At 55.4% G+C, this 57671-nt stretch carries 54 protein-coding genes and 2 pseudogenes (1 of these 56 running past the window's edge); 34 read left to right on the forward strand and 22 right to left on the reverse strand.

Annotated elements, in window-relative coordinates; genetic code table 11:
- From VJ369_RS07320 to VJ369_RS07335, 4 genes and pseudogenes are all read left to right on the forward strand, one after another.
- Positions 1-208 (forward strand): S24 family peptidase (locus VJ369_RS07320; protein WP_324091433.1); only part of this gene is annotated, 208 nt, incomplete at its 5' end.
- A pseudogene (locus VJ369_RS07325) lies at positions 190-677 on the forward strand (DNA polymerase V subunit UmuC); the annotation flags it as partial. The gene VJ369_RS07320 and the pseudogene VJ369_RS07325, both read left to right, overlap by 19 nt.
- Positions 678-858: 181 nt before the next feature.
- Entirely contained in the window at positions 859-1257 is a 399-nt protein-coding gene (locus VJ369_RS07330) for a hypothetical protein (RefSeq protein WP_324091434.1), read from the forward strand.
- 135 nt (positions 1258-1392) lie between these two features.
- Positions 1393-1764, forward strand: a complete 372-nt coding sequence (locus VJ369_RS07335; RefSeq protein WP_324091435.1) for a DUF6176 family protein — start codon at positions 1393-1395, stop codon at positions 1762-1764.
- A gap of 195 nt (positions 1765-1959) precedes the next feature.
- Here the strand turns inward: VJ369_RS07335 and VJ369_RS07340 are convergent, their stop codons facing one another.
- The 5 genes and pseudogenes from VJ369_RS07340 to VJ369_RS07355 form a co-directional block, all read right to left on the reverse strand.
- Positions 1960-2727, reverse strand: coding sequence for a hypothetical protein (locus tag VJ369_RS07340; RefSeq protein ID WP_324091436.1), 768 nt, complete (start codon positions 2725-2727; stop codon positions 1960-1962).
- Between the two features lie 63 nt (positions 2728-2790).
- Positions 2791-2862 carry a DUF4113 domain-containing protein gene (locus tag VJ369_RS19155; protein ID WP_414652633.1) on the reverse strand — a complete coding sequence of 24 codons (72 nt, stop codon included), beginning with the start codon at positions 2860-2862 and terminating at the stop codon, positions 2791-2793.
- Positions 2863-3037: 175 nt separating this feature from the next.
- Positions 3038-3631: pseudogene (locus tag VJ369_RS07345) on the reverse strand (recombinase family protein).
- A 202-nt stretch (positions 3632-3833) separates the two neighbouring features.
- Complete coding sequence (locus tag VJ369_RS07350) at positions 3834-4724, reverse strand: hypothetical protein (RefSeq protein WP_324091437.1); 891 nt, start codon at positions 4722-4724, stop codon at positions 3834-3836.
- Positions 4725-4870: 146 nt separating this feature from the next.
- The gene (locus VJ369_RS07355) at positions 4871-5260 is read right to left on the reverse strand and encodes a hypothetical protein (RefSeq protein ID WP_324091438.1); all 390 of its coding nucleotides are present in this window, start codon (positions 5258-5260) and stop codon (positions 4871-4873) included.
- A 926-nt stretch (positions 5261-6186) separates the two neighbouring features.
- On the opposite strand from VJ369_RS07355, the gene VJ369_RS07360 reads away from it, so the two are divergent.
- From VJ369_RS07360 to VJ369_RS07385, 6 genes are all read left to right on the forward strand, one after another.
- Positions 6187-6537: a hypothetical protein gene (locus VJ369_RS07360; RefSeq protein ID WP_324091439.1), complete on the forward strand. Its 351-nt coding sequence runs from the start codon at positions 6187-6189 to the stop codon at positions 6535-6537.
- A 17-nt stretch (positions 6538-6554) separates the two neighbouring features.
- Positions 6555-7217 carry an EcsC family protein gene (locus tag VJ369_RS07365; protein WP_324091496.1) on the forward strand — a complete coding sequence of 221 codons (663 nt, stop codon included), beginning with the start codon at positions 6555-6557 and terminating at the stop codon, positions 7215-7217.
- 156 nt (positions 7218-7373) lie between these two features.
- Complete coding sequence (locus VJ369_RS07370; protein WP_324091440.1) at positions 7374-7943, forward strand: hypothetical protein; 570 nt, start codon at positions 7374-7376, stop codon at positions 7941-7943.
- Positions 7944-8276: 333 nt separating this feature from the next.
- Entirely contained in the window at positions 8277-8735 is a 459-nt protein-coding gene (locus VJ369_RS07375) for a hypothetical protein (protein ID WP_324091441.1), read from the forward strand.
- Positions 8736-8751: 16 nt separating this feature from the next.
- A complete protein-coding gene (locus VJ369_RS07380; RefSeq protein ID WP_324091442.1) occupies positions 8752-9753 on the forward strand; it encodes a zeta toxin family protein in 1002 nt (333 codons plus the stop codon).
- A gap of 495 nt (positions 9754-10248) precedes the next feature.
- Positions 10249-10689 carry a hypothetical protein gene (locus tag VJ369_RS07385; protein ID WP_324091443.1) on the forward strand — a complete coding sequence of 147 codons (441 nt, stop codon included), beginning with the start codon at positions 10249-10251 and terminating at the stop codon, positions 10687-10689.
- 257 nt (positions 10690-10946) lie between these two features.
- On the opposite strand, the gene fahA is transcribed toward VJ369_RS07385, so the two are convergent.
- From fahA to VJ369_RS07400, 3 genes are all read right to left on the reverse strand, one after another.
- A complete protein-coding gene (fahA, locus tag VJ369_RS07390) occupies positions 10947-12176 on the reverse strand; it encodes a fumarylacetoacetase (RefSeq protein ID WP_324091444.1) in 1230 nt (409 codons plus the stop codon).
- A gap of 15 nt (positions 12177-12191) precedes the next feature.
- On the reverse strand, positions 12192-12968 hold the full coding sequence (locus tag VJ369_RS07395) for a hypothetical protein (protein WP_324091445.1): 777 nt from the start codon (positions 12966-12968) through the stop codon (positions 12192-12194).
- A gap of 103 nt (positions 12969-13071) precedes the next feature.
- Positions 13072-14283: a homogentisate 1,2-dioxygenase gene (locus tag VJ369_RS07400; RefSeq protein ID WP_324091446.1), complete on the reverse strand. Its 1212-nt coding sequence runs from the start codon at positions 14281-14283 to the stop codon at positions 13072-13074.
- Between the two features lie 131 nt (positions 14284-14414).
- Here VJ369_RS07400 and VJ369_RS07405 point away from each other — a divergent pair, with 131 nt between their 5' ends.
- The 10 genes from VJ369_RS07405 (at position 14415) to VJ369_RS07450 (ending at position 24504) form a co-directional block, all read left to right on the forward strand.
- Entirely contained in the window at positions 14415-14969 is a 555-nt protein-coding gene (locus VJ369_RS07405; protein WP_324091447.1) for a MarR family winged helix-turn-helix transcriptional regulator, read from the forward strand.
- Positions 14970-15064: 95 nt separating this feature from the next.
- A complete protein-coding gene (locus VJ369_RS07410) occupies positions 15065-16027 on the forward strand; it encodes an MBL fold metallo-hydrolase (RefSeq protein ID WP_324091448.1) in 963 nt (320 codons plus the stop codon).
- Positions 16028-16133: 106 nt separating this feature from the next.
- Complete coding sequence (locus tag VJ369_RS07415) at positions 16134-17783, forward strand: FAD-dependent monooxygenase (protein ID WP_324091449.1); 1650 nt, start codon at positions 16134-16136, stop codon at positions 17781-17783.
- Positions 17784-17861: 78 nt separating this feature from the next.
- Positions 17862-19226 (forward strand): MFS transporter, encoded by a 1365-nt coding sequence (locus tag VJ369_RS07420; RefSeq protein WP_324091450.1) that lies wholly within the window; start codon positions 17862-17864, stop codon positions 19224-19226.
- Between the two features lie 45 nt (positions 19227-19271).
- Entirely contained in the window at positions 19272-19973 is a 702-nt protein-coding gene (locus VJ369_RS07425; protein ID WP_324091451.1) for a CoA transferase subunit A, read from the forward strand.
- 24 nt (positions 19974-19997) lie between these two features.
- A complete protein-coding gene (locus tag VJ369_RS07430) occupies positions 19998-20678 on the forward strand; it encodes a 3-oxoacid CoA-transferase subunit B (protein WP_324091452.1) in 681 nt (226 codons plus the stop codon).
- Complete coding sequence (locus VJ369_RS07435) at positions 20675-21862, forward strand: acetyl-CoA acetyltransferase (protein WP_324091453.1); 1188 nt, start codon at positions 20675-20677, stop codon at positions 21860-21862. Before VJ369_RS07430 ends, VJ369_RS07435 begins: the two co-directional genes overlap by 4 nt.
- Positions 21863-22532: 670 nt before the next feature.
- Complete coding sequence (locus tag VJ369_RS07440; protein ID WP_324091454.1) at positions 22533-22841, forward strand: DUF4193 family protein; 309 nt, start codon at positions 22533-22535, stop codon at positions 22839-22841.
- Positions 22842-23112: 271 nt separating this feature from the next.
- Positions 23113-23745 carry a hypothetical protein gene (locus VJ369_RS07445; RefSeq protein ID WP_324091455.1) on the forward strand — a complete coding sequence of 211 codons (633 nt, stop codon included), beginning with the start codon at positions 23113-23115 and terminating at the stop codon, positions 23743-23745.
- 6 nt (positions 23746-23751) lie between these two features.
- Positions 23752-24504 (forward strand): hypothetical protein, encoded by a 753-nt coding sequence (locus tag VJ369_RS07450; protein WP_324091456.1) that lies wholly within the window; start codon positions 23752-23754, stop codon positions 24502-24504.
- Here the strand turns inward: VJ369_RS07450 and VJ369_RS07455 are convergent.
- The 3 genes from VJ369_RS07455 to VJ369_RS07465 are packed head-to-tail and all read right to left on the reverse strand — an operon-like array spanning position 24481 to position 26768.
- On the reverse strand, positions 24481-25044 hold the full coding sequence (locus VJ369_RS07455; RefSeq protein WP_324091457.1) for a hypothetical protein: 564 nt from the start codon (positions 25042-25044) through the stop codon (positions 24481-24483). The two genes, VJ369_RS07450 and VJ369_RS07455, sit on opposite strands and share 24 nt — an antisense overlap.
- Before the next feature lie 33 nt (positions 25045-25077).
- Entirely contained in the window at positions 25078-26298 is a 1221-nt protein-coding gene (locus VJ369_RS07460; protein WP_324091458.1) for a M23 family metallopeptidase, read from the reverse strand.
- Positions 26298-26768 (reverse strand): hypothetical protein, encoded by a 471-nt coding sequence (locus tag VJ369_RS07465; RefSeq protein WP_324091459.1) that lies wholly within the window; start codon positions 26766-26768, stop codon positions 26298-26300. The genes VJ369_RS07460 and VJ369_RS07465 overlap by 1 nt, the downstream gene beginning before the upstream one ends.
- A gap of 89 nt (positions 26769-26857) precedes the next feature.
- Between VJ369_RS07465 and VJ369_RS07470 the strand changes: the two genes are divergently transcribed.
- The 10 genes from VJ369_RS07470 to VJ369_RS07515 all read left to right on the forward strand — a co-directional run bounded on the left by VJ369_RS07470 (position 26858) and on the right by VJ369_RS07515 (position 38958).
- On the forward strand, positions 26858-28057 hold the full coding sequence (locus tag VJ369_RS07470; protein ID WP_324091460.1) for a ParA family protein: 1200 nt from the start codon (positions 26858-26860) through the stop codon (positions 28055-28057).
- 2 nt (positions 28058-28059) lie between these two features.
- Positions 28060-28386 (forward strand): hypothetical protein, encoded by a 327-nt coding sequence (locus VJ369_RS07475; protein WP_324091461.1) that lies wholly within the window; start codon positions 28060-28062, stop codon positions 28384-28386.
- Positions 28386-29147: a hypothetical protein gene (locus tag VJ369_RS07480; protein WP_324091462.1), complete on the forward strand. Its 762-nt coding sequence runs from the start codon at positions 28386-28388 to the stop codon at positions 29145-29147. Before VJ369_RS07475 ends, VJ369_RS07480 begins: the two co-directional genes overlap by 1 nt.
- On the forward strand, positions 29144-31243 hold the full coding sequence (locus VJ369_RS07485) for a hypothetical protein (RefSeq protein ID WP_324091463.1): 2100 nt from the start codon (positions 29144-29146) through the stop codon (positions 31241-31243). The genes VJ369_RS07480 and VJ369_RS07485 overlap by 4 nt, the downstream gene beginning before the upstream one ends.
- A gap of 6 nt (positions 31244-31249) precedes the next feature.
- Positions 31250-32839 (forward strand): hypothetical protein, encoded by a 1590-nt coding sequence (locus tag VJ369_RS07490; RefSeq protein ID WP_324091464.1) that lies wholly within the window; start codon positions 31250-31252, stop codon positions 32837-32839.
- On the forward strand, positions 32836-34320 hold the full coding sequence (locus VJ369_RS07495) for an ATP/GTP-binding protein (RefSeq protein WP_324091465.1): 1485 nt from the start codon (positions 32836-32838) through the stop codon (positions 34318-34320). Before VJ369_RS07490 ends, VJ369_RS07495 begins: the two co-directional genes overlap by 4 nt.
- Positions 34301-36046 carry a type IV secretory system conjugative DNA transfer family protein gene (locus tag VJ369_RS07500; RefSeq protein ID WP_324091466.1) on the forward strand — a complete coding sequence of 582 codons (1746 nt, stop codon included), beginning with the start codon at positions 34301-34303 and terminating at the stop codon, positions 36044-36046. The genes VJ369_RS07495 and VJ369_RS07500 overlap by 20 nt, the downstream gene beginning before the upstream one ends.
- Entirely contained in the window at positions 36030-36701 is a 672-nt protein-coding gene (locus tag VJ369_RS07505; RefSeq protein ID WP_324091467.1) for a DUF4913 domain-containing protein, read from the forward strand. Before VJ369_RS07500 ends, VJ369_RS07505 begins: the two co-directional genes overlap by 17 nt.
- Before the next feature lie 509 nt (positions 36702-37210).
- Complete coding sequence (locus tag VJ369_RS07510; protein WP_324091468.1) at positions 37211-38401, forward strand: hypothetical protein; 1191 nt, start codon at positions 37211-37213, stop codon at positions 38399-38401.
- Complete coding sequence (locus VJ369_RS07515) at positions 38398-38958, forward strand: hypothetical protein (protein WP_324091469.1); 561 nt, start codon at positions 38398-38400, stop codon at positions 38956-38958. Before VJ369_RS07510 ends, VJ369_RS07515 begins: the two co-directional genes overlap by 4 nt.
- Before the next feature lie 498 nt (positions 38959-39456).
- Here the strand turns inward: VJ369_RS07515 and VJ369_RS07520 are convergent, their stop codons facing one another.
- From VJ369_RS07520 to VJ369_RS07530, 4 genes are all read right to left on the reverse strand, one after another.
- Positions 39457-40137: a hypothetical protein gene (locus tag VJ369_RS07520; protein ID WP_324091470.1), complete on the reverse strand. Its 681-nt coding sequence runs from the start codon at positions 40135-40137 to the stop codon at positions 39457-39459.
- 124 nt (positions 40138-40261) lie between these two features.
- On the reverse strand, positions 40262-40936 hold the full coding sequence (locus tag VJ369_RS07525) for a DNA-binding protein (protein WP_324091471.1): 675 nt from the start codon (positions 40934-40936) through the stop codon (positions 40262-40264).
- A 463-nt stretch (positions 40937-41399) separates the two neighbouring features.
- On the reverse strand, positions 41400-42044 hold the full coding sequence (locus VJ369_RS19160; protein ID WP_414652632.1) for an RES family NAD+ phosphorylase: 645 nt from the start codon (positions 42042-42044) through the stop codon (positions 41400-41402).
- Positions 42041-42622 (reverse strand): hypothetical protein, encoded by a 582-nt coding sequence (locus tag VJ369_RS07530; RefSeq protein WP_324091472.1) that lies wholly within the window; start codon positions 42620-42622, stop codon positions 42041-42043. The genes VJ369_RS19160 and VJ369_RS07530 overlap by 4 nt, the downstream gene beginning before the upstream one ends.
- A gap of 480 nt (positions 42623-43102) precedes the next feature.
- On the opposite strand from VJ369_RS07530, the gene VJ369_RS07535 reads away from it, so the two are divergent.
- On the forward strand, positions 43103-43654 hold the full coding sequence (locus VJ369_RS07535; RefSeq protein ID WP_324091473.1) for a hypothetical protein: 552 nt from the start codon (positions 43103-43105) through the stop codon (positions 43652-43654).
- A gap of 74 nt (positions 43655-43728) precedes the next feature.
- Here the strand turns inward: VJ369_RS07535 and mobF are convergent, their stop codons facing one another.
- Positions 43729-48060, reverse strand: coding sequence for a MobF family relaxase (gene mobF, locus VJ369_RS07540; RefSeq protein ID WP_324091474.1), 4332 nt, complete (start codon positions 48058-48060; stop codon positions 43729-43731).
- Positions 48061-48649: 589 nt separating this feature from the next.
- On the opposite strand from mobF, the gene VJ369_RS07545 reads away from it, so the two are divergent.
- Entirely contained in the window at positions 48650-49075 is a 426-nt protein-coding gene (locus VJ369_RS07545) for a hypothetical protein (protein WP_324091475.1), read from the forward strand.
- Positions 49076-49479: 404 nt separating this feature from the next.
- Here the strand turns inward: VJ369_RS07545 and kynU are convergent, their stop codons facing one another.
- The 6 genes from kynU to VJ369_RS07575 all read right to left on the reverse strand — a co-directional run bounded on the left by kynU (position 49480) and on the right by VJ369_RS07575 (position 55584).
- The gene (gene kynU, locus VJ369_RS07550; protein WP_324091476.1) at positions 49480-50718 is read right to left on the reverse strand and encodes a kynureninase; all 1239 of its coding nucleotides are present in this window, start codon (positions 50716-50718) and stop codon (positions 49480-49482) included.
- A 54-nt stretch (positions 50719-50772) separates the two neighbouring features.
- The gene (locus VJ369_RS07555; RefSeq protein ID WP_324091477.1) at positions 50773-51615 is read right to left on the reverse strand and encodes an MBL fold metallo-hydrolase; all 843 of its coding nucleotides are present in this window, start codon (positions 51613-51615) and stop codon (positions 50773-50775) included.
- Positions 51616-51617: 2 nt separating this feature from the next.
- Positions 51618-52412, reverse strand: a complete 795-nt coding sequence (locus VJ369_RS07560) for an amino acid ABC transporter ATP-binding protein (RefSeq protein ID WP_324091478.1) — start codon at positions 52410-52412, stop codon at positions 51618-51620.
- The gene (locus VJ369_RS07565; protein WP_324091479.1) at positions 52409-53386 is read right to left on the reverse strand and encodes an amino acid ABC transporter permease; all 978 of its coding nucleotides are present in this window, start codon (positions 53384-53386) and stop codon (positions 52409-52411) included. The genes VJ369_RS07560 and VJ369_RS07565 overlap by 4 nt, the downstream gene beginning before the upstream one ends.
- A 7-nt stretch (positions 53387-53393) precedes the next feature.
- A complete protein-coding gene (locus VJ369_RS07570; protein WP_324091480.1) occupies positions 53394-54308 on the reverse strand; it encodes an ABC transporter substrate-binding protein in 915 nt (304 codons plus the stop codon).
- Positions 54309-54642: 334 nt separating this feature from the next.
- Positions 54643-55584, reverse strand: a complete 942-nt coding sequence (locus VJ369_RS07575) for a LysR substrate-binding domain-containing protein (RefSeq protein WP_324091481.1) — start codon at positions 55582-55584, stop codon at positions 54643-54645.
- 138 nt (positions 55585-55722) lie between these two features.
- Here VJ369_RS07575 and VJ369_RS07580 point away from each other — a divergent pair, with 138 nt between their 5' ends.
- The gene (locus tag VJ369_RS07580; RefSeq protein ID WP_324091482.1) at positions 55723-57201 is read left to right on the forward strand and encodes a 2-hydroxymuconic semialdehyde dehydrogenase; all 1479 of its coding nucleotides are present in this window, start codon (positions 55723-55725) and stop codon (positions 57199-57201) included.
- Positions 57198-57671, forward strand: partial view of a 2-keto-4-pentenoate hydratase gene (locus tag VJ369_RS07585; RefSeq protein ID WP_324091483.1) — the 5' portion only. The gene runs 297 nt beyond the window's last position; the window shows 474 of its 771 coding nt (coding positions 1-474); the start codon lies at positions 57198-57200; its stop codon lies beyond the right edge, outside the window. The genes VJ369_RS07580 and VJ369_RS07585 overlap by 4 nt, the downstream gene beginning before the upstream one ends.

Here is a 57671-nt window from a genome sequence, read left to right on the forward strand (position 1 = left end):
GTTGATCGTGGATCGGTCGATCCAGCCTCGGGATGGGCATGTCGTGATTGCGGTGATCGACGGGGAGATGACGGTCAAACGGCTTTCGACTTCACCGACCGGCGTGGTGTTGAAGGCTGAGAATCCGGACTACCCGGATCTTCCGGTGGCTGAGCTGTCGGATTTCCGTATTTGGGGTGTGGCCACCACATGCCTGCACCACCTCTAGACTCCCCCAGCTCACACCGTCAGGACTATATCGCCCACGTGGACGTGAACTCGTTTTATGTCTCGTGTGAGCGGGTTTTCGATCCGACGTTGGAGGGCCGACCGGTGATCGTATTATCCAATAACGATGGGTGCGCGGTCGCACGCAGCAGTGAAGCCAAAGCGTTGGGTATTGGTATGGGTGAGCCTTGGTTCAAACTCGCTGCCGGTGCTGCGCGTTTGGGTCTGGTGGCGAAGTCTTCTAATCATGAGCTGTATGGGGAAATGTCAGCGAGGGTCATGAGACTACTGGCACGGTTCTCTGCCTGGGTGGAGGTCTACTCCATCGATGAAGCATTCCTCGGGGTGCGCGGCACCCTCGACGAACTGCAAACCCAGGCGAGAAGATCAAAGCCGAAGTGTTCCGGCTAACCGGATTACCTGTGTGCGTCGGGATTGCCAAGTCTACCGGTACAGCCGAGTATTCGTCAGTGGCCTATTGGACCCGATTCATTCGGATTCCGTCGTGAAATATGAATGTGGTTTTCAGGACTCGTATGCAGAGTCCTTCCTGACCGGAAGGGGACCCTCTACACAACACCGGATACGATCGTTTCTGGATGCCTCAGACGCTTGAACGTATTCCAAACGAGAGAGGTTAGGTTCCGGTCCATGAAAGATGATCAAAAGGTACTGAATTACCTCGCCCAGCTGAAGGATCGGGTTGAGAAGATCACAATGACCTTGCCGGAGGATTTCAGTGGTCGAGTCTATGTGCGTAGGCACTCTGTCGATTTAGATCTTCAAGGCCCTCGGCTCGGCGTCTTCACGCTGGTGCTGGGAGGCGAGGCACCGGAGCTTGTTTACGATGAGCAATATGTCGGATTCCGAACGATTCCCAAAGGGTTGGACGAGGTCATTAAATTTGCGGAAGAAACCATTGACGACGTTGCGACTTTTGCCCTCAGCTCAGAACCGCTAGTGGTTTACAAAAGCCCCATTTTTCGACGGTCGTATCTCTGCATACCAAGTAATCACGGACCGGAATGGAAGCTCAAGAGGTTCAGCTAAAGTGTCGAGGGCTGACGTCAGTGCCAAAGCCGTCAGCACTTCTGCCCAGAGATCTCCGTGCTGTGCCACCCGTACGCGGAACGCCAACTGGGACTAAGTTTGAGTTCAACGGAACGAACCCGGCACTATGGACGAATGAAGATTGAACTAACTCGTTTCCGAGTCCGCGAGAACACACAGAGCATCGTAGATGAGTGGATGCAATTCCTGACCGCGAATGCTGCCGCAGTTCGAGAGACACTTGAACCCGAACAAATGTACGTTGAGACGATTTTCTCGGAGACGATCGATGGAATCGATTACTTGTATTGGTACAGCGTCCAGGGCGAAGACGGTTCCGGCGTTGAACAATCAGAGCACTGGCTCGATGAAAAGCACATGCAGTACTGGCGCACATGCATCGATGACACCTTTCCTGCGGAAGATCTCACACCACGTGTCACGATGATTCCGGAACGCGTGGAAGCAGCAATGAAGCCGCTGGCGACGATCGGTGGGACGAGCTAACCAATCTTCCGATCGTTTCTCAAACGGGGAACGTCTAACGAAACGATGTCCGTATGTCGATCCCCTTACGGAACGCCAAAAACGATCGTTTTTGGGAAGCTATAAACCGCCATGCCAGCACTTTTTCAATATGGCAGTTTTCCAACGTTCTCGATTTCCCTAAACCGCTTCCCGAAACTCACTAGAGCCAAAACTTTATACAGATGTTTGTTGGGAAGGGGGCGATTTTAGAGTATTGCCCCTGAGATGTTCGAGAGCGTAGAAGAAGCTCATGTGAGCGATGCCAATCAGAACTGCCATCGGCAGTGGCATTAGATTGAGCAATGAGGAGGCCACTTCTTCGTTGATGTTGTCTCGTAGTTTGAACGAGTAATAGGTGAATCCAACGAACGTTCCTGACATGGCGGTACCAGCCGCATAGATGACGGCGATCCACACAGGCCACTTGTCTTCTTTTGCTGGTGACGAGTCGGGGGTTATATCTATTGTAGGTAGGTCTAGAATAAGGGCTTGGGCTATTCGTTTGCGGCTATCATAGAGAGCCCACATCGCTCGTATCTGATACCAGGGCGCGAAGCAGAGTGCGACAAAATAGAGATATTGCTTGGACGTAATCTGTGCAAAAACCTCGGCTGTCGTGGATTTACCGACGGTGTATTCGGCTAGTTCAATTCCGACGTTAACCGATAGATATATGTAGAATCCCAGTACAACGAAGTGTATGGCAATTGAGTTTACTGGTACTTGTTCAATAGCTGCCAGTTTCCCCAGCGCCGTTTTGTGGAGTGCACGTGCGGTGATCTCGTTATTTTCTGATAGACCGCTATCGAGCTGCGTTCGCCAGTGTTCGGCTCGCTTTCGCCCACGACTGGATGCGTTGATTTGAGTGAATGCTACAGCCAGGCCTACGAGGGTTGCTACAACCGCTAGTCCCTGGGATATGTTACTGATGAATTGGATCACGGGTCCATTATGTGTCAGAGTGCTCGCAATACGCGTAGACCGAGGCTGAACGCGCGGTAACGCTTAGGCGACCTCCATAGTCATCAGCTCCTTCCAATGCGTGGTGTAGCCAGGATTCCTCATCTTGCGCTTCATTTCCCAGGTCGTAGGCCGGCAGTACCTGGGCCAATAAACTTCACCCCATGCTCAGCGTGGATCTGGTACCTTGAGAACCATTCATTAACCCCGCTATGCTCTTGAAGCTGCTTGTAGCAGTATATGTTTCCAGGGTTAGAATGTCGGTTTGTCAAAGGGTGGACTCAGGGTGAGTTCAGCTTGGTGTCTCAGCCTGTTGCTCTTTGATTCTGCGGTAGAGAGTTGCGCGGGACATGCCCATGTCTTTGGCGACTTGGGTTGCTGGTTCGCCAGCTTGGATGAGTTTTGCTGCGGTGCGGATTTGGGAGTCGGTGAAGGCGGGACGCCGGCCGCCGAGGTCCCCGCCGATGGTGCGGCGTTTGGTGACGGAGTCGTTGATGCGTTCGCGTTTGATCTCCAACTCCATTTGCGCGAGTGCTGCCATGACGGTAAAAACCATAGCGCCCATTGGGGTTTTGGTGTCGACGTCGCCGCCGCCGAGATTCAGTACACGCAGTCCGTTATCACATTCTCGGAGTTCTTCTGCGAGTTCAAGAATTTTCTGAGTGGAGCGTCCGAGTCGGTCCAGGGTAGTGATTACCAAAGTGTCACCGGGGTGCAATGCCTCGTGTGCTCGGTCTAGTCCTGGGCGTTTGGCGAGTGCTCCGGAGAGACCATGGTCATTATAGAGGTCATCGCGCCGGATGCCGGCAGCAAGCAAGTCTTAGATTTGCCGGTCAGAGTCTTGGGCTTTGGTTGATACGCGGGCGTATCCGATCAGTTTGGTCATCGGTTCTTCGAAAGTGTCTCGCAACTAATGGTGCGGACAAGAATCTACGTCATTGGTTGCGACACATAGTTGCGAGAATTTCTGCATATTGAGTTTTCGCGGAATTTTCGTTGGGGGATTGGAACCCGATGAGACGTCTTGCAACCTTTCAGTTGCAAGACGTCTCACTGTCGCTAAGGATTCTTAGTGCTCACGTAGCACCCTAGGCCACATACCGTTCATCTACGAAAGTTTCGAACATTTCGTACAGGTTCGTTCCGTTCTCCGCAGCTTCAAGCGTGATCCTGAGATTGGTTTCATAACTTCGCTGAAATAGCGGATTTGTTTTCAGCAAGCCCTTAGTAGGGCGCAGAAGCTTCCCATCAGCTTGAAGGTGCGATTGTCCAAGCTGCACGAATGTGAGAAGTGAGGTTTCGTAGTAGCGACCTCCTGTCATGAGCATGTTACGTCGCGTCCAGGTCTTGGGGACCAAGACAAGAGGTTTACCCTGCCAATGCGGTAAGTGAACATTGCGCACGACCCAGGTTCGCGTAACGGGATCCCAGAGTTGCCTCATGACTGACTTGATGCCATCGCCATGCGTGGCGAACTGTGGGTAGTCAATAACCATTTGTTCCGTGAAATCGCACAGAACCTTGTAAATGATTCGTGTAGCGATGTCTGAAGTGCGATCGGCTCCCACGTTTTCAATGAACAAAGGCAGTGCTTCTAGCTGTTTCAATATAGCAACCTTAATCAGTGGACGAAGGTTGCTACTTAACTCGTCCCAAATGTCGCCACCGATGGTTTGTGCAGCACCGTGACCATGAAATCCAGTGCTGGCGTAACCTAATCGTGTTTCCCAGGGTTCTTCAAATTTGGTTAGCAGTTCGCGACCGTGCCTACGCTTGGCTGTATCTGAACTGAGTACAGAGGTGGTGATTTCGTCAAAGAATGAGTCAATGAGGTCCACTGCTGCAGATGCATAAGAGCATGACGAAGAGTTGATCCGAATGACTCGTGGGTCTAGGAATCGCCTATTGTCCGAATCGATATTCAGATCCTCGAAGGGGAAAGGGGCGGTGATGCCGTAGGCATCGGAAATTGAAATCATGGTAGATCTCTTTCCTGTGTAGGCACAGGAAGCGTTAGACAAGAACGATAAGAGTGTTCTAAAGTGTCATAGATACGGAAATGACATCTAGCGCTTACTGTGCAGGTGGCTGAAACCCGGGACCATTGGCGTGGTTCCGGGTTTTTTTATTCAGTAGATGGGATCTTACTGCGGTTTCCTTGGATTTCTGTATGGTGACGATTTAGATCAATGCAAAGAATGCCGTCCTGTTCATAAGGTGTCCATCGACGGCTAACCGATGTATCGATCTCATAGTGCTGCGTGAAGGCTATGGCGGCAACTATTACTTGTCCAGACTTTCCGGCTTTACGAAACTCATAGGAACGTGCGGAACGTTCAGCTGGTTTCAGACCGATAATGCGTGCGTCACGGTCAAACAACAACTCGACGATATCGGCTTTGTTGATTAATTCATGCGCCGCTGCATTCAACGATAATACGCCTGACTTCTGAACCGTCACGAATGGAGTTTTCGTTGATGGTGCGGAAGTGCGATCAAAAACTTCGAATCCCATTGAGACCCCTTTCTACTATCACAAGTGTACATCACAAATTCTATAAATCGATAGAGACGTTAGAAGCTTTCGGATTTTTTCAGATAATTTGCCATTGAGTTAGCAGCTCGAATCGGTTAGGAGCTCTAAAGCAGTGAAGCTTTATTGGCTTGCTCATGGGTTCGTAAGGTGAGTTGACTCCACGCATCTTGTGTTTATGAGCCAACACGTCTGAAAGTTTCAAAAGGGCGTGATGATCCGGTTTCAGATTCGTTCACATGCCCTACGAGAGACTTCTTCGATTAACCGGCGATGACGAAAATAAGCTCTGTGCGCACGTTAGTTATTGATTTTGAGATGGGTATGTGGATGCGCGCCAACAAGGTTGAATCGTCTTCTTTGCAACGCCATCAAGGATTTGGATAGATGTGAATGGGAGCTTTTCGTAGCCAGTAGGGATACATCTCGAGGCCCTGACACTGAATTAGACTTCTTGAGAACTAGACTCTTCCACGGTTTGCGCCCGGCGAGAATATGGGAGGCGTGGCATTGGATTTAATCGTCAGTGGAGTGTATCTAATCCATCATTCAGTCGGACCTCCGTGGTGTCATGGAGATTCACGAATGCGCGGAGCCATCCACCGATACCATCGACATAGTCTTTGAAGACATGCAAGATTTCTAATTGATCGAGAGCTATCTTCACCTCATCAAGCTTCTGATCGACTTTACGAAGTCGCTTACAGTGGAATTGTGGGGAGCGGTTGGTTTATCTTCTGCTCGTCTCTGGCTCAACTTCTTTGGGTATCGGTCTGGAGCGTTACACTCGCGATATGACTGAACCATCGGAATACGAGCTCGCAGCATGGCGTGACATCCAACGATTCAAGGGTCGTCCTCTGTCTCAAATGATAAGAAATGTTGGCGAGAAAGCATCCACTGGGGCTGTGAAACTGGGCAATCGTGCCACGCGGTACCTGGATAACCGCCCGAAAGTACAAGCGGTTTTTTCTCGTGGGCAAGACATAGCCGGCAAGGGCGCAAACGCAATCAGCACCGGAGCCCGTAAGGCCGCCGGGGCGATCCCTGACGGATTGGCCGACTGGAGCGGCTCCGCTTTAGGGTCGATGCGGCAAACGGTGGGACGCGTCTCACGCGCGGGACTCTCCCCTCAAAAAGTCGTGGCGAGGCACAAAAAGCGTGGACACGAAGTTGCCTTACTTCACGACTTGCGCCGCCTCGATCTCCAGCAGATTGACCTCGTTCGCGGACAAGGAACGAGCTGGGCTATCCGATAGCTGCAGCGTTGTCGGGCATGGGAGCAGGGTTGGTGATCTCCGGGGGAGAGCTGGCCATCCCTGTGACAGGTGGAGCTGCAGCAGCTCCTTCGGGCCCAGCCGTCGCCGGTGCTATTGTTGGCGACGCGGCGTGGGTTCTAGGCCTCGCTTCTCGTTCCGTCGGCCACGTCTCTTTGCTTTACGGCTACGATCCTGAGGAGCCAGGAGAGAAGGTATTCGTCATGTCTGTTGTTAACGCGGGTACGGCAATGTCCGCCAGCGCGAAGACCGCGGCAATGGCCGACATCTCGAAGCTCACCCAAGCGCTTGTCCGCGGCAAAACCTGGGCAGTATTGGACAAGTCAATTGTCGCGCAGGTTTCCCGGCAATTCGCGAATAAATTTGCTATTCGATTCACCAAGCAGGGGCTTGGCAAAGTCGTTCCCTTGGCTGGCATCGCCATTGGCGGCGCCTTCAACTGGGCCACTTTGGAGTCGATCGTCGATGCCGCCAGCATTGCGTACCGGCGACGATTCCTTCTAGAAAAGTACCCGCACCTTGCAGATGAGGAAGTGCGTTACCTAGTCCCGCATATGGGCCAGGGTGGCTCGGGCGGCGCTGACGAAGTAATCAGCGTGCTCGACGAGCCAGCTAAGTTGGGCGGCCCCGACCTGCACACAACCCAAACTACCTCCCGATGACCAATCAATCACTGGCTCTGGAACACTACCGCAACGGTGATTCAGGGGCAGAAAGAATTTCTTCCGTTGTCGAGCGTTTCATGGGAGGACTAGGGGGGGGTAGCCAGTCATGCCAGAGTTCTGTCGTGGGACTTCTGTTTTGAGCATTTTGCCGACGTGGAACGTGTGCGCAGTGACCGCCAAGCAAGTTGTATGCAGCTGGGCTACTATCTGGCCAGTTGGGGGATGTTGCGCGGCTCGTCCTATTTGTTTAAGAACACCAATGCTCGGCACTACCTGCAGGCACTTGAAGTGATTGAACGCTATACGTCCGAGATAAGGGGGCTCACCCCAGCAGACTTCGGTACGCAGCGGAATCAGGAACTGTTGGTTTCCGTATATCGGGAACTCGGAGATACCCTACTGCCTGAAGGCGGGCGACGGATCACTTTGGTCACCAAGACCATGATGGGAGTATGGGGTGTCTTCCCGTCATTGGATTCGTACTTCGTGCAGACTTTCGGGGCCATCGCCAAGGAGCGGAAGAAAGTCAACCCGTTCTCTAAGTTTAGTGTGAACACGGTGGAACTGATCGGAGAATTCTACGAAACTCATCAGAAGGAAATCGATCGGTTGGCGGCTGCCTATCAGACTGTTGATTTTGCTTCTGGTTTGCCGTCGGGGCGAAGTATCCCAGCGGCCAAGGTCATTGATATCTACGGGTTTGGTGCCACGTACTATCGCTGAGCCCACGGCGATGTCAACTACTCGAGTCTGGGTGGCTTCTGGATAGGATTTGACGCATTTTTTCACGACAGCACCCCGGTCGGACTCCAAGTATTCCTGCAATCTACTGAGTTCATGGGAGCTTGATCGTCTTATGTATTGGCGAGGGCAACGCTGGGGCAATCGGCTCATGCTCTCTGCGCCTCCAGAAAGTAAAACAGGCAATTGCTACACCCTCCGGTGTGACGGTTTGTTAGACAATCGCCTTGTCTACATCATGTATAGACATCTCTATATAGAACAACCTATACTTGAGTTATAGGCAAGTTCGATGTTTTGAGGGGTGGAGGAATTATGGGACAGGTGATGGAGCGTCCGCAGGCGTTGCAGAAGTTGGTGCGGTTGAATCTTCGTAAGCAGCTTGATGAGTTGGATTATAAGCGTGCGTTGAAAGCGGCTTATGAGGTGGCGCCGCAGGTGGAGATTGCGAAGGCTTTGGGGTTGACTCAGCCGACTGTGCATTCGGCGTTGAAATCGGCGAAGAATGTTGCTGATGTGGTGGCTGATTTTGAATCGGCGACGCCGTTGGAGGCTTGCCAGCGTTATGCTGCGGGTCTTGTGGTCCGGGAGGAATTGGTTCGCCAGTTGGTGGCGTGGCCGTATAAGACGGTGCCTGAGCCAAATGAGTTTGGTGAGTATGAAGAATCGCGTCGTGGGTCGTTTCATGATGTGGTGAGTGCTGAATATATGGGTCTGATTGACACCTCGATTTATGATGAGGTTTTCGAACGTTTAGCTGCCAAGAGCAGTTAGAAGAGGATAGTAAATAGTGACTCATGAGCAGGAGATTGAGCGGCACAGGCAGACCCTGAGGCAGCTTAATGCTGATAGTCGCGCGGCGCTTAGCGGGCCTCAATCTACTTTGAGTAATCCTGCGTATTTTGAAACTATCCCAGGGGTTGCTTCTCGGCCGACGGCTGAGCGTGAGGTGTTGCATAAAAAGTGGATCAGCCAGGTTATTGAGTTGGCCGGTGGCGGTGCTGAAGGTGGCCGGGCGGTGGTGATGGCTGGTCCTCCTGGTGCAGGTAAGGGAACAGTGCAGAAGGACATTTTGAAACTGGACGGTTATGTTGTCTGTGATCCGGATATTTTCAAAGAGTTGATCTTGGAGCATGAGTTGGACAGTGGTCAGCTGGAGCTGTTGAAGTCAGCACAGGTTAAGGAACTTGAGGCTGCTGGCGAGGTTTTTGCGCCGATGGATTTTTCGACGCAGGTGCATCGAGAAGCAGTGATGCTACGCGACTTGTTGCAGGACGAGCTGATGAGCAAAAATATCAATTTTGTTCTTGACACCGTACTGTCCAGCGAACGCGCGGCTGAGGCGATCATGGAGGAACTGGATGATAGTCAATACAGGTATTTCGTGGTGAGTGTTCAAGCCTCTGAGAAGCTGACTCAAGAAGGTATCCGCCAGCGGTGGGAGGATGGTTATCGTCAGTTCTTGGATGGGGAGTCGACGCTTAAAGGAAAAATTGGCGGGCGTCCGGTCCCTTCGGAGTTTGCGCGGAGTGTATACGGGAACGATGGTGTTTCTGTGACCGAAGGAACCTCTCGAAGGCTCGCTGAACGGGGTTCTGGTGTTGAGGGGTTTCAACAGTACCGGCGTGTAGAAGGTCGGCCGCATGTCTTGGAAAAAGACCTGGTCACACGAGACGGTATGTTGATCTCAAAAGCTGCGGATAGGCAGCGTTCGGCGTTCCTAGCGCATAGCAGTTCGGTGCGTCCGAGAGGGAAATCTAGTGGTCGGGGCGATTCTGGAATACAACGATAATTGCAGCGTATGAGTATCGAAATGTTCGATTTGAAGTGAAGAGCTATTGACACGTTTCATCTGACTGGTTTTAAACCGTAGACCGGGCATTCAGAGGCCGCGTCTATCGTCCTAGTCCATGGTCGGGTACGTTGACGCTGCTGCAGGTGGGGTGGTTCGGCCTTCGTGATGAACTCTTCAGATGCGGGGCTGGTTTTTAGAGAGGTTTGGATTGGTTGGGGAAAGCCGGCGGCACGTACTTTCTGGCTTTGGGTTTCCTCTTCTGAGTCCGTCATGTCCAGGTAATCGTGTGTTGGAACTGGGGAGAGATCGAGGATGTTGTTCTGGTCAGCATCTTCAACGAGGAATAGTGCTGCTTGGCCGATCTCATTTTTTATCCATGTGAGTGCACCGTGGTGATTAGGGGTCCAGGTATGTGGGTCTTGGGGAAGTCCCAGATGTTCCGCGACGAGGGGAGCGACGGCGGGATGCGAGAGTGTTTCGTTGAGGGTTTGTGTGCCCTCGCCTCTGGTGATGGAAATTCTGGCGGCATTGTCATTGTGCGGCTCTCTGGAAGATGCCGTCCTTGCTGATAGAGCGGAGCGGTTCTGGGTCGAAGTGCACGCCCAGATCGATCTGTCGGAGAACCGGCCGGGAAAGCTGCTGCGAGGCTATATCCGAGCATTGACATCGGACAGCGTCCTCATCAGGGAATCATGCTCACCAACTTCCCTGCTGCTTATTCTGGGATTGGAGCAGCCCATACAGAAGCTCCCTGAAAGAGACGCACACGCATGGCGTGAGGCGTTCGCCATTGATGGAATCGACTCCAGCACATCCTTGGCACTACGTTTCGCAGCAGAAAAACTCGCATCCGCAGTAGGTACGCCCTATCTCACGATGAACGAGCTTGTAGCTGCGCGAAGGCGACTATTGGAACTCGCGGAAATCGCCTAGTGCCGGGCTCCGCCCGGGCACTTTCTGATTGGGATTGACTGGCGATTATGCTTACCTGTGCGCTCAGCAATCCCTTCCGTATCAGGCGCGTCGAGATAGAAGAACTTTTCCTCTGCATGAGATGGTTCGACTAGGAACCGTCCCGAAAACCACCGCTTGTTCCTCAGTCAATTATTGATCGGTCGACATATCACCACGCTTCCTTGTACCGTCGCGGGGCTTAGCGCTTAATCCGTCCCCATTACTGCCAAGGTCCCTTAGCATGACGGAACAATGGTCCCGGAGCAATCTCCGAGCCTAATGAACGTGCCATCCTTGGTGCTGGCCGTTGCCCGGAGTGTTACGGTGTCCCCGTCCCTGAGGAACGTGAACTCGCTTCCGTCTGCCAGCGCCAGCGGCTCCTCTCCGCCCCATGAAAGTTCCAGAAACGAGCCGCGCTGGTTCTTTTCGGGTCCGGAAATTGTTCCGCCGGCGAAAAAGTCGCCGGGTCGCAGGGTTGCCCCGTTGACCGTCATGTGGGCGAGCATCTGTGCAGCAGTCCAGTAGGTGCTCGCAAAGGGGGGTCGGGCAACCGTTTCTCCGTTGAGGATGACTTCGATCTGGATCTCGAAGCCCCAGGGTTTCAGATCCGCATCGTCAAGGTACTCTGCAAGGGGTGTGTCACGGACGGGCGGAGCAGTTCGTGCAAATTCAAGGGCCGCAATAGGCGTGACCCATGGCGAGATTGAGGTCGCGAAAGATTTTCCGAGGTTGGGGCCTAGTGGAACGTATTCAAAGGCTTGAATGTCTCGCGCCGACCAGTCGTTGGTAAGTGTCAAGCCGAAAATGTGATGATCCGCCTGCTCGAGCTTGACTTCTCCGGTTGGCGCGCTTCCACCGAGTACGAAGCCAATCTCGGCTTCGATGTCCAATCTACGTGAAACCCCGAACGATGGGTCGGCGTCGATTTCTGGCCGCATTCCCTTGGGCCGCGGGACTGGGGTATTGGATGGAATTATCGATCCAGAACGGCCATGGTAGCCGATGGGCAGATGCTTCCAATTTGGGGTCAGTGGCGGCTGGGTGGGACGGAAGATGCGACCGACGTTCGTTGCATGGTGTTCGTTTCCGTAGAAGTCGACATAATCACCAACCGTAAAGGGCATGTGGAGGTGTACGTCGCCCACCGGGTAGGAGCTTTCTAACAGATCATCGGATCGGCCGAGCTCTGTCAGAATAGTGCGCAAGCATTCACGTAGCTCTGACCAGACCATGTGTCCCGCCGTAAGCAGAGCATCGAGGTTGGGTGATTCTGCTACCGCTTTTACTTCGGGCGATACGTTTACTGCGTGTTCGAGCACGGTTGCAACAGCATAAACGTTGTCACCGAGACGGATACCCAATTGCGCTTTTGTGGAACCTGGCGCTGAGAACGAGGCGTAGGGGAGATGAGCCAGTCCAAAGCCGTCGGATTCGGTTCGTGCAAGATTTTCGGCCAGTGTTGGCATTATTGATTGCTCCTCTTAAGGCTGTTTTCGAGATGTTCTGTTACCGGAGTGCATCCAGTCCGATGTCAGTCCCATGTCGATGAGAGATTGGATTGGTTCTCCGATGCTGCAAGTCCCGAAAGATTCGAAATCGGCGCGCCATGCTGTCGATGGGATCTTTGAGATGCGGTGAGCGATTTCGACGTGGTCTTCGATTTCAAGAATCTCTGCCATTTCGTGCACCAGTGCGTGTCGGTGGGCTGCCTCGGTAGCCAAGGCAATATTGAGAAATCCGTGGTGGGTGAAGCCTGTTACCGGATTTGTGTGCCGGGTTGCCTGGTGCAATCCTGCGGTGAGTTTGAAAGGTAGTTGACACTGCACGGCGTTTGAAATGACGTAGGCCAATTCAAGTGGGGTGGGAAATAGCTGTGCTTCAAGTCCTCCAGTGCGGTACTTCAGTTTGACTGCGCTGCCTTTGAGTACTTCGAGGGCACCTTCCCTGATCTGCTGGATATCCAGTTCGATATAGCGACTTGCCGTTGTTTCGATTGCGACAAATTCCTCTACTGCGTTGCGCCACTCTGTAGGACTTGTTTTCAATTCCATTCCGACGATGCTGATCCCCGGTAGGGGATGCCGGCAGATTTCCAACGCTTTGCTGAGCTCCCCCTTTTGGATGATCAGTCCAACTGCTAGGGGATGATGCTCAAGTTGAACTCCAAGCTCATCGGCTGAGTGTAGGGCATGGGCGTGGGCCTCCTCAATCTGATCCATTCGTAGTAAGATCGGGCCGACCAACGGGGCATCTTTCATCGATCGCCGGGCCAAGTGATCTTCAATAGCTTGCCCCAGCGGGGCGAGCCCCGGGGGAAATACCGCTGCATCGTCAAAGAATCCCAACAGGCCGCGCGTCACATCATTTTTCATTGATCCAGCGCCCTCCGGTCCAGGAAGACGCATAAAGCCCATCGTCCGAGGCCAATGCGGCTTCGCCCAAATCAAGGGGGCGGAAGGTATCTACCATGACACCCAGCTCGTCGAAGTATTCTTTGCCGAGGCTCGCTTCAATGGCGCCAGGCTGAGGCCCGTGGGCATGCCCACCCGGGTGCACGGACACCGAGCCCACACCGATACCAGACCCCTTGCGGGCCTCGTAATCGCCGCCGACGTAGAACATGATTTCGTCGGAGTCCACATTGGAGTGGTAGTAGGGGACGGGGATCGAGTCCGGGTGATAGTCCACCTTACGGGGCACAAAGTTGCACACCACGAAGTTGTTTCCCTCAAAGACTTGGTGAACTGGTGGTGGCTGATGAACCTTGCCAGTGATCGGCATATAGTCCTTGATGTTGAAGATATAAGGGTAGAGGCAACCGTCCCACCCCACCACGTCAAAGGGGTGCTCCGGAACTGTGTGAATGGTCCCGGCAAGCCCATTTGGCCCGCTGCCTCGGTGCTTGATGTAGATCTCCACGTCCTGTTCCTGGACGAGCAATGGCGTGTCGGGGCCCCGGAGGTCGCGTTCACAGTACGGGGCGTGCTCCAAAAGCTGGCCATGCTTCGACAGATACTGCCGGGCCGGGCCGATGTGACTGCTGGCTTCGATGAAGTACAGGCGCGCATCCGAGCCTTCAGGGATGACCCAGCGGTGCGTAGTCGCGCGGGGAATGATTGCGTAGTCGCCCTCGTCGACAGTGAGGGAACCAAAGACTGTCTCAAGGATTGCCGCGCCGGATTCGACGTAGACACATTCATCACCGACCGCGTTGCGGTAGAGGGGAGAGGTCTGCGCCACCCAGGCGTAGCTTATACGAACGTCATTGTTGCCAAGCAGAAGCCGGCGACTCGTGACCGCATCCGAGGCGTGGGCCTCGGAATTGGTGAATAAGTCGTGCAGCTTCAGGTGCCGCGGGATGAGCGGGGCATTTGAAACCAACGACTGGTCAGGAAGGTCCCATATGCGTGCGGCCACCAGGGCTGACGGAATGTTGCGGTGGTAGAGCAATGAGGAATCCGAAGAGAATCCTTCCTCACCCATGAGCTCCTCATAGAGCAAGTCCGCGGTCGCGGATCGAAACACCGTGTGTCGGGTTCGGGGAACGGAACCAACTTGGCGATAAAAGGCCACTAGAACTCCTTAGGTTGCGGAGGAATCGAATGACTTAATAGTACACGCTTATACAAATAATGCGATAAAAGTCACTCGACGGAATCTGGCAACCGGGACGTGGGTGCGTATTTGGGCGGTAGATTGGCGGAATGACTGAGAGCAAAAAGCGTGAGACGCAGCCAGGGATGAATCCAGCCGATTACTGGTCGTTCGCGGAGATGGCAAGCCGGCGCATTGCCGAGGAAATGGATGACATTGATTCTGTGGCGACAAAGCTCATCATTACACTCAATCGCGCCGCCAATCTTGTCGTCTACGATCTTGAATCCACCGTCCATCGCCCGCGCGGCATGTCATGGGCGGCATTCCGCGTGCTGTTCGTTGTATGGCTGGCAGGGCCCCTCGAATCCGGCAGGGCGGCAAAATTCGCGGGAATGAGCCGAGCTGCCGTATCGAACCTGACCAATACGCTTGTCAGCAAGGATTATCTCGTCAAGGAGCCCTCTGAAGCAGATGGGCGGACAACACTACTACGGCTGACCGACGCTGGCACGGAATATGCGCGGGCTGCATTTGCTGAGCAGAATGCGCAAGAGGCACGCTGGGCTTCTACGCTCACCGATGTCGAGCAGCAACTGCTGGTCATGTTGCTCGAAAAGCTCATTTCCCAGCGAGGAAAGGCCGGGGCGCGACTCCGGGACTAGTTCGCTAAAATAGGCGCCGAACCCTCTTTTCTTTTTCATATGACATGGGTTACAGTTGACCTCACTTTGTACATGGTTTAACGAAATGAGTGACAATGTCGGTGAAAGAGTTCGCTTCTACTGGCGACCTGGTCGAAAAAAAGCAGACTTTGGAAATCCTGGCGGACGGGGTGTACGCCCTGACCGCCGAAGGCGATCCCAATATCGGAGCCATCGAAGGCGAGGACTTTGTCGTATGCTTCGAATCCTTGGCCACCCCGGTGGCCACCGGAAAGTGGGTTGAACTGCTCCGGGAGCATACAACCAAACCGATTCGGTTTGTGGTGCTGTCGCATTACCACGCGGTCAGGGCCTTGGGGGCATCGGCGTTCGGTGCCCAAGCCGTCATCGCCCACGAGAACACGATGCGCCTCATCGAGGAACGTGGGCTGGAAGACTGGAAAAGCGAATTTGCCCGGTTCCCGAGGCTGGCACAGAATGAGGAATCCATCCCGGGCCTGACCTTCCCCACCATCACCTTCAGTGAGCGCATGACCATTCCCCTCGGTGGCGACCGCGGTGACCTCGTTCTTGAGCACGTTGGTCGAGGCCACACCGACGGAGATCTGGTTGCGTGGCTTCCAAAACACAAAATCCTCTTTGCTGGCGACCTCATGGAGTCGGAAGCAGCGCTTTACACTGGGGACTCTTTCCACTTTGACTGGGCAGGTCGGACCTTAGATTCGGTCCAGTCTTTTGGCGCCGAACTCGTAGTTGGCGGCCGAGGCCCAGTCATCCGCGGCTCCAACAACGTGGCATTAGCCATCGCGCAGAGCCGTTCTTTCCTGCAAACAATGATTCGGGAAACAACATCAGCCAAGGAATCCGGCGGCGACCTCAAATCGGCCTTCAACGCGTGCCACTCAGCCCTAGTGGACGATTACGGCATATGGCCAATTTTTGAGCACTGCCTGCCCTTCAACGTAGCCAGACTTTGGGAAGAACTCCACGGAATCGATCGCCCCATGATCTGGACCCCTCAACGTGACCGCGAGATCTGGGCTCAATTACAAAGCTGAGAATCCTCTTATGCAGCATTGACATAGTTCCCCAGCGGTTTCCCCTCTCTTGACCTGACTCAATAAGTGGGTGCCCTAGCACCCCATTGGCAACAGAAAGACTCTCATGATAAACACACAAGTACTGGTGCTGGGCAATGGCCCTGTGGGCCAGACGACGGCACTGCTTCTCGCCAAGTGGGGTATCAACGTCACTATTCTGGATGAGCGGAAACAACGTGACGCAGTGGGATCCAAGGCCATCGCCCAGCACCGCGACGTACTTGATGTCTGGGAACACGTGGGTGCCGGAAATGCCATCGCCCGGGAGGGGCTGACGTGGAGCCGTTCCCGTACCTATTATGGTGACACCGAGATCTTCTGCGACTCATATTTTGAGCGCGCCGACTCTCCCTACCCCGCGTTCGTGAACCTCTCCCAGACGCGGACCGAAGAATTGCTCGACCTCCAGGTCAAGGGCAATCCGTTCATTAATGTGATGTGGGACCAGAAAGTTTGGGGCTTGCAGCAAGATGACAGTGGGGTCCGGGTGACCTCATCCAGCGTCGACGGTAAGTTGCGGGAATTCTCCGCCGACTACGTAGTCGCTGCCTGTGGTGCCCGGTCGGATGGCCTGCGAAAAGCCCTGGGAGTGACGCTCGAGGGCTCGACTTTTGATGACCGCTTCCTCATTTGCGACATCAAGGTGGATATGGAGGGGTGGGCCGGGGAACGCCGGTTCTACTTTGATCCGGAATGGAATCCCGGTCGTCAGGTACTGATTCACCCCTGTCCAGGGTCCCAATTCAGGATCGATTGGCAGGTCCCCTCGGGATACGATTTGGAAAAGGACGATGCCGACGGCGGTCTCGATCGACGGATCCGGCAAATTGTCGGTGATGCGCCCTACGAAATCGTGTGGAAGTCCGTTTACCGTTTTCACTCTCGAGTACTTGACCGGATGCGGGTCGGCAAGGTGCTGATCGCTGGAGACATGGCGCATCTGGTTTCGCCGTTCGGCGGGCGTGGACTCAACTCTGGCATCGGTGACGCGGAGAATGCGGCTTGGAAACTTGCCTACCTGCTGCGAGGTTGGGCGGGGGAGGAGATCCTGGAGACCTATCACAGCGAACGTCGAGCCGCTGCGGTTGAAAATATCGCGGTGACCACCGAGACCATGGATTTCTTGATTCCCCACACGGAATCCCAGCGGGCTCATCGCATAGACCTTCTTGAACGGGCGCTGCGCAACCCGGACGAATGCAAGAACATCAACTCGGGGCGCCTCTTCGAACCCTTCTGGTACGTAGATTCGACATTGACTACGCCGGATTCGGCACGCCAATTTCAGGGGCGTCCACTCAAGGGACAGATACCCGAACCCGGGCCGGGCGTCATCACCCCCGACGCGGTTGTCACGGTCGACGGAAGCGAGTACCAGCTCCGCAGGTTGTTGCGCTCGGGAACGGTTCTGCTCCTTGGATCCGGTGTTAACGCGGAAGAAGTCCGGCAATCGATGGCTTCGAACCAGAGCTCACCTGTCAGTGTGCTCGAATTGGCCAAAATAGATCCGTCGCAAGTTCTGCAATCTCGACTCAAAGTCCTTCCTCGGGAGATCTGGGTGGTTCGCCCCGATGCGTACATTTCGGCGATCTGCAGCGCTGACAATCTGGCCGGGCTCAATGTCGCAGTCCAGCGCTCACATAGCGGCAAAGGTGCTCAGCCAGCCGTTCCAAATTCACCTCTTTCACACAATATGCAGACCGCTGTCCGCTAGAACCGGTTCGCTTCATCACACCCAAATTTCTCAAGCACTCGAGCAACTTAACGCAGGACTATGAAATCAGGAGAACTCATGACGGACATAAAGCCCAAGCGGCGTAACGAAGAACGCCGTGTTGCGTTGGCTACCGCAGTGGGCACAACCATTGAATGGTACGACTTCTTCATCTATGCAAACTCGGCAGCGCTCGTATTCGCGCACCTCTACTTCTCGCCACTCAGCGGTACTGTAGCAACGCTTGTAGCATTTGCAAGTGCAGGCGTCAGCTTCGTGTTCCGACCGCTCGGAGCCATTTGGGGAGGATATCTGGGCGATCGCTTCGGGCGTCGTGCCGTCTTGGTTCTCACGCTCTCTCTCATGGGCGCAGCCACCTTCGCCATCGGACTGCTACCCACGTACGCAACCATCGGGATCGCAGCGCCCATCCTTCTGGTTTTCCTGCGCATCCTGCAAGGTCTCTCTGCAGGTGGGGAATGGGGTGGAGCCGCCCTGCTTGCGGTGGAACACGCACCCTTGGGCAAACGTGGACGCTTCGGTGTCTACCCGCAGCTCGGTGCACCGGCCGGAATGGTGCTGGCCATCGGAACGATCGCGCTGTTGTCCGCCAATATGTCTCAGGAAGCGTTTATGTCCTGGGGCTGGCGTCTTCCCTTCCTCTTCAGCGTTCTGTTGATCATCATCGGCATCCTCATACGGCGCGGCGTCGAGGAAAGCCCGGTGTTCGAGGAACTCAAGCAAAAGAAGCAGCAGAATGCCACGCCGCTTCGCGTCCTTTTCAAGTCCCATCGTCGCGCGGTGCTGCTCGGTGCTTTGATCTTCATGGGAAACGGCGTTGGCGGTTACCTGCTAGTCGGCGGATACATCACTTCCTACGCCACGAGTGCTGTCGGAATGAACCGCAACCTGGTGCTGGCAGCCGTTGTTATAGCATCGGTCACCTGGTTGATCTTCACCTGGATTTCAGGTCCGTTGTCGGACCGGATCGGCCGCAAGAAGACCTATTACCTCGGATTTACCGCCCAGATTATCGTGGCGTTCCCCTTATTCGCGCTGATCAACACTGGTTCGATCCCACTGCTGATCGTCGCCGTGATCCTGCTGTCCCTAGGACAGGGAATGACGTATGGCCCGCAGTCTGCGCTCTTTTGCGAAATGTTCCCCGCCCACGTCAGATACGCGGGTGCGTCGATCGCCTACGGGTTGGGCGCATTAATTGGTGGCGCATTCTCACCCACGATCGCAACTCTGCTCCAGAGCCTAACCGGTACCACGACATTGATCTCCGTATACCTCATTGCGGTATCGATCGTCTCGATCATTGCCGTCTCCAGACTCAAGGAACGCAGCAGGGAACCACTCGAACCTTCTTCAATAGAAAACGAGCTCCGGGAGCTAGCCCATCGCACGCATAACCCCGGCCAGACATCATCACACTGAGCAATCACGTCTCACCACGCCAGAAAGAAGTAGAACGTGTTACACATGCACACAGACTCCGCCCAGTTGCTAGGCCGTCTCCTCACGGACGGCGCCACAATTGCCGTTGGCGGCTTCGGGCTGTCGGGGATTCCCACAGGCCTAATCGAAGCAGTCCGGGAAACCGGTATCAAGAACCTCACCATTGTTTCGAACAACATGGGAGTTGATGGCAAGGGGCTCGGGGTTCTCATTGAATCAGGCCAAGTCGGTCGCGTGATCGCGTCATACGTCGGGGAGAACAGGCTGTTTGCCGAGCAATATCTGGCAGGCAACCTACAAGTCGAGTTCACCCCCCAAGGCACCCTGGCCGAACGGCTTCGTGCGGGGGGAGCCGGCATCCCGGCCTTCTACACCAAGACCGGGGTAGGCACTATGATCGCCGAGGGAAAGCCACACGCTGAATTCAACGGCGAAACATATGTGCAGGAGCGGGGAATCGTGGCGGACATTGCCTTGGTTCGTGCCCATATCGCCGACACCGAAGGAAACCTCACGTACCGGTATACGGCGCGCAATTTCAATCCGGTCGTTGCCACTGCGGGCAGGGTGACAGTGGCGGAAGTTGAGCAGATTGTCCAAGCGGGAGAGATCCATCCGGACCATGTCGTCACCCCGGCGGTCTACGTCCAACACATCGTGCAGGCGCGCGAACGAATCAAGGACATCGAACAATTGATGGTCCGGCCCCGCCCGGCCCTGGTCTAGAAACTTTATGAAGGAGAAGATCACATGTCTTGGACTCGAGACGAAATGGCGGCCATCGCGGCGGCAGAACTTGAGGATGGCGACTACGTCAACCTGGGTATCGGCATACCCACCCTGGTAGCCAACAACTTGCCCTCCGGCATCCGGGTGAACCTGCAAAGCGAAAACGGCCTGCTGGGCATGGGACCATTTCCCTATGAGGGCGAGGAAGACGCCGACCTCATCAACGCAGGAAAGCAGACCGTCACGATTCTTCCGGGCGGCAGCATTTTCGATTCAGTAATGTCATTCGGCATGATTCGCGGTGGCCATATCAAGGTCGCCATCCTCGGCGCCATGCAGGTATCCGGTGTAGGCGATCTGGCGAACTGGAGCATTCCCGGGAAAATGGTCAAGGGGATGGGTGGAGCCATGGATCTTGTCGCTGGAACCCCACGAGTCATCGTGCTCACCGAACACGTTGCCAAGGACGGGTCCCCAAAGATCGTAGAGGAATGCACGTTGCCTCTGACCGGGTTGGGCATTGTGGACCGCATCATCACCAACCTCGCCGTCTTTGATTTCGAAGGTCCGACAGATGCGAGGGGATTGGTGCTCACTGCCCTCGCCCCCGAAACTAGCTTGGCAGAGATCCACAGCACCACCGGGGCCACGTTCAGGGTTTCGAAGAATATTGCTACACGGGACATGGAGATGAAAGCATGAGTTTGAAGGAAAAATTTGGAACCGACGTACTGCTAACCGGCTGGTCCCATTCCCAGTTCGGAAAACTCGGCGACGACTCGCTGGAATCTCTGATCGTCCAGACCGGGACCGAAGCAATACACAATGCGGGATTTCATGCCGAAGACATTGACGAAATCTACATCGGTCATTTCAACTCCGGAATGTATTCACTGGGGTTTGCCTCGTCGCTGGCCCTGGAAATTTCACCTGATCTTGCCCACGTGCCCTCGACCCGGGTGGAAAACGCCTGCGCCTCTGGTTCCGCGGCGCTACAGCAGGGGGTGAAATCCCTCTTGGCCGGCACCGGGAAAAACGTGCTGGTGATCGGAGCGGAGAAGATGACCCACGCAACGCCCGAAATCGTAGGAGCAGCCTTGCTGGGTGCGGCGTACGAAACGGCAGGAAAACAATCAAATACAGGATTCGCAGGATTGTTCGCCAAGACTGCCAGAGAATATGAACAGCGTTATGGATCCATAGGAGATGCCCTTGGATCGATTGCGGCAAAGAACCATAGCAACGGGGTTTCAAACCCCTATGCCCAGCTCCGCAAGGATCTGGGCGAAGATTTCTGCCGCACCGTCTCCGATAAGAATCCGATCGTGGCCGGCGGCCTGCGACGTACGGACTGCTCGCCGATTTCCGACGGCGCCGCAGCAATCGTCTTGAGCTCCTCGCCTTCCGGCGCGGCATCGACGTCTCCGGTGCGCATGACGGGGTTCGGCCAGGCAAACGACTTCCTGCCAGCACCGAAGCGCGATGCGACTGAATTTGCCGGAAGCATACGGGCCTGGAACCTCGCGCTGGGCATGGCTGGAACGACACTCGAGGACCTTGATTTCGTCGAAGTCCACGACTGCTTCACCATCGCCGAGCTCATCATGTATGAAGTTATGGGTCTCACGCCCAAGGGTCAGGGCCGGCGAGCGATCGAGGAAGGCTGGGTGCAAAAGAACGGCAGACTGCCGGTCAATGTATCTGGTGGCCTTAAATCTAAGGGGCATCCTGTCGGGGCGACAGGCGTCTCACAACACGTAATCTCCGCGATGCAACTGTCCGGAACGGCCGGCGCTATGCAACTGCCCCACGCACGTCGCGCCGCAATACACAACATGGGTGGTTTGGCAGTCGCCAACTACGTCTCGGTGCTCGAAGCAACCTAGCGATTCGCGTCAAGCAGTCTGAACTCTCGCGTTCCATCCAGCAGAGAGATTCTGTTGCTGTGAATTCCTAGGCGAAGAATTTCCCAAATAGCTTCGCGCTCTGCTCACACCAGTCCTACTGCGGGTCGCAGGCATACTCGCAGAAGATCTTTATGTGAGCCCGCTAGACACGGTCCGTCGGGTCCGGGTCGGGATCCTTCCCACCGAACAGGACGTACAGCACATCTTCGTTGTTGCCCATCGACCGTCCCCAGGGCTCGAAACTGGATTGCGATTTTTGCAAATTATTTGCAAAAATCGCAATAGCTTATCTCGAAATGGCACGTCACAACATGGTTATCTTTGAATATTCGCCAACTACCAAGCCAGTTCAAATGGTTTGGCTGTCGTACTTCAGCGCAGAGAACACTCAAGTCAGATAGCTGTCAGGACAAAATGTGGATCGTTACCCGAAACCTCACGATGTGCGGGGAGGACTATTCGCAGAATATGCGAATAGTCTTTTTACTACTTGACATAATCAGAATTATCGGCTCAAAACTCACGGGAGTAGAAGTAGCTGCGAGAACTCCCATCCATCAGCCAATCCACCGTTTCCATTTGACCCTCGGTGACCCAATTACTACGATATGGTTTCCGTTAATTATCTGAGACAAGTAGGAAAAGGGTTATGGCCGCTGATTACGATGAAGTACGTCCCGATGTAGCCGAAGCTTCAGAGAAAACGCTCAAAGACGTTCGAAAACTCGATGCACCCAGTGCAAAGAGCGTCCACTCTGAACTCGACGAGGCAGATGTTTCCGAGGGGTTGGAACTTCCTGGCGCGATTGTTGACGAGGAGCTCGCCGTTGACGTGATCCCGCAAGCTGAGGACGAATTTGTCTGCGTGGAATGCTTCACCATCCGGCATCGCAGTCAGGCCGAGGAACAAGCCACGGCGGGCGTTATCTGTCGCGATTGCGTACTGGAATACGCCTAGATATTCGTTGTAACTGTCCGACGTAGTTCGGAAGACGCTCCCAGCCGTGGGCCTATCTTCGAAACCGGAACGAATTTTGTATCCGAATTGTGTCTTGTCCCCTGTTGAATTTGAACAGTTGTCCTGTGAGAACGCGATAAGTTAAGCGAATGGGGAACGTTTACTTGTACCTGGCGTGCTTATCTCGTGTGGCGGTTCGGATGAGCGACGCGTGAAACTCGGACGGTCTGAAGTTCAATCGTGGCTGGATGCGGTAGCGCCAGGCACTGGTTTGGTGCGCCTTGCCCAATTATCCGGGCTTCCACGTTTACGCGTCACGCAACAGGTCAGCCGCGGCAGTGTGGCCCCCGCAACGGTTACCGCTATCGCTCGTGGCCTTGACCTTGATCCTTTGACAGAACTTTCCAAGTTCCATCAATTTTCAGGTCTTGTTCCTGCCTCACCCGCTGCAGACGAGTTACCTTCATTCATCGCCACTCCTGGCCTTCTGCAGGCCACAGTTCATCGGCTGAAATCAGTGATCACTGATGAGGCTGAGCTTGGCGAGGAAACGTATGATCAGTTGGCATTGAATTGGTTTGCTCTCGCCGATGAGGGAAATCTTCGCGCGCATATCCAGCAAGAGTTGGGGATTGCGCAGCCGACCTTGTGGAAGATGCTTCGAAGCAGGCTTCGTGAGGATGTTTCTTTGGAAATTGCCAGATACGCGAATTTCCCCTTGGTTTCAGCTCTGGTGGTTTCGGGTGTTCTGACCGGTAAAGAGGCAGGTTGGGACGCTGATTGTCGCTCGCGCTGGGTCAATAATGTTCCTCTCGGGCAGCTTTTAGCTGTTGCGGAGAAACGCCTCCACGAGGTGGGAAAACAGGAACGCAACTTGGAGATGTTTGAAAACCATCTAGGATAAAAACCTATGGGTTTTACTAGTTGGGCAGCAGTAACTTTGGCAAGCACATTCACGATAGTGCTTGGTTTGAGGCTTCCCCGCCTGATTCAAGGCACTGGAAACCTCTGGTTGTGGCTCACCCATCTAGGCATGAGTATTGGCCTCTGGCTTGCAGTGGAGCCCATCTATCTCTTCATTGATCGCCTGCTCGGCTCCATCAATGTAGCGAACCTCGTTTCGCATTTTTGCCTCAATTTCGTATTCCTCGCCGCCGGGGTGCAAATCGCCCACAGTATCGGCCGATGTGATGTGGCAGCCAGAATTCGCCGGTTCTCGATTATCGGGCTGCCGTTGTGTGTTGCGCTAATGACGGCACTCTTCTTCGCAACAGACCTGTCGTATTCCAGCATGGGTTTAGATGACTTCAGGGATACCGATACTGCGGTCGTGCTTTACAAGCTGTCCCTCTACATCTATCCCGCGGTGGTGTCCGCGCTGCTGGTGAAACCTTTGGTGAAAGCTAACGCGGGTTCGAGGTATCGGGTGCCGTTTTATTCGAAGAAGCTGATGGCGATCGGCTTTGCTTTCGGCATGATCGCCCCCATGGGTCATCTGGTGGAGCTGACAAACCGGCGACTGGACTGGCTCACTGACGTGCTTGTTTACCCGGCAATGCTGTGTGTTCTCGCAGGCCTTGTTCTGGCGTGGATCTCTGCTTTGCTGACGCATCGCCATAAACTCCAGCCATCCCCACGCCTAGATCACCAGAAGGTCTCCTAGACTCACCAAAGCACCGGTGAGTGTTCCTGCCAGAACTTGGGTGGGCGTGTGGTGTCCGCTGCGGATTCGCGCCCACCCAACCAGTGCGATGACTACTACCGCGAGCTGTGCTCCTGCCGGCAGTCCCAGCAGGCAATGCGAGGCTGCGAAGGCGGTCAAGGCTGCGTGGATGGAGAGCTTCCAGACCAGGTTCACCAGGCCGACGATCAGCAGCCCGGCAAGCATGAATAGTACTTCCACAATCATCTGAGTTGGTGCTGCGATAGCCAGCAGCACGCCGATGCCGCCAAGGATTGAAATCAGCGTGACGAGCAGGATCGGCCAACGCTGATGACGCTGGGTCACATGCACGTCGGTGACCCGTCCGCGCAGTCGCATCCAGATCAAAGCCGCCCAAGGAATCAGTCCTATGAAGAACGTGGCCAGCACGGTGGGTGGCCACGTGACGTGCGGGTATCGCAGGGGCGTGCTGAGCAGGACCAGGGTGACGATGGCTGGGGGTGAGGCGATATGGCTGATGAACTTGGCGTATTTTTCCACCGTTCGAGCCTAGCAACATGAGCGGTGGATTGTTCAGCCTGGGATGCTCACGCCTTGTTCTTTAAGGAATGTCACCGGGTTGGTATCTGCTTTGCCCAGCCAGACTTCGAAGTGCAGGTGGTAGCCGGTGGAGTTACCGTTGGTCCCGACTTTGGCGATCTGCTCCCCCGCTTTGACTTCGTCCCCGACCTGCGCGAGTACCCCGTCTTCATACATGTGCACATAGAGCGTGCTAACTCGCTGGCCATCGATGGTTCCGTGATCCACCTGAACTTGGCAGGGAGAACGGCCCACAACGAGGTCTGAGCAGCTGGCTCGGATGACTTGGCCATCTGCCGCAGCATAAATCGGGGTGTCTTTCGGTGAGCTGAAATCCTCTCCAGCATGTGGCCAAAGACCGCGGTTTTCACCATAGTTGTACTGGATTTTTGAGATGTTCTCCACGGGGAACACCCACCCGGAATTGCTCTTCGGTCCTTCGTAGGGGTCGCCCGAATCTGGGTTTCTGGTGTCGCCTTCGTCTTTGCATTGCGCGTAGGCTTCCTCGTCGTCGCTGACCTCGACGGTGGCACCCTGCAGCGCGGCATAGAGAAGTTCGGCGTCGGGGCGCTGGTCGGCGTAGTTATCGGGAAGTCCTGAGACTTGGACTTTTTCGGCCGTCACTTCGTAAGGCAGGGATTGCCAGTCGGGAACTTTTTTCAGCCGGCTAAAGAAGGTGCTGGCGGCGTAGGAGGGGTCCATGATTTGTTCGACGGTGCCCCAGCCGGCACTGGGGCGTTGCTGCATGAGACTGATCGCATCCCAGGCGTGCCCGACTCCCTGGTGGGGAAGATCCAAGGAGGTGAGGACGACTTTGCGTGCTTTCGCCCATTGAGCTTCAGTCATGACATTGGTACCTTCGGGGTATTTCCAGGTCCCGTCGTTGGCTAGCACTCTCAACGAGCTTTCTTGAATTGCCGTCATCAGGCCAATGATCGCGCCCTGTTGCTTGACCTCGGCCTTTTTCGCTTCGTTGATGATGATTGCTGCATTGGTCAGTTGCTGCTTGTTATATGAGCCCACTTTGGTGGTGGGAAGGTTTTTGACGTTGATTTCCTTCGGCACCGTACTGTCAGGTGAGCAGTCAGTTTCTGTTTCCGTGGCTTTACTTGGGCTATCCCCTAGGAGCAGGATTCCGCCAAAAACCATCCCGAAGAGCAACACGATGATCAGGCCTAGCACGGCGAAGATTCCGCGGCGTTTGGTGCGCTTCATTAGCTATTACTCGTGATTTTCTCGACCACCCATTGCCCGTCAGCTCGACTAAGCAAGAACTTGAGGGTGGTGGCGTTGGTCTGCACACTCACCGTAGCAATCGCCGGCGACACCCCTTGGACTGGTTCGTGGACCTTGACGACCTTGGTGGAAGCGATGTTCAGGTTTGAGGTTTGCTGGAAGGTGTCCCGGGCATTCTGAGACAGGAAAGGTGCCAGGGCTTTGAACCATGCGGTTTCGGTCAGATCCGGGCGTGCATAGGCTGCGGCAGCATCAGTTGCGATCTTCTTGGCTTCTGCGGCGATCTTCGAGTTCCACTCGGTGATTTCCACTTGCTCTGGGGACGCATGGATTTCGTGCTGGATACCGTGATCAGCGTCAGTTTCCGTGGTCTCGTGCTCTAACGACGTGCACCCACTCAAGCCGATCACTGCGAGCATGGCCGTGGCCAGGATAATTCGGCGGTTCATCAAAAACCCCTTAAAGTCTTTTTTTAGAATGAAAATGACTATATCAAGACTATTTGATACCGTGAGTATATCCAAGAAAGGGGACCTCGATGGGCACCGAGTGGCCAGGCGACGAACGCAAAAAAGCAAAAACCGATCTATTGACCGTACCGAGCGCTTCCGACAAACACGAAGCTTCGTTACAGATACCCCATACGACAGAAGAAACACAGACCACGCCACCAGAGCCGACGCGCACCAAACCGCTGACTGCCGGAACCCCGCTAGTTACTGGAACGCTCAGTAGCGCGATTACCGGATCGGACGCACTAGAAACCCCGTTGCCGGCCGAAGAAGGATGGCAGCGCACAGTCCGGGCATGGACGGGCGGACTCATTTCACCCAAACCAGGACCACAAGAACTCGCCCGGCGTGCAACCTTAGCGTCGATCCGCCGCGTGTACCCACGCCCTGTCACCGTCACCATCGCTCAACCTGGAGGCGGATCGGGCAAAACGTCGATCACAGTCGCTCTGGCTTCCACCATCGGCAATACCGCTGATCATGTGGTCTTAGCGATGGACAACAACGAAACCATGGGCACCCTCGGGGTCCGCACCCGCTCCAACGGCTCAAACCTGACCATCATCGACCTGCTCGATGCACTCGAAGAGCTGAAAAATGAACGCACCCGCAGCGGCGACGTCCAATACTTCACCCGCCCTCAAGGCGATAACCGGTTCGCGGTCCTCGCCTCAGATGAAGATCCGGACCGAATGCAGATGCTCACCCGCGACACTTTCAACGAACTACTCGAAGTGGTCCAGCGGTTCTGGAACGTCATCGTTCTGGACACCGGTAACAACACGCGCGCTGAGAACTGGCTGGCCGGCATTGAAAGAACCGACCAACTGGTCTTCCCCGTAGAAATGAACGACAAGTCCGTCGTCTCAGTGCTTCGCACCATCGAACAGCTCCAAGCCATGTCCCAGCTATCGGGTAACAACCATTACGCAGCGTTGTGTCGTCATGCGGTCGTCGTCATTTCTCCTGGTTCACATCGCCGCTCAGTCGCACCGGAACGGCGCAAAGAACTACGCACCATGCTTGAGCAGGCCCTCGGCGAGCAAGCCACATTCCTCAGCATCCCTTACGAACCCGCCCTGGACACCAACGGGCTGATCGATTGGCAACTGGCCACAGATGAGTCGCTCAGGGCCTTTGAAAAAGTTGCTGCCGCAGTCAGCGAAGGTATGCACCAGGCAGCAGTGCGAGCAGAATCCACCCAACGAACCACGAAAGAGAACTAACTATGGAACCGTTCATCACCGCGCTCAGCGTCCGTGCAGAAGTCAAGAACCCATTCGACGGGGTCTCTCCTGACATCTCGGCCCTCGGCTCAGGATTCGACAACGCCTTATCCATCATCCTCGGGGTCATCTGGGGGCTGGTGCTGATCTATGTGTCGGTGAAGCTTCTGACCAGTTTCGTGAAATTCGCCGGAGCCAGGAAACAAGGACACTACGAAGATATGGGCGAACACACGGACGAGCTCAAACGCCGCGGTGTCGCAGTGATCGCGGTGGCGGCCTTTGGCGTGCTCATCGGTGCAGTGCTCAAAGTGGCGGGGATGCTCTAATGACAAGCCGTCGAAGCCTGATCATCGCAGCCGTAGTCCTCATAGCGATCGTGCTGGTTGCTGTCGCCAGCTATTTCATCTCATCGACCGCGAAGCAGAACACTTCGGCGGCTACACCCACTACTCCTTCTGAACCCGACCGAATCAGCGACAACGGGTTCCCTGTGTCCCAGTTTCGCGCCAATGAGGGCGGGATCAAGACCGCAGCCGATGGCCACACCCGTATCGGATACACCGCCTCGTGCGACGACGCAGTACACGCAGCCATCAACTACGTCCCGGCCGAATCCTATGGCACCGGTGACTGGGAACAGCGTGAAGCGACCCTGAAAAAGATCATTTCCTCCAACGAGGACGGCGCAGAATATATTGACGCGCTGCGTTCCATGGCCAAAAACGGAGCAACCTCCACAAAAACTCTTTTTGATCCACCGATCTTCAAGATCGTCAGCTGCGAATCAGGGAAAACAGCGTCCGTCGCAGTGGCACAACGTATCAAAACTAATGCGTTCAAACTCGATGGACGCACCGTTCCTGCAGCGGTAGAAATCCGCGCTACTGAGCAATTGCTGGTGTGGGAAAACAATGACTGGAAACTTGATCTCAGTGGTGAGAATGCCACCTATCGTCCAGAAACCCAGCTTCTCTACACGCAAGGCAAAAAAGAACCATCTTCAGCGCGCGAAATTCTTGGTGATCTGTTCACCGATTCAGACGGTAACCCACTGAGCAGGGATGGCTGGATGGAGCTGGCCCAGTGAAGAAGGTTCTCAGCGTTCTTTCCTCCCTGGCAGTGATCGCATTCCTTTCCACGTTCTTACTTGTAGCCTCTCCCTCGCCAGTCCATGCCGATGAACACACCAAGAAAGTGGAAGAGGCTCTCACTCAGGACCAGGTGAAACGCTTCGAAAAAATGCCTGACGAGGAGAAGGCCAAACTCCTTGATGAGGTTCTCGCCGGAATTGCCAAGGAGAAATGTGGTGAGTTCAAGTACTACACGAAGATGGAAAGCGTCTTTGCTTTTGAGAAGCGCAACTGTGAAGAGCAGACCCGTGATGCCCTGCATCAGATGTATCCAACGGCTGAAACGCTCATCTTGGGTGAAGGCGAAAAGATGAACTTCTGTGACGCTCTCAAGGAAACCAGCGCCAGTGGTCAAGGAATTAGCTACTGCGTCGAGCAAAGAATCAATGCTCAATTCAAGGATTGGACCGGTCAGAAGGTCCGCGGATACCTCGAGCAAAGCGAACTCGGCCGCTCGATTTTGAACGTCACCGATGCCATCGACAACACCATCAAATTCGTGGCGGACCCCAAATCGAACCTGGAGGAACTCGCCAACAGCAGCAAGTCAGAATCCATCGCCATGACCTCAAAAGTGCTCGAAGAGATCTCCTCCACCACAGAGTTCGACGCGTCCAGCCAAGCATTCAAAGACCGCTGGGCACTCTACGCCGGGCTGGGTGTGGTCGGTCTCGGGTTGATGATCATGTTCCTCTTCAAACAGCACAGCAACGGGGAGATGAGTGACGACGATTTCAGTAAATCCCTGCTTTACTACCTGCCTGCAGCGTTGTTCATGGTGATCTATGGCCCTTGGGTGATGAATGAGTTACAGCAACGCGTCGCTCCGCTCACTGATGGAACCAGTGATTGGGCGGCCGAATCCATCAGTAACTTCATCATGGTCATCTCCCGGTTCGGTTCTCTGGAATCCACGAGTTGGTTCGGTCCGTTAGCCGCCATCCTCTTCTTCGGTCTGCTGTTCGTCGGAGCATTGGCCTTGTTGGTCTATTTCCTGTTGATCCCGATCTTCCAACAACTCATGGGTCTCGCGATCGCCCTACTGATCGGCATGCTGCTTTCGCCGAAAACACGTCGCTACGTGATGAAAATTGCCACGACGTTAGTCACGATGAGCCTGCTGAAATCCGTGTCGTTCCTCGTGCTGGGGGCAGTGTTCGCTGTTCTCGCCACCCAACCAGCATTCAAAGGCAACGTGGATGACGTCTTAGTGAATGTCGGCAACCTGGGGGCGACTGCAGCGATCATGTTGATGATCGTCTTGTCTCCTGCGGCGATTTTCCGGTGGATGCCGGTGCTCGAAAGCCGTGAAGCGAAATTCGGCGGGATCTCCCCCGAGATTTCTGCCGGAGTGGGCGGGGCCGTAGGCGGAGCAATCGGCAGCGGTACCGGATCGGTGCGCCGCGCGATCTCCAACCGTCGCGGTTCCGCCACCAGTAGCGCCTCGAAAAGCTCTGGCGGTCACAGCGGTTCTGATGGTTACCTTGCGCCAGGTGGCGGGGGCAAATCCCCCGAATCCAGCGGCACGACACCGAGTAGTTCCCAACGGGCAGAGAGCAACGCACCTGGCCACACATCTGACTCTGGTTTGGCACCGAAAACCAATGGTGCGCACGAACGTTCCAGCCACCACCGAACTGGCTCCCCCGTAGAGACACCAGCTGCAGCGAACGCCCCGCAGCAAGGACAAAACCCTGGCAATCCAGCAGACACAAATACTGCCGGTCAGCCACAGGGTCCGGCCGCCTCTCCCCGTGCAAGCGGTGGTGAACCAGCAGGCCAAGAAGCAGCTGCTCCGACTAGTTCTGCACCTGCCTCGAGCGGAGCAGATCCATCGTCTGGTTCTTCTGGCCAGGGCCGGCAGAAACCGCCATCGAACCGGGCTCAAACGGTAGCCGGTATCGCAGCAACCGCAGCATTCAGCCCACTGACCGCCGGGGCGGTAGGCCTTTTAGCCGGCACCAAATACGCTGCGACCAACGCAGCAGCTCAAGCACGAATGGCTGCGAACGATGCAGACCCAGACTCGTGGGATTCCTTCAAGGATCGGTGATCATTTATGGCACGTCAGGTAGCTCTCGGTGGTGAGTTCAAAAAACGCGGACTGCTCTCAGGCCGCTCCAGACCCGAACAAATCGTCCTCTGGATTGGCCTAGGAATCTCCGCCTCCTTAGTCCTCATGGGCATGGACCGGTTCTTCTTCCTTTTCGCAGGCCTCGTCGTCGCGGTAATCAGTGTCGTGATCACCGTTCCGATGAACATTCACGCAGGACGCAGCTACGCCGCCCTGAAAACCGAGTCCATCTACCGGGCGTATCGCAAGTACGCCGGGCTAAGCATCTATGACCCGGTACACGAAGAAATCGCGCTGGCTACCGTTCAGGACTACCAAGCGAAAAAGAAGAATAAACAAAAAGCATTGCGCCCGCGCGGGTTCGCTGCACGCCGGGCCGAACGACGCAAAGACCACGTTCAACCAGCCCCGCTGATGGTGGGCCGGATGAGCGTGAAAGAAATTGATTTCAACGCCCACGAACGCCTCGCCGTATTCCGCCACGCCAACTGCGATCCGGCCTTCTACACCGTGATCTTCGAGGTCCGTGGCAGTGCCGGCGGCGTGGTGGAAGAAGACATCGAAGACATCCCCCATATCGGCTTCGGCCGCATTTTGGCCAGGGCTGCCCGGCGCACCAGCGCCGTATCCCATATCCAGAGCTTCACCCGCTCCATCCCCCTGGACATCACCGATCACGTGTCCTGGCTCGCCGACTATGTCGACCCTAACGCTCACGGAAACCTCGTGCGCTCCTACCAAGAGCTCTGCTTGCAGGTCGAGGACCGGGCCGAGCAGCACCGCAGCTACTGGGTGCTGCGGTTCGACAACCGCACCGCCCTGCACCGGGCCGCCAATGCCCAACAGCCAGGACCCATGGCCGTGCACGCAGCAATCGTCCAAGAAGCCCAAGCACTGATGTCCCAAGCCGTCGCGCACAAAGCCATCCGCGGCTACAGGCCCGTGGATTCGCAAATGGCGGCCGGGATCCTCGCCCACCTCCAAGATCCATACACGTACGCGATTGATGACACAGAGGTCGGATTAGGGTCGGTCTGGCAGAAACTCGACCAAGAACAAACCCCTAAGGCTGTGGTCGTTAACGACAATGCCTACACCCGGGTGGCTTACATTCCCCGGGATGGGTTCATGGCCGGATCCGCCCTGCCCGTCCAAGCCATGCGGCAGTTGGTTTCTGGGATTGTCCCCGCAGTGATCCACTCGGTCTCCTGGGTGAACGAGGTCGTTGATGCGAAAGAAGCCCGTGCCCAGGCCATGTCTGACCGCACCAGCGATAAGGCCAAACGCCACTCGGACGCATCCAAGGGCAAGATTTCTGATGGCACCGAACAGGTCATGTCGAACTCCTCCGATCAGCGCGCAGTAGACCTGATGCCAGGCAGCGGGCACCACGGGGTGAAATGGGGAGCCTACGTCAGCTTCACCGTGGATTCGGAAGAAGAACTGCTGCGAGTTTCTACTCAGATTGAATCCGTCGCCACCGATTGCGGCATTGACCGGCTGTACTGGCTCGACCACCGCCACGACATGGCCTTGATGGCCGTCCTACCCATGGGAAGAGGAATCCGCAAATGATCAACATCTTCGCTCGAGGCAGCAGAAAGCCTCGAAAATCCGCTCTGAAAAAGAACCAGCTCGCCAAGGCTGTCCCGGCGCCACGGACGGAGCAACGCCCGGACATCACCTGGGATGCCGGACGCCAAACACGCAAAGGCTCACGCTACGGACTCTATGACCCCGCACCAGAAGGTGCCATCTCCACCACCCGGCAGGCCGAAGTCAGCAACCTCGCCGTCCCCTGGTCCCCCACCTCCTACAAGGGCCTGCTGTTCGGCATTGATCTGGAATCAGGGTGGGGCGTCATGCACGACCCGATCTTCGCCTACCCCCACACCGTGAACAACGCCAACGTCGTCGTCATCGGTGACATCGGCTCCGCGAAAAGCTCCGCCGGCAAAACCTGGGGCTGCCTGCGCCCCATGATTATCGGACGCAACGTCATCGTCATCGACAAGAAACCCAGCGATTCCAACCCGGAAGAAGGCGAATACGCCGAACTATGCCGGTACCAAGGAGGGGAACCTGTCACCTTCAAAATCGGCGGCGGCGGTTCCTGCATCAACATTTTTGACCCTTCCATCTCCGCTGAAACAGAAGAAGACAGCACCACCGGCGAAACCCCGCCCAGCCAGTCCATGCTGCTGCGCGCAGTCGCCGAAGAAGTCCTGGGCCGCCCGATCAGCCCGAGGGAAGGCAAAGCCCTGCGCACTGCCCACCGCCGCGCGCTCAAAGATGCAGCAGCTCAACAAATCACCCCGACGATTCGTCTGGTCATCCACCGGATGATCGACCCTGCCGAAGAAGACTCCACCTACCTGGAAATCAGCAAAGCCACTTTGCGCGAATGGGGTTACGACGTCGCCTTCGAGCTCGAACGCTTCGTCGAAGAAGACCTGGCAGGCATGATCGACAACGAAACCACCAAGGATGTGAAACTCGACGACGGGCTCACCGTCTTCGACGTCTCCCAGCTGCCAGAAAACGGGCCCGCCCTGGCGATCGTGATGACAGTGATCAACACGTGGATGACCAACCGCCTGTTCAAAGCCAAGAACCGCCGCCAAACACACTTCGTCGTCGAAGAAGCCTGGCACCTGGTCCAGACCTCAGTTGCCAAGGTGATCCGCCGCAACCAGAAAGTCTCCCGCGCTATTGGCCTGTCGAACTGGTTCTTCTTCCACCACGTCTCCGACATCCCTGCCGGCACTGATGCGGAAGCGATCATCAAGGAATGCGACACCGTGCTGGTGTATCAGCAGAAGAAAGCCCCTGACGCGCGGGCAGCGGTGGACATGTTTGATCTTCCGGCTTCCAGCTACCCCACGATCCTGAACCTGACCACCGGCACGTGCCTAATGAAAATTGGTAACGAAGCACCGTTTGAGGTGAAGCATCTGCGCAGCGACGTCGAAACACTCCTCACCGACACCGACAAAGCTCTGGTTGCTAGGACGACCAGTGAAAAGGAACAGGATCATGTCCTCCACACAGCGTGAAAGCAGCTTCACCACTTTCTTGATCATCGCGGTGCTTGCCGGGATCGTGCTGGCCGCGTTGAACTGGGGCGAAGCCATCACCCCTACCGGGTCGAAAGTCTCGTGGAATCCGTGGGATCTGCTCGAAGCGGGTTTGGACGGGAAGCTTTCCTGGCCGGCCGCGTCCTGGTTCATCCTCGGCGGCATCATTGTCCTGCTCATTGTGGGTTACGTGCTGATCACCGAACTATGGACCAGCCCGCGCAAAGATAGCGCGAAGTTCAACCCTCAAGGTGCTGCGATCACCTCGATGATGGGCTTCACTGCCGCCTGGCATAAAGCACGCCAGATCTATGGGCCATCGGTCACGAAGAAAACCGCTGAAGCGTTCATCGCACTGGCTGTTTACACCAGCACGTCCAAAAAAGTGCCGCTGTATATCCAGCTCGAAGACAGCCTCTGGGTCTATGCCCCGGCCCGCGGCGGCAAAACCTCCAGCGTCGTGGTGCCCATGGTGCTGGGTGCCCCCGGACCGGTCTTAGCAACTTCGACGAAACCAGACGTGGTCGCCTGGACCGCCACCGCACGCCAGACGCAAGGCAAGGTGCATGTCTGCGATTGGGAGGACATCACCGGGTGGCCCCACAAGGTGAAGTGGACGCCGATCTATGGGTGCGAGGATGAGGACGAAGCACTGGAACGCGGCAAAGCGTGGGCGAACGCAGCCCCTATGGAAGGTACCAAGAACGGGTCCTGGTTCAGTGCCAAAGCAGGCTCCGTCCTCGGCCGGCTGCTGCACGCCGCCGCGTTGGAGGACCGCACTATGGATGATCTTTTGTTGTGGATCTTCGACTCACACAATCCTGAGCCGATCGTCATTCTGGAAGACCACCACAAATCACGGGCTTTCATCCAGCCTCTGCGTGAGCGCACCGAATCGAGGGCCGGCGAAACCGAAGACTCCATCAAATCCACTCTGCTCTCTCTGGCTGAACCATTGGTCACCGAGAAGGTGCTGTCCCAGTTCCGGTTCCGCCGCGAAGAGGCATTCGACATCAACGATTTCCTTGAAGGGCCCAACACCCTGCATATTGTGGTGGACGGCGAAAAATCCCCGCTCGGCACGCTGAGCACGATGTTCGCCGATCAGGTCTACCGGGCCGCACGGCGCAAATCCAGTACCTTTGCTTCCGGCCGGCTCTGGCCGGTGTTCCGCATGGTGCTTGATGAAGCGCCCAACGTGGCGGCGTTCAGCAATATGGCCGAACTAATCACCGATACCGGTGGCCGCGGCATCCAAGTGATCGGCATCAGCCAGTCCTTCATCCAGAACGAAGCACGCTGGGGCAAAGAAGAAGCCAAAGCCATCGAATCCAACGCCAGTCTGAAACTGATCTTCCCCGGCATCAACAGTGAAGATCTAAAAACCTACGCCAGCGACATGGGCGTACGGGACAAGGCACGCATCAGCCATTCCTCCAGCAAAACCGGCGGATCCACGACTACCAGTTCCGAGGAGAAAGCGATCGTCCGCGCCGAAGAACTCAAGCACCTTCGCTTCGGGCAAGCCACCGCCGTGTACCGGAACCTGCCGCCGCACGTGGTGCACACCGAGATGGTGTGGCAGCGCAAAGACCATCAGGACTTGAAAGACATGAAAGACCAGACACTGCGCACCTGCGGCAAGGTCTTCCTGGACGCCGACCATGTCGGAGGAAAGGCGGTGGACGTTGAGCGAGCAGAGTAACCGCGATGAGCTCATCGAACTGATCGTTCCGATCGTTGAGCCGCTACTGGAACGCCAGAACAAAGTCGAACAAGGACTTCAAGAACAAGAAGCAGTCCTTGTAGAGCTCGCTGGCCAGCTGGAAACACTGCTGAAGAAGAGCAAAGAAAAGGAGCCGTCCCCGTGGAACCTTCTTCAAGGTAAGCCCGAGGAAATCGCGGGCTTGCTGGAGGAGATCAATGAATGGCTCCCCTGGTTCAACGCGACCTACGGAGCAGGGATGAGCTTGAACATGATTCCTCCGTGCTGGTTCCACCATCCGAACGTCGTAGCGCACCTGATGGGGTTCTATATGGCATGGAAAGCCGCCAATTACGGGACAGCGAGCCCTAACAGTGACTTGGTGTATTGGAACCTGCGCTACCTTCCCGACGTGCTAGATATCGTCAATGCCCCCAGTGACAAGGGCGGCATGGCCGGATGCAGAAGAGAACATCGCACCCCAGACCGAGCAGATCCCGTGCCCGATCCGTTCAAGAAAGAGTTCACTGCATGGCTGACGGAGAACTACTTGTCGAAAGTGCAGCCGGAGGCCGAACCTGCGGAGCAGGACGAGCCGATGAGATCCTACGAAGATCCCTATGCGGATGTGCCTCCGCCATCAGAATCACTATAGGAAGCGCTGGTCCAATACATAGCGTGCCCCGTCTACTTCACGATAGATAAAGCGTCGATGAAGCGATGCTCTCGGCTGCGTAGAAAGAATATTCTCGCCGTGGGCCATACGATTCCTCCAACGATGCAGCCGAGAAGAAAGATCACAGACTCCACGGTTACCCTCTGGCGCCCATTAATTCACCACATTTTGCTTCGCAGCCGGCGATAGCGGATGCGGGATAGGAAACTCAGATTCGAAAGATATTTATAGTTTCGCCGTCAATTTTACGACGACTTCAGGACTTCAAGCTTTGCCTGCATCCTGCTCCGCAGCTAGTTAAATTGTTACCGTTTCCCAATATTCAGCGGTCTCTAAATATTTGTGTTTGAACTAGTTGTCACTAGTGGTAACATAATTCCATCTTATTGAGGTTCAATTTGGCGCGGTTTAGTCGACTTTTCAGAACGACTCCAAACATACGCTTGCTTTCATCGAGCCCCTCCTGTAGCACCCCGAGAAAGAGACCCATGAAGTATCCGCGAAGAATGCATAAGCTAATCGCCATTGCCGGTGTAGCTGCATTAGCTTGTAGCGCTACAACGCCAGTGTTAGCTGCAGAAAAGTCGAGCTTCGATCAAATCACTGTGGCATCCACGCAAGCTTTCTCGCTTGGTCAGCTTGTAACAGCACAAGGAAAGCCCGTTCGCGCTGGTGTTCCCGTGCAGATTTTCGCTTGGCCAAATTCAAAGAAACTGGCTGGGCTCAAAGTCGGCGAGTCGTTTAAGCTAACCGAACTTTCGTCAGTGAAGACCGACGCCGCAGGAAAATTCAATTTAAGTCCTGCACTTAAGGCAGCGGGTAAGTCTTCGGAACCATTGAGCGTTACTGTGACGGCTCAGGACGGTTCAACTCCGTACCAGTATTCGACGGAGCTTGCACCAGAAAACAGTGGTATTGCGCGTCCAGCATTACTATCCACGGCCGGTACGGCAACAGAAGTATCTCAGGGTAGAGATGCTTTCGTTATGAAGCCGAGCAAGGACATAGCTACCCCCGAGCGCGTTGTGGCTACCAGAGCGACGTCAGCGGCAGTTCCAGCAGCATACACTTGCAACAGCAGGCTGGAAACAAAATATTCCCCCACTTACGCTCAAGTAGGGGCCTCGTTCCTCTATGCAAGCGGCGCCTCAGCGGACTACCAATTCAAGGTCGGATCTTCCTCTTCGTTGGGAGTCGCAACCTCGTCATCTGGTAAGTCAGGTTCTTTCTCCGCTGGAGGCACAGCGTCCATTACATCGAATGTGACTCTGGACTTTCCAACCAGTACAAGCGGTATTAAGTTCTACAAAGCGTCTGTAGTAACAGGAAAGTTCTCGACGATTTGCCAGAACATGGCCGGCCCGGGGATTAAACAGACCTACCAGATCCGACCAGTGAAGTTTACTGGTGGGATGACGGTTTCAAAAGGCACCGGTTTCAGCGAGAACCACCGATGTGTAAAGCTGCTTAAGAAAGCCAAATTTACTAAGGACAAGACGCGGGCGATCACCTGGAGCCGCGGGATGACCCTCCCAAAGATTGCCGGATTCAATGTCTCGTCGCAGTCAGGGTTCACCTCGAGCTCAAAGATCGTCTACGCAGCCGGTAAAAAGGACAGGAAAATTTGCGGGCACACCGGTTGGCCGGCTGAGAACGCAGGGAATATTAAGCTGAAATGAAAATGAAGAAATTTATTTCCCTATCTGTTGTCCTGATTTCACTTTCCGCCCTTACTGGATGTGCCGATGGTGATGCCTGGCAGGACGGGCCGTTGGCATTCGGCGTTTCCGAAGGTACGGTGGACAACACCTTCTGTGGAGTGTTCCAACGAGGTGAAGGGAAGACCGGGGCAGCTGACATAGCTACCAACGTCTCCGAAGCTCCTCTATGGATCACTACAGTGCAGGCAATCAGTACTAATCAGTGGGAACCCGGCAATTCTTTAGCTTCAATGTTGCCCGAAGGAAACACCGGTTTGTACGGATGGGTGAACGAGGATCTTGAAGACCCGGAAACTCGACAGATCGTGGATTCCCTCAAACCCCTGAACGAACCGCTTGAAGTCCCTGCCAATAAGAACGTCCTTGTGGCACTCGAAGGTACACCGGAGGTAGGCGAGAAACCGGCTGAGATTTCGCAGCTCCAAATCAGCTACAAAACGGATCCCAATTCGCCAAAAATATTCACCGTCGTAGGGAATATCAGATACGAATGGAATAGCAATACTTGCGAATAGAAGAGTCCGTATTTCACTAAGACTGCTTGTGTTTGAAAGTGAACTTAAGTCTGGCGCGTCAACCTCTAATTAGGTGAAACGCGACAGACTTCAGTTCGTTAAGGGAGCTTAATCAGGCGCGAGATTGGAACTGCACGTCGGTAGCTTCCTAAGTACGTTTCGCTATCTGCCACCTGCAGCACATACGCGGTGTAGGTGGCTTTTGTTGCGATTGATGCTCGCGTAATGGACTAGGCGGAAACTATACCTCAACCCGTTACTGTTATTTCCTGTTCAACGGAGAGATGATTCCTACGCATGCTCTCTCGGTGAGGTTCAGCAGTTCGAGGAGCCGATTTACGGAGTTCGATGAACGCTTCTTCGCAGCACATAACTGAACTACTTCGTCAGTGCCCTGGTCGTTGGAATACTCCTGAACTTCGCTGAGAATCCACTAAAAGCACTCATTATTCCGAAAAGAAGCGGATCGGGTAATTTTTCGCACAGCATGCCATGGCTTCATAAGGCAGTATCCAACCCCTCGTCAAAAGCGAAGTCTTGAGGGTTACTGGAGAGAATATCGAGCGCGTAGTGCCCCTCGCGGCACCGATCTTCGTCAAGACCGGCCCATGCAGGGTGGCCAAGATCTGACAGCTGCTTATAAAGACCAATGATCCGAGACCGGTCAGATCCTTGCAGCTCCAGTACCAGCACCAGCGGATCACCAAGAATCGTTGATAACAACGCAGCATCTTCCAAATGCCGGCCGCGGTCCCTCGTGTCCTCTCGATACGCGGCGCCCTTCAGCACCAGTGCTGCGAAGGGGCTAGGGATACTCAACATGGCGACTACCTCGCCGTCAGAATCCACGATCTGGCAACTGACAGTACGCTTCAAAGCCTGCGTTCCAGCGGAAACCTGGAACGGTTCCCGACCACCGATCAAGAGGGGTGGTTTGGAAATTCCATGGTCCGCGACCATGACGTCGATCGTCTCCGTGAGCCCATCGCTATACCTGACGAACCGGTGGGCCGGCGAGCTCTTACGCAACGGAAGCTGCAATTCATATCCGAGCTGGGAAAGCTCACGGCTCACTTCAGGTCCAGTTACTGCTCCAGTTTCCACATGAAGCACCAGGTCAACGTCAGTCGTGGGCCGGATAACGGGAACCTTCGCTATGGCAGCATGGAGCTGCACCATGAGCCCTCCCACGAGGGTCCATTTCGAAGTATCGAAAACTTGGGCCAGCTCCAAGCACTGGGGCCAAGGAGATGGCCACCCTCCCACAGGCAGTTCGACGCTGACCGTTTGGCGTGGGGGTGTCTTATCGGGCATGTAGCAACTCTTCGATTTTGGCGCGTCCAGCAGAACGCTCGCGGGTGGAAAGCGCGTCTTGCAGATCGACTGCGATGGCAGCCGTTGGCACCTGTCCATCTTCCAGCGGCAAGACAAAGTTAAGTTCTCTAATCAAAATATCACCGGTCGCATCTTCCCTGAGGCCCAGTCTCTTAGCGTTTTTATTGATTAATCCGGCTTTTGCATAGCCTTCAAGGGCACCTGCTCCGGCAGCCAAGCCGAATGAGTTAGCTACTTGGGTATCCCCGAGAACTCCAATGCCTGTGAGCGCAAGGACTTGAGATAGTTTTGCTTTGGATGACTCACTGCCCCGGAACCGACGCGAAGTGGCGCGATTGCGTACGAGTTGCTGGAATTCTTCCGCAGAGATGCTGGCAAGCCTTTTCCGAAGACGCCACAGTTCGCTTGAGGAAAGCCAGGTTACTTTTTGGCCAGAGAGCAGGAACAGCGCGGCCCACGCAGTTTGCTCTGTCCATAGACGTCCTGAGCGCTTTACTTCCCGTTTAACGCGGTGCACTGAGGCAGCGTCGAGCAGGATTGTGCGTCCAGCCACCCCCGACTGTTCCAGACGCGCATTTTTCAGCATCTTTCTGACAGCTTCGGGGGTGACTTCTAAGATCTCAGCTGCTTCGCGTGTAGTCATCGTCCCCATGACACAAAGGTACCGATAAGCCAACCATTGTGTCAACGGGGTCCGAACGCAAGGGTTTGAGCCTACTCTCCTTCTGCTCGCTAGTCTTGGCCTCGAATGCCGTCTTTCACTCATCAAAGTTTGATCCGCAAGGAACCACGGGGTGATGGAACTATTGCTTAACTGCCACAGCGTATAATTTTGTACTAATAGCAAGAGACAAGGACTCATGCTTTATGCATCGAAGAAACCCGCGGGTTTCTTGCGTTAAACCCCGTCAAAGGGCGGGCGTCCCACTAGGAAATGGCATCAATTTATTTATTCCTTTTAAACTCAGCTTTGCTTGGAATACCGACTAACTAGGGGGCCATGATGACCACCACAAGCTGAGTTGTGCGACCAATCACCCCGTTCGATGAGCAGCGTGTCACACGGCATTTCAAGCGCACGGTAGTGACACAAGCTAGCGCGAGAATTAACGGATCGGCCATCGGAGACGAGATGCTGCCGCCACAGCCATGGCCGCGACAGCAGCATGGTTGAGAGCCCGTGAAAAATTAGGTGCAACCGGGAACGCGTCCTTGGCGCGGGGAAACAGCACTACCATCGAGTCGCCGAGTTTAGTAGAGGGCACGTAAAGCCCATCGAGCAGTGCATCTGATCCATTGCCCAATTGTTCCCAGATGTTATGCGACCAATTTCGGCAAATGTTCTTTGTTGCTTGTGGAAGTGAGGCGGAGGCACCATGGTGCACAGCCCAGTCGCTCTTTACCAGGTCAAGCAAAGTCAGTGGTCGGCTAGGATACCAGCCTGACAAGGCCCGGCTAGCAGAAAGGGTGATGGCCTGATCGTCCTGAAAAACTTCGGCGAAAGCCGTGGCATATCCCGTAGCGGTATAGGACACCCCAACTTCAGAATGCTGCTGAGTGGGTGAGGGGTGAGGGTCCCAACGGAAGCGAGATATCGGACCATAGTTCCGTAACTCATCCCAAGCTGAGGGGTGTGTTCCGACTGTGGTGTGGATGCGCCATAGTGCCTGGTCATAGGTGATCAGGTGCTGATGTTCTGTTGTGAGAGGTATTTTGGGGAACAACGGGTTCTTTGGGTGCTTCGGACTCACTCGTAACCCAACTCATCGGCAAGAGTTGCCACAGCCTCAGGATTACCGCCCAAGGCAAGCCACGCAACCGGTGGCATATCCTCCAGATTCTTATTCGCCGTGAGCATGAATCGCTCTATGGATAATGGGTGAAAGTGAGCAGGAAAGGCAGGAATGACTTTCCGCAAACCCGGCACTTGTGCACCATCCACGAATTGCCAACGAGGGAAACGCAAACTTTGCCCCGGGACCCCGCTTCCCGGTGAATACAGCGCTCCTTCAAGGCGTGAACGGCGTATATTTGCCGGATCCCGCCCTAGTAACGCGGCAACTTCAGCGGTACTCAATGAATTTTCTTTCAGCACCACCCTCGACCTAGCCTGCCCGACCAGGACTCGCATGTTCGTTGTCACGCGGCCCTCGGGGCTAAGTTCAGACTCTTCCAGATCGGTGTTTTCCATCAAGAAGTCATGCTCGCCAGAGGTCAGAGGCTCCGCCGCAATGCTTGTGACCTCTTCAAGAACAGCAAGAAAATCATGCGCACTCATCGGATCACCTCGGCGGTGCAACGCCCGATCAACCTCAGATTCAAATGCCATACTCGTCATACTCGTCATACTCTAATGATACGAGATTTAATGCCGTATCACCATATAAAAATCCAACATGTTATTAATGCTTTATCGGGCATGTAGCTACTCTTCACATCCTCGTTCGCTAACCCTTCGCCCATCATCCGAAAGTATGATTTACGACAACCGCTGGGAATGTTAGCGTCGTTTTACAGGGTTTAACTTACAAATAGCCTTTATATCTACAGGAAAAAGACCTATTTAGGTTTCCTTAAGTTTTTATCCACGACGCAAAGGAGTCATCGGTGTATACAGCATTTGGTGTTTTGCTGGCACTCATCGTAGCGTTCGTCGCTCCTTACATTTGGGATTCTTCGAAGGATCCAGTTCTCTTTTCAACGGTGTCTACGATCAGTGCATTCGTAGTGTTCTGTGGGGTGGGAATGCTGCTTGACCGCAGGCGTAATCGAACAAAAATGAAATAGTTTGTGTTTCAAAGGAGAAACCATGAAACGGTTAGGAAAAGCTGTCACAGCTGTTGCAGTTACTGCTGCGCTGACGTTCGCAACCACAGGAGCTGCATTTGCCAGCACCCCGGAAGTTTCGTCGCAGGGTGCAGTGAATGCGCAATCAGAAGAAGCATTACGCGAAGCTCTCAATCAGGTTCTCAGCACAAAATCCCCAGTAGCCGTGCGCACGATGGGGGAAATGATTGAAAAGGACTACGAATTCGGTTCTGGATCGATCCTGACTATTACTCAGGAAAAGCTTGACCTGCCTGATGGCGTGGCTTCCTCTGCTGTGAGTGCCGGCCAAGACTCTAACGGGTTCTACATTGAATTCTCGGCAGCAGATCAAGGTTCAATTTTTACTGGTGGTATAGGAGCAGTTGGCGCTCTCCTTGGAGCGCTTTTTGGGCCTTTTGGAGCAACGCTTGTAGGACTTATTGGGGCTTCTGTCGGCCCACAGCTTGCAGCGGCGTCTTGCTCCAGCTCTGGTAAGGCTGCTCGTTTCTACTACACGTTGGATGGCAACGCTACCTCAGTGCAATGCGTCTAGCGAAGACTAGAAATTGAGAAATGGCCTTTCGGGTTCTCAGACACCATTTCTTTGTTGTACGCTCGGCCGACTGGCTAGGTAATGGTCAGCCCACCTGGTCCTTTGCGGCGTAGCTCGTCATCCTGCGCATGGCTCTTCTGCTCATCTTGCAGTTCGGTGCGGTTCCTGCGCAGTTTTTCCAGCAGCGACTCCGCTGCTGGGGTTGGCTTCTGACCGCTCATTTCATGCTCAGGCTCTGCTGGCACGATATTCTCCTGCTCTGACGTGGGTTGTATACCGCCCTGGCTGAGTCGGCGCAGTTGGGCAAGTTTCGCTTCAGCGTTCGTAGGATTGAGCGTAGTGAAGGCTTGATCATTCTTCTGCTGTATCATCTCTGTTTTGGCTTCTTCTGGCATCGGTGCACGCGTCGTGAGTTCTGAGTGCTTGTGCAGCGCGGCCGCACGGTTACGCAGATTCTGAGCCACTTCGCTTTTCTTCAGGTGCGTTTTGGGCAGTAGGGCTGGTTCTGAGTCCGCGATGTTGTAGGTACGACGGTAGGCCGCGACTTCGGCCGCGACCCGTCGCCATTCTTCCGCCCGGTCACTACGTCCTGGGACAGGACCTAGTGCGTCTAACCAGACCGGTGGGTTCTGCGCCAGATCCGCGCCGACTCGTTGGCGCTCGGTATCCAGTACTTGACGGTATCCGGCCAGCTGCTGCTTCCACGCGTCTGAAGTACGAGGGTCGTGCAGCTCAGCTGTTGGCGCGTACCATTCACCGAGTTCGCTACGAACATGGGCTGGTTCAAGGGTGGGTTGCTCGAGTTCGCGTAGTTCCAGCTCCCGACTAATACGTTCGACAATCGTTCCGGCAGCGGTACTGTGTAACTCGTGTCCACGGTCTAGGGTCTCAGCTTGGCGCAGCAACTCTGGCATGTCCTCCCGTCGTTGTTGTTCTTCACGCAGCTTGTCCAGGGACCAGGACAACAGTTTTTCATTATTTTCCGGATCTGAGGGAACTTGGCGCAGCAAGTCGTCACCGGTGGTTTTGACCCGGTTGGCTAGGGCGTCGTCGGTGAGGTGACCATACAACCGGCGCGTATAAGGGCTAAGTCCTTCGTTGGTGGCCAATTGCGTGGCAGTCTCCCTGTATGGAACAGCGAGGATTTCTGCTTGCGCTGTAGCTCTGCGCTCTAGCTCTTCCAAGTGCTTGGTGGCTACATCACGCAGTGGGCGGTGCTCACTGGCGAGTGCTTCGGCACGGTTTTCCAGTAAGGGTTCCATGCGCCATGCCAGCACGGCTGCTGGCTGGTCGGCATTAGCGAATTCGCGCTGGTGGTAGGCATCAGCCAACAGCGTTTCCATCTTAATGCCTTGCTTTTCCGCGTTCTGCAGGTGGTGGGTGACCGCGCCCCACGCCGGATCAGCAACGAATGAGTCGGCGACACGATCGCCGACGACGGTGCGGAAAATCTGCTCGAAGCGTGAGTCCCGTGCTTGATCCGCCAGATCCCGATAGATCTCACCCAAACCGCTCAGGTCTCGTGCTTTATTGTGTTCGCGGGTGATCGACTCGTGCGCGGTGATGTTCAGGTCAGTGCGCCCGGCGATATCCTTCAGTACTTCATCGGGACGTTCGTTTTCGGCTAGTCCGACATAGATCTGGTTGTCATACTTGCCGCGGCTGGTCGCCACATACGCACCAGCACGATCGCTCTGATTAGTCAGTAATGCGTGGGCTGTATCAACGGTGGCGCCTTGAGCGGTATGGACGGTGTCCGCGTAGCCCAAAATCACGTGCTGTTCCGCGTACGTAGCAGGGATGACTGCGAGCCCTTGGTGCTGCTGGTGCCGTGCCAGCAGGTTGCCGTCTTCAATGCCTTCGACCACCCAGGCATCGTTATTTTTGACGAAGTCTTTGCCCTGGTGAACGCTGATCCGGCGGTCATTATTCTTGGTCAGGATGACATCACCAACGAAGATCTGTGCGTTGTTCCGACCCATCAATGACTGAGCATCATCGAGCTGGCCAGTGTGTAGTCGGTAGGCTTGCGCTTTCTGGTTGAGACGATCCACTTGCGTGTTAGTTCCGGCCAACATGAGGGACTTCAACCCCTTGTTGGTGTCTTTCTGCCACGCCGCAAAGACCTGGTCGGCCATGTGGTCCACGGTTCCAGCTTGGATCTTCCCCTCAGCCCGGTAGTAGGCCCACGGGTCATCTTTACCCACAGCTGGGGCTTCACGCAGCGCCAGGGAAGCGGCGGCTTCTTCCAGGTTCGGGGTGCCATCTGTGTTGCGGAAACGGTGGATCTCCTCCAAATTCACCAACTGCTCTTCAGCGTTCAACAAGCGCAATAGCCCGCCGGCACCGACTGCGGAAAGCTGCTTGTCATCACCGATAGCGCGTACCAAGGCACCGCGTTTTTTAGCTTGCAGTATGAGGGTCACGAACTGCGGGGTGCCAAGCATCCCCGCCTCATCCACCAGCACAATGTCACCGGGGTTTAGCTTGTCTGGGGTACGTAAGAGTCGGTCAACGGTCAGTGCTTCCGCACCTACTTCGCTACCCAACAGGGAGGCTGCTTTCGCCGACGGGGCCACAGCTACCACGTGATGGCCACTGTGCTGCATGGCCGTGACAGCCAGACGCATGGAGGTGGTTTTACCGGTGCCGGCAGGCCCAATCCCGGCCACTAAAAGCTTGGGGCTGCAGGAGAATTCTTGAGCCAACGCGACCTGTTGGTCGTTCAGCCTACCCTCAAAATTCTCCAGAACGCGGGTGAATTCTTCGCGCGTCACTGCCGGGATGACATCGGTACATGCCGCTTGCACCGCAGTATGCTCGGCTTCAAGAATGGCTTCGGAGGTGTAAAGAGCTGCATGGGGTTTCTGATACCGATACACCGACATGACCGCCCCAGGAACAGCGGTTGGGACGGGCAGCTCCGGGGTGACTTTCAGACTCAACGAGTCCAAAGCAGAGCCACGGATCTGAACGATGACACTGTCCGCGATGGGCTGCGCTTGGTACTTCTGGGTGATTTGGCGGCGCACTTCGGCTTCCACATGCGCCGTCGTCCACGTGGACCGGTTCTGTTCCAGGCGGCTGATCGTCGACTGCGCTAGGGCCTCGATCTGCTCAGCGGGCAGCGCTTCCACCAGGTCATAGTTCGGGTTCTGGGCCTTGGAATAGGCGCGCACCGCAGCGAACAAATCGTCCCCCACCAGAGCGCCTTCAGTAGTGCTGAACTTGCTCTGCCAGTGCCCGGTGAGTTCAGAAAGGGAGCGGCCTTTCTTCTTCACTTCACGGGTTTCCAGTGTCGCTTGCTGGGAGAATTTGATCAGCTGCTTCGTATTCGGGGCGCGTCCGTGGCGCTCTTCAAAGCCTGCAACCAGCTGCGTGAGGTTCTCTTTGATGTTGCTCCGGCGTGAGGAGGAAGCCTCAATAGCGGCCATCGGTACCCCGCCGATTTCGATGATCGGACGCTTGCCCTCCACCGCCCGGCTGGCTGGGGATGCGCCCAGTTCTTTGCAGACGTACTGCATGACTTTCGCGTTGTAATGCTCGGACGCGGACACCGCATACTTGTGCAGCACGGTCCCGTCCAGGGCGCTCCATTTGCCATCCATGCCGAGCACTTTGTTGGAGACCACGATGTGATCGTGCAGCTGCGGATCACCATCACGCGAATCATAATGCCGGAACGACGTGTAGATCAGACCGCCGTCGACATCCTCGGACCGCACACCATTCTTCCCACGCCGGGTGAACGTGGCATTGGTTTCGAGGTACTGCATCGCGTCTTCAATCGCCGCATGATGAGCCTTCTCAATAACACCCTGGACCTTGCGGTCGCTCACCCCCCAGAGGTAAGAAATGCTCTTGGATGGGGAGAACACCATGTCGTATCCGGCCACCGCGTTAGAACCTTTATGGGTCTGGCGGGAGATGAACTGGGAGAGCTCTTCCTTGTCCTTGGGCTTACGACCATGAAGCTCGTAGAAGTGCTGACCGCCCGCTTTCGAGCGGATGATTCGGCGTTCATCAGCAGTAGGTTCACGGTGCTTCAGGCGTGTGAAGTCACCCATGGCAGTGGTGATTTTCTTGGTGAGTACTGCGTCGAATTGGTCGAAGCGCTTGTAGCGCTGGCCGAGTTTTGCTTCGATTTTCGCACCGGTCTGAGGGTCGATCTGTCCGGTGAGTGGGTGCTGTCCCAGACCGTAGAGCAGTTCCATCTGCTCTTCATTCACTGCACCAGAGACCCCGAGGTTCTTCGCTCCGCGGCCACCCCAGACCCCTGGCGGGTGGCCGGTCACGGTGTAGTAATCCCCCAAGGTTCGATCTGCTGTGCGCAATTCATCGGCTGAGGCGACTTCACGGGTGTAGTACTGATACCCGTCCCCTGCGCTGAGCTTATGCAGGGTCATCACACGTTCAACACTAACAATCTTGGCCAAAGTTATCGAGGATGCAAGAGGTGTGACAGATCAAGTCTTTGTGGATCGGGAGAAAATTTGGCCGGAGGACTTCGACGATGCGGCAAGGATGATTAGCCGGCGAAAGGGAGGAACGGGAAACTGCGGATCATCATTCGCGCGGCATCGGTGGAGGTACAGACCGCAGGACATCTACGATTCACAAAGTCGACTGGACGTGTTCAGCTGAGGAACGAGGATGGAGGGCACACGGGAAGGAAGATTGATCTGACCATCAAAACTTTTTCTTTTGGTGCGGTTTTGCACATGCGATCTTGGCTGTGTGCAGGTGTGTCCAAGGTGGGTTTGATAGGGTCGCAGCTGTGCCCGGTCAAGTCTCTTGTGTAAAACCGTGCGTGGAGTTTTCCACGTGTGGGCGGGTGGAGATGCCCTGCGATCTCAAAGCCGTCCCCAGGTGGGAGAGTCCACGCGGGACAGAGCCTGGGCGTAGCGAAGCCCGTGATCGTTTGTGGCCGGGGGTGCGCGAGGGGTGTCCCCTCGCCAAAAAGTTGTTGTCGAATGATGAAGGAACGAATCGTTGATGAGTAAGCCACGCAAATCCTCTGCAGCGTTGGCCGCAAGAGAGAAAGCACGGGCGAAAGCTGAGGAGATCACTCGCCGCAATGAGGAGCTCATCGAGCTGGCGGCGGGGTTCTTCGTCCACGAAGATCAGCTCGCCAAGATCGACGAAGACACCGAGCAGAAGATTGCGGAACTTCGTACGGTCGCGCAGCAGAAGAAGGCCACCTCTGCGCGTAAAGCCATGGAGGTGGTGGGCCAGATGCTGGCAACAGGTGAATCGAAGAAGTCGATCGGTGAGCGTCTGGGGCTGACCAATGCCGAGTTGAAGATTTATCTTCCCGCGGTGCCTGCAGTACAGGATGGCGGACCCGGTACGGATGGTGCGAAGAAATCAGCGCCTACGGATTCCGGCGCAGAGGACTCTGGCGCGAGCGCGTCAAATTAAAAACTTGCTTGGCGATTTCCCCAAGGTTTCCGGCAAGACTAATTGAGTCTTGTCTCTATCTCTCCTCGGAGATACTAAGAACGGTATCGCGTGCTTGCCGAAGTCAGTTGCCCTGTGAGTCGCGTTTAGAAGATGACGCTTCGCGCAGGGCACCACGCGCCAAGGATCTCCCCGGCGTCATCGGTCCATGTCACATGAATCAGCTCGGTGGTGCGTGCTGTGGCCTGCACGGTGTGGATCACTTGCCCAGTTTGGGTGGGCAGGTAGCCGGTCGCATCGTAACCGACAGGCCAGCACTTATATGTTCCCTACGGGCGCATGGACCGGAGGCTCGTGTTGCACCAGAAACTTTGCCATCACTTCGTCATATCGAAGAAATTGAGGGCATCCTCTCTGAACGTCGATCAGGTGACCAAGGCACGCTGTGAATAACGGGAACCCTGCCAGCTGCCGTCTGCTAACGTCTCGCGTAGTACCTCCACAGCGTCCCAGACGTCGGTGTACTTCAAGTACAGAGGTGTGAATCCAAACCGCATTAGGTCAGGTGCTCGGAAATCACCGACGACATTTCGTTCAATGAGCCGTTGCATGACCGCGTAGCTATTGGGATGGCGAAGGGACACTTGGCTACCCCGTAGTTGCGAATTTTCCGGGGAAGAAATCTCCACTGGCCAAACGGAGCAGCGTTCTCTTACTAGGTCAATGAACAGGGACGTCATGCGCATGCTCTTCTCGCGAATATGCTGAAGATCCACCCCATCCCAAGCATCGAGTCCTGCCTCGAGCCCGGCGTAAGAAAGCAGTGGTGGAGTGCTGCAGATAAACCGCGAGATTCCCTGTGCTGGTTCATACCGGGTTTCAAAACCAAATGGATTGGCATGGCCATGCCACCCTGACAGTGGCTGGATGGCACGCTCGTGGTGCTTTTTGGCCGCGTAGACGAACGCCGGCGCCCCTGGACCTCCGTTGAGGTACTTGTACGTGCAGCCGACGGCGAAATCGGCGCCGCATGCTTCAAGCTGAACTGGAAGTGCTCCTGCGCTATGTGCCAGATCCCAGATCATCAGAGCTCCCGCGGCGTGCACCTGCGCTGTGATGGACTCCATGTCGTGCAAAAGGCCGGTACGGTAATCGACGTGGCTGAGAACCACAACTGCCACGTCGTCGCTCAATGCCAGCTTCAGACCGCTCGCGGAACTCATGTCGACGAGTCTGCTCTCGTAGTCCTCGAAAAAGCTCATCGCTCCCTCGATCATGTAAAGATCAGTGGGAAAACTGTCTTGATCAGACAGAATGAGCCGCTTGCCGGGGCGAAGCCGGAGTGCAGCCACGACGACCTTGAAGATGTTGATGGACGTCGAGTCGCAGACTACTACTTCCCCTGAGCCTGCTCCGATAAGAGGCGCTAGGCGGTCTCCCAACGACCTGGGTTTGTCGAACCATCCTTCGGCGTTCCAACTGCGGATCAGTCCCTGTCCCCACTCGCGTTCCACCATTTCAAGAACCCGGGCAGGTGCTCCTTTCGGCATGACACCAAGAGAATTTCCGTCTAGATAAATCGTGTCATCAGGAACGCTGAATCTCTCCTGCGTATAGGCGAGGGGATCCTGTTGGTCGAGAGCGAGGCAATCGTCCCGTGTCATTGTATAACCGTTGTACATTCTTGCGTGCCTTTCATGTTTGAGTGTTTCCCAGAATCAGAGGGTGAGGAGATCGTGTCCCACGATGACCTCGCCGGAAAAGTTTGCGGCCGCGGCTTGGCGCCAAGTTTCCGCGCTCACAGATTCATCCGAAGGTACCAAGTGGGACAGGACGAGTGTCTTGACGCTTGCCCTTTCTGCTATTGTCCCGACATCGGAGGAGCTAGTGTGGCTGTCGACCAAGTGCTCACGCAGTCGTGTGGCGTTAGGTTCGCTCTCGATCATGCTTTCCACAGCCGGCAGATGGATGCATTCATGCACCAGGACGTCCGCGCCCTGTGCCAGATCGATGAGGTTCTGTGATGGTGCGGTGTCACCCGAAATAACAATGGAGCGATCCGGGGTGTCAATCCGATATGCAAGGGCAGTCTCGAGCGGCGGGTGGACTACGAGTGCTGTCGATACACGGATGTTTTCGTCCTCGTAGATGAGGCCTCCTGTGGTGATCTCATTGATCTTGATCAGGGGAGCGAGTGGCGGCCTGCCCTCGTCCGCGATGCGGGTGTCAATGTCATGTTGGTTCATTTCGAGGAATTTCGCGCCCATATGGGCCAAAGGAGGGGGACCGAAGGTATGCACTTCATGGTCCAGTCCAGTTGCCCACGACAAGAGCAACAAATTTCCGTAGTCGGCATTGTGGTCCGAGTGATGGTGCGTTACAAAAACAGCACGAATCGAAACTAGCGGTACATCTGCAAGCGTCAACTGGCGGGCTACCCCATTTCCACAGTCAAAAACGTAGGCCGCCCCGTTGACGAGAATTACCTGGGCGGGCGCGCTACGGGTGATCTTCGGTGTAGGACCGCCAGCCGTGCCGAGGAGGATAAGCTTCGTGGTCATCGTCAGTCAGTCCTTTTCTGGGCGGAGGCGGTGGGCGAAAGGGTGCGGCGCAGAAATTCCTTGGTTCGTTCCTCGGCCGGGTGCTCAAGTACTTCCTTCGCGTCCCCGGCCTCCACTACGACGCCCTGGTCCATGAACACGACAGTGTCGGCCACCTCCCGGGCGAAAGCGACTTCATGAGTGACGATCAGCATCGTCATCCCTGCGTTAGCCAAGTCACGCAGGACTTCGAGGACCTCGCCAACCAGCTCAGGATCTAGGGCAGAAGTCGGTTCATCGAACAACATCAAGTCAGGCTTCATGGCAAGAGCGCGTGCTATGCCGACCCGCTGTTGCTGTCCGCCGGAAAGCTGAGCTGGATAAGAATGCGCTTTATCAGCGAGTTTCATGTTATCCAGTAGCTGCATGGCGTAGCTTTTTGCGGCTTCCTTCGGAACCTTCCCCACTTTGACTGGGGCTAGCATGAGATTCTGGAGCACGGTCATGTGTGGAAACAAGTTGAAGTGTTGAAACACCATGCCAATACCTTGGCGCTGCTTGTTTATTGCCCGTTTTGACAATCGGTGAAGTCGTCCGGCGGAGGGCTTGTGACCCATCAGTTCGTCGTGGACGAATATATGTCCGGATTTGATGTCTTCAAGTTGGTTGATGCATCTTAGGAACGTGCTTTTTCCGGAGCCCGAGGGCCCGAGAACACAGACGACTTCACCTTTATGGACAGTCAGGTTGATTCCTTTGAGTACTTCAAGCGTGCCGTACTGTTTGTGGACACGTTCGGCGACGACAACAGCGGTCATTTTGAAATCCTTCTAAGTCTGAGAGATACCGCAGTTCGACTACTGCGCCGGCTGTAGCCTCGGCCGAGCCTCTTTTCTACCATCATCTGTCCGACGCTGAATACCGTGACAACAATGAGGTACCAAGCCGACGCGACTAGTAGCAATTCGATGGTTTTCAGGTTCGCGGCTGAGAGATTCTGTGCTTGGGTGAGCAAATCGCCGCCAGCAATGACTGCGACCAACGAGGTCATTTTCAACATATTGATGAAGTTGTTGCCTGCCGGCGGGATGATCACGCGCAGTGCTTGGGGCAAAACTACCCTGGTCTGCATCACCCAGCCCGGCAGGCCCAGGGCGCGCGAGGCCTCTGTCTGTCCTTTGTCCACCGACTGGATACCTGACCTAATGATTTCCGCCATGTACGCGGCATCGTGCAATCCGAGTGCGAGGACCGAGGCGGTGAACATCGTCAGGATGGAGTTTGTGTCTGCGGAAACGAGAGTTATGTCTGTGAACGGAACAACGATAGCCAATTCCGGATAAAACAATGAGAAATTACCCAGTATGAGAATTTGAACCAGAAGCGGAGTTCCGCGGAAGACCCAGACATACCCTTGGGCGACTGCGGTCAATACGGGGTTACCACTTAGCCTGAAGAGAGCAATGACGGTTCCGAGGGCGATCGAAAGTAGACCGGCTAGCAAGGCAAGGATAAGAGTCGTTTTCAGGCCCTGAAGGATGGCGCCGCTGAACATGAAATCGGATATGGCACCATGATCAATGCTGGGATTGGTGTAGACCGAATAGCCAACCCAGGCCAGCATCAACACCACGAAGACCGCGGCTGCCCAGCGGCCGAGATGTCGCTGCGGTGCCACCAGTTCGGGTAATCCGGCAGAACGGCCGATGTTCTGCTCAGCCAGGTTCTCGTTATCGTTTGGGTCTGGGACCGACGTTGCTGAAGATCTAGCGTCGCTCAATGAATGTGCCAAGACCAACCTACTTTCCGCCATTGACCGCAGGTTGCTCAACGGCCAAGTCAGCTCGGTCATACTTGGCTAGTATTTCGCCGTAAGTACCGTTTGTCATGATGTTGTCGAAGGCGGACTTCAGCGCGTCCCGTAAGTCGTTATCTTTTTTCGAGAATGCCATCCCGATCAATTCCAATGGGTAGGAGTCATCCGTCACGGCGTCGAAGATTTTCCCTTCACCGGCGGTGTCGGCCAAGTAACCCATGGTCAGTGTCTGGCCCAGGAATGCCGCGCTCTTTCCCGTCTGGACCTGCAGCCTTGCGTCGGATGCGGAACCGAACTGTTGGATTACGAGTTCTGATTTTCCTTCAACCTGGCATTTAGCTGCCTGTTCCTCTAGGAACGCGACAAGGGAAGTCCCTCGGACACCCGAGAGAGTCTTTCCGCACAGGTCGCCGGACGTGGATACTCCCTCCGGGTTACCTTTAGGAACCAGATACGTCAGACCGTTATGTATGTAGTCAACGAAGTCGAACGTTTCCTGGCGCTCGGCGGTGTCGGAAAACATATCGAAAATGGCGTCAATCTTGCCGCTTTGGAGGGACGGCGTCAGAGACGCAAATGAGATCTGTTGGAACTCAAGAGGCACGCCTAATTCCTTGCTGAGCGCGGTTGCCATGTCGTAGTTCAGGCCCTTGATCGTCTTGGCATCAGTGTCCAAGTAGATCACCGGCGGGGATGACAGCTGACTGCCCACTATGATTTTCCCGGCGTCCCGGACATTGGCCGGCAACTCGGAGTAGAGGGGCGCTTCCTTATTGACAGCGTTGACTGCCGATCCTTCGCCGGTGACTTCTTCGGCCTCGGTGGCGCCAGCACAGGACGATAGAAGCAGCGCGCCTGCCGCCGCAGCGCATGCTACTTGCACGAATTTGAACTTCATTGTTTCCTCCAGTGCGTTTCCTCCGAACCCACGAATAACCGCTGACTCCAGTCAAGTGGGTGACGCGCATCACTAGCTCGCTAGTATGAGTGTGCCACCATCCGCACATAGCTCGGAAATGCTTATTCGCCTCATTGCCATGCCCAAATAGACATTCGACAAAACCTAGCGGGTCTCGTCACGGTTCAATGAATCACCGGAATTCTGATCCCCAAAACATTCCTGGCACCAAATCGTCTTTGGGTTGGCCGCTGATGACTCTGCACTTGCGCGTTTAGGCCTTGGAGTAAACCACATTGCGACGCCGGCAGCGAGGTATTCCGATTTGCAACCCTTACTGTGCCGATACCGCCCCCGGCATTTGCGAGCCGACCCGCCGGAGCGCTTTGAGCATCAGGGCCGTGCTTGGGCTGGGTGAGAAGCTGCCATCGCGTGTGGCAACAATCGTCTGGCTGACTCCAGTCAGGGGCGTAGGCAAGACGGCCAGCTGCGGTTCGGCCAGCGCAAGCGTTTCGGGGAGTACTGCGAGGTAGTCCGTTTCAGCAACCAAAGTCCTGGTTGTTAGCGGCGCAGTGCATTCCACCCAACTCTCCGGAAGGTTCAATCCCTGGTTCCGGAACTGTTCCAGAAGCTCGCCCCGAAGAGATGTTTGACTAAGGGGTAATACCCAAGGGAATCCTTCCAAGTCTCCCAGCGACGGATCGACCATGGAAAGAGCCGGATGATTCCGACGCACAACGATCCTGAATGGTTCCCTGTAGAGCATTGTTTGATGGGCTGCGTCGGGTGAGGTTGACTGCCGCTTTCTGCCGATGACCAGATCGACTTCCCCGGCTGCCAAGTCGGCTGCCAGTCGGTCCGGTGATCCCTCTCTGATGATGACATTGACACGCGGATGCCCGGATTTGAGTAGAGCGACTGCCCGAGGCAGTAATAGGTTGCCCCCGGCGAGGTGGACGCCGACTGTGACCGTACCAGCAGTGGCATTGGCCAGTTCGGCGACGTGCCCCGAGGCCTGGCGGAGGTGGGCTAGTACGCCGCGAGCGTGCTCCAAGAATGCCTCGGCGTACACCGTGGGCCTTACTCCCTTCGGCCCGCGGACAAATAATTCCACGCCCACAAGTTCCTCCAGCTCCTTCAAGGCACGAGTCACGACCGGCTGTGTGACGTGCAAGTGTGCTGCCGCGCGGACAATGCTGCCGTGGTCAGAGATGGCAATGACTAGAACGAGGTGCCTGATTTTTAATCGACCGTCGATGAGATTAGCTGGTTTCATTGCCCAAGGGTATGCATGTTTGGCTATGGAGATCAACAGTTTACGTATTAGACGGCTATGTGCGATGCAGTTCACACTAGAAACAGATGAAGCTGAAGCGGAACACTTCCGATTCGGCAGAAGGTGAAGGAGCAAACAGTGGCCCTGGACTTGATACGCAATTTTGTCGGTGGAGAATACCTGGACGGTGGCAGCGGTTTTGACAATATCAATCCGGTTGATGGAACAGTGGTTTCCTCCGTCATGGAAGCCGACCGCGGAATCGTGGAAAAAGCGGTTGCGGCCGCCCGAAAGTCTTTGAGCGGACCATGGGGCAGATATACCGCAAGCCAGCGTGCGGCTATTATGAGGCGGATCGCGGAGCGCATTGAAGCGCGGAGCGAAGATCTCCTGCGAGCTGAGATTGCAGACACTGGCAAGCCCGAGGCGCTGGCTCGGGAACTGGACATTTCGCGGGCGTCCTTGAACTTCCGGGCCTTTGCGGACATTATTGCGTCCAGCGGCGCTGACTCCTTCTTGACAGAGTTCGCCGATGGGCGCAGGGCTTTGAACTATGCGTTGAGGAAGCCACTTGGAGTCGTGGCCGTGGTTGTCCCATGGAACCTTCCGTTGCTTCTACTCACGTGGAAGGTTGCGCCGGCAATCGCCTGTGGAAATGCAGTGGTCGTCAAACCGTCTGAGGAGACACCATCGACGGCGACGCTGCTCGGGGAAATCATGAAGGAGGCTGGCCTCCCGGACGGTGTATACAACGTGGTCCACGGCTTCGGCGAGAACTCGGCGGGCGAATTCCTGACGAAAGCGGATGGCGTGGACGGTATCACCTTCACCGGAGAATCATCCACTGGGTCCGCCATCATGCGCGCAGCTGCTCCGTCGGTTCGTCCAGTTTCATTTGAGCTTGGTGGCAAGAACGCAGCGCTGGTTTTTGCGGACGCTGATATCGAGAAAGCGGTCAACGGGCTATCCAGATCGATCTTCACAAATACCGGACAGGTCTGCCTTTGCACTGAACGCGTCTATATTCAGCGTCCCGTCTTCGAGGAAGTTGTTGCCGGCCTCGTGGAGAAAGCGAAAATGCTGAAGCTCGGTCGCCCTACCGACCCCGGCACGACAACCGGACCGCTCATTTCACAAAAACACCGAGACAAAGTCCTTTCATACTTCCGCAAGGCTGAAGACGAAGGCGGAACAGCTGTCATTGGCGGCATGGTCCCCGAAATGCCCGCAGAATTGGCCAATGGATCCTGGATCATGCCAACTCTCTGGACGGGTTTGTCCCATGACAGTTCGCCAATGCGAGAAGAGGTTTTCGGGCCCGTAGCCGGTCTTGTGCCTTTCGATTCCGAGTCCGAAGCGGTGAGGCTGGCGAATGACACCCGTTATGGTCTGGCCGCCTCCGTCTGGACGGAAAACCTTGAACGAGGCCATAGGGTAGGAGCCCAAATGAACACGGGCATTTCCTGGGTGAACACGTGGTATTTGCGGGACCTGCGTTCCCCCTTCGGTGGCTCAGGCCTATCTGGTATAGGGCGTGAAGGCGGCAAGAACTCATTGCATTTCTACACGGAACCCACCAACATCTGCATCAAGCTTTCCGAGGAGGAAGCCCTATGAACACTTTAGTCACAGAGGAAGCAGCGCTCATACTGGATCGGGCCCAACGGACCGGACTCGCTGTAGAACAGTTCGGCTCCTACCTGGACCTTGTCCAAGCGTATGCCGTGCAGGCGCGCACGCTGGAACTTCGCACGGAACGCGGAGAGGTCGCCACGGGTAGAAAGCTCGGATTTACGAGCGAGGCCAAAATGTCTCAGATGGGCGTATCGGAACTGATTGTCGGGTACCTTACGGATTCCATGCGAGTGGAAGAAGGCGGAACCCTGAGCTTGGACGGCTTGGTACATCCGCGGGTTGAACCGGAGATTGCCTTCCGGTTGGGGAAGGATGTGCCTGCTGGCAGCGATGTCTCCGATCTGATGGGGGCAATCGACGCCGTTGCCCCAGCCCTTGAGATCATCGACTCACGCTATCGCGATTTCCGTTTCAGCCTTCCTGATGTCGTTGCGGACAATACCTCGGCCTGC

The organism is Glutamicibacter sp. (genome assembly GCF_035257265.1).
GTDB lineage: Bacteria > Actinomycetota > Actinomycetes > Actinomycetales > Micrococcaceae > Glutamicibacter.

What these genes read in the sequence shown, in the direction of transcription:
- VJ369_RS07330 (WP_324091434.1), top strand. Translation starts at nt 859, where the DNA reads ATGAAAGATGATCAAAAGGTACTGAATTACCTCGCCCAGCTGAAGGAT.
- VJ369_RS07335 (WP_324091435.1), top strand. Translation starts at nt 1,393, where the DNA reads ATGAAGATTGAACTAACTCGTTTCCGAGTCCGCGAGAACACACAGAGC.
- VJ369_RS07350 (WP_324091437.1), bottom strand. Translation starts at nt 4,724, where the DNA reads ATGATTTCAATTTCCGATGCCTACGGCATCACCGCCCCTTTCCCCTTC.
- VJ369_RS07355 (WP_324091438.1), bottom strand. Translation starts at nt 5,260, where the DNA reads ATGGGATTCGAAGTTTTTGATCGCACTTCCGCACCATCAACGAAAACT.
- VJ369_RS07365 (WP_324091496.1), top strand. Translation starts at nt 6,555, where the DNA reads ATGGGAGCAGGGTTGGTGATCTCCGGGGGAGAGCTGGCCATCCCTGTG.
- VJ369_RS07375 (WP_324091441.1), top strand. Translation starts at nt 8,277, where the DNA reads ATGGGACAGGTGATGGAGCGTCCGCAGGCGTTGCAGAAGTTGGTGCGG.
- fahA (WP_324091444.1), bottom strand. Translation starts at nt 12,176, where the DNA reads ATGCCAACACTGGCCGAAAATCTTGCACGAACCGAATCCGACGGCTTT.
- VJ369_RS07395 (WP_324091445.1), bottom strand. Translation starts at nt 12,968, where the DNA reads ATGAAAGATGCCCCGTTGGTCGGCCCGATCTTACTACGAATGGATCAG.
- VJ369_RS07405 (WP_324091447.1), top strand. Translation starts at nt 14,415, where the DNA reads ATGACTGAGAGCAAAAAGCGTGAGACGCAGCCAGGGATGAATCCAGCC.
- VJ369_RS07410 (WP_324091448.1), top strand. Translation starts at nt 15,065, where the DNA reads ATGTCGGTGAAAGAGTTCGCTTCTACTGGCGACCTGGTCGAAAAAAAG.
- VJ369_RS07415 (WP_324091449.1), top strand. Translation starts at nt 16,134, where the DNA reads ATGATAAACACACAAGTACTGGTGCTGGGCAATGGCCCTGTGGGCCAG.
- VJ369_RS07420 (WP_324091450.1), top strand. Translation starts at nt 17,862, where the DNA reads ATGACGGACATAAAGCCCAAGCGGCGTAACGAAGAACGCCGTGTTGCG.
- VJ369_RS07425 (WP_324091451.1), top strand. Translation starts at nt 19,272, where the DNA reads ATGCACACAGACTCCGCCCAGTTGCTAGGCCGTCTCCTCACGGACGGC.
- VJ369_RS07430 (WP_324091452.1), top strand. Translation starts at nt 19,998, where the DNA reads ATGTCTTGGACTCGAGACGAAATGGCGGCCATCGCGGCGGCAGAACTT.
- VJ369_RS07435 (WP_324091453.1), top strand. Translation starts at nt 20,675, where the DNA reads ATGAGTTTGAAGGAAAAATTTGGAACCGACGTACTGCTAACCGGCTGG.
- VJ369_RS07440 (WP_324091454.1), top strand. Translation starts at nt 22,533, where the DNA reads ATGGCCGCTGATTACGATGAAGTACGTCCCGATGTAGCCGAAGCTTCA.
- VJ369_RS07450 (WP_324091456.1), top strand. Translation starts at nt 23,752, where the DNA reads ATGGGTTTTACTAGTTGGGCAGCAGTAACTTTGGCAAGCACATTCACG.
- VJ369_RS07460 (WP_324091458.1), bottom strand. Translation starts at nt 26,298, where the DNA reads ATGAAGCGCACCAAACGCCGCGGAATCTTCGCCGTGCTAGGCCTGATC.
- VJ369_RS07465 (WP_324091459.1), bottom strand. Translation starts at nt 26,768, where the DNA reads ATGAACCGCCGAATTATCCTGGCCACGGCCATGCTCGCAGTGATCGGC.
- VJ369_RS07470 (WP_324091460.1), top strand. Translation starts at nt 26,858, where the DNA reads ATGGGCACCGAGTGGCCAGGCGACGAACGCAAAAAAGCAAAAACCGAT.
- VJ369_RS07475 (WP_324091461.1), top strand. Translation starts at nt 28,060, where the DNA reads ATGGAACCGTTCATCACCGCGCTCAGCGTCCGTGCAGAAGTCAAGAAC.
- VJ369_RS07480 (WP_324091462.1), top strand. Translation starts at nt 28,386, where the DNA reads ATGACAAGCCGTCGAAGCCTGATCATCGCAGCCGTAGTCCTCATAGCG.
- VJ369_RS07490 (WP_324091464.1), top strand. Translation starts at nt 31,250, where the DNA reads ATGGCACGTCAGGTAGCTCTCGGTGGTGAGTTCAAAAAACGCGGACTG.
- VJ369_RS07495 (WP_324091465.1), top strand. Translation starts at nt 32,836, where the DNA reads ATGATCAACATCTTCGCTCGAGGCAGCAGAAAGCCTCGAAAATCCGCT.
- VJ369_RS07500 (WP_324091466.1), top strand. Translation starts at nt 34,301, where the DNA reads ATGTCCTCCACACAGCGTGAAAGCAGCTTCACCACTTTCTTGATCATC.
- VJ369_RS07510 (WP_324091468.1), top strand. Translation starts at nt 37,211, where the DNA reads ATGAAGTATCCGCGAAGAATGCATAAGCTAATCGCCATTGCCGGTGTA.
- VJ369_RS07515 (WP_324091469.1), top strand. Translation starts at nt 38,398, where the DNA reads ATGAAAATGAAGAAATTTATTTCCCTATCTGTTGTCCTGATTTCACTT.
- VJ369_RS07520 (WP_324091470.1), bottom strand. Translation starts at nt 40,137, where the DNA reads ATGGTGCAGCTCCATGCTGCCATAGCGAAGGTTCCCGTTATCCGGCCC.
- VJ369_RS07525 (WP_324091471.1), bottom strand. Translation starts at nt 40,936, where the DNA reads ATGACTACACGCGAAGCAGCTGAGATCTTAGAAGTCACCCCCGAAGCT.
- VJ369_RS07530 (WP_324091472.1), bottom strand. Translation starts at nt 42,622, where the DNA reads ATGGCATTTGAATCTGAGGTTGATCGGGCGTTGCACCGCCGAGGTGAT.
- VJ369_RS07535 (WP_324091473.1), top strand. Translation starts at nt 43,103, where the DNA reads ATGAAACGGTTAGGAAAAGCTGTCACAGCTGTTGCAGTTACTGCTGCG.
- mobF (WP_324091474.1), bottom strand. Translation starts at nt 48,060, where the DNA reads ATGACCCTGCATAAGCTCAGCGCAGGGGACGGGTATCAGTACTACACC.
- VJ369_RS07545 (WP_324091475.1), top strand. Translation starts at nt 48,650, where the DNA reads ATGAGTAAGCCACGCAAATCCTCTGCAGCGTTGGCCGCAAGAGAGAAA.
- kynU (WP_324091476.1), bottom strand. Translation starts at nt 50,718, where the DNA reads ATGACACGGGACGATTGCCTCGCTCTCGACCAACAGGATCCCCTCGCC.
- VJ369_RS07555 (WP_324091477.1), bottom strand. Translation starts at nt 51,615, where the DNA reads ATGACCACGAAGCTTATCCTCCTCGGCACGGCTGGCGGTCCTACACCG.
- VJ369_RS07560 (WP_324091478.1), bottom strand. Translation starts at nt 52,412, where the DNA reads ATGACCGCTGTTGTCGTCGCCGAACGTGTCCACAAACAGTACGGCACG.
- VJ369_RS07570 (WP_324091480.1), bottom strand. Translation starts at nt 54,308, where the DNA reads ATGAAGTTCAAATTCGTGCAAGTAGCATGCGCTGCGGCGGCAGGCGCG.
- VJ369_RS07575 (WP_324091481.1), bottom strand. Translation starts at nt 55,584, where the DNA reads ATGAAACCAGCTAATCTCATCGACGGTCGATTAAAAATCAGGCACCTC.